At 67.1% G+C, this 55,694-nt stretch carries 54 protein-coding genes (2 of these 54 only partly in view); 27 read left to right on the top strand and 27 right to left on the bottom strand.

Annotation, left to right across the window (positions count from 1 at the left end):
- Positions 1-30, bottom strand: the beginning of a protein-coding gene (locus tag ACAM55_RS07280) for an EAL domain-containing protein (RefSeq protein WP_369655367.1). The gene continues 3,297 nt to the left of window position 1, outside the view; the window shows 30 of its 3,327 coding nt (coding positions 1-30); the start codon lies at positions 28-30; the stop codon falls past the left edge of the window.
- A gap of 376 nt (positions 31-406) precedes the next feature.
- Here ACAM55_RS07280 and ACAM55_RS07275 point away from each other — a divergent pair, with 376 nt between their 5' ends.
- The 6 genes from ACAM55_RS07275 to ACAM55_RS07250 all read left to right on the top strand — a co-directional run bounded on the left by ACAM55_RS07275 (position 407) and on the right by ACAM55_RS07250 (position 7,217).
- Entirely contained in the window at positions 407-2,722 is a 2,316-nt protein-coding gene (locus ACAM55_RS07275) for an alkaline phosphatase family protein (RefSeq protein WP_369655366.1), read from the top strand.
- On the top strand, positions 2,719-4,119 hold the full coding sequence (locus ACAM55_RS07270; RefSeq protein ID WP_369655365.1) for a cytochrome-c peroxidase: 1,401 nt from the start codon (positions 2,719-2,721) through the stop codon (positions 4,117-4,119). Before ACAM55_RS07275 ends, ACAM55_RS07270 begins: the two co-directional genes overlap by 4 nt.
- A 16-nt stretch (positions 4,120-4,135) precedes the next feature.
- Positions 4,136-4,750, top strand: coding sequence for a hypothetical protein (locus tag ACAM55_RS07265; protein ID WP_369655364.1), 615 nt, complete (start codon positions 4,136-4,138; stop codon positions 4,748-4,750).
- Positions 4,751-4,754: 4 nt separating this feature from the next.
- Positions 4,755-5,645 carry a 2OG-Fe(II) oxygenase gene (locus ACAM55_RS07260; protein ID WP_369655363.1) on the top strand — a complete coding sequence of 297 codons (891 nt, stop codon included), beginning with the start codon at positions 4,755-4,757 and terminating at the stop codon, positions 5,643-5,645.
- Positions 5,646-5,734: 89 nt separating this feature from the next.
- Positions 5,735-6,349, top strand: coding sequence for a PadR family transcriptional regulator (locus ACAM55_RS07255; RefSeq protein WP_369655362.1), 615 nt, complete (start codon positions 5,735-5,737; stop codon positions 6,347-6,349).
- Between the two features lie 19 nt (positions 6,350-6,368).
- Positions 6,369-7,217, top strand: a complete 849-nt coding sequence (locus ACAM55_RS07250; protein WP_369655361.1) for a siderophore-interacting protein — start codon at positions 6,369-6,371, stop codon at positions 7,215-7,217.
- A 138-nt stretch (positions 7,218-7,355) separates the two neighbouring features.
- Here ACAM55_RS07250 and ACAM55_RS07245 read toward each other — a convergent pair whose 3' ends face one another.
- Both ACAM55_RS07245 and ACAM55_RS07240 read right to left on the bottom strand, forming a co-directional pair.
- Positions 7,356-8,333, bottom strand: coding sequence for a magnesium and cobalt transport protein CorA (locus ACAM55_RS07245; protein ID WP_369655360.1), 978 nt, complete (start codon positions 8,331-8,333; stop codon positions 7,356-7,358).
- A 33-nt stretch (positions 8,334-8,366) separates the two neighbouring features.
- Positions 8,367-8,993 (bottom strand): hypothetical protein, encoded by a 627-nt coding sequence (locus tag ACAM55_RS07240; protein ID WP_369655359.1) that lies wholly within the window; start codon positions 8,991-8,993, stop codon positions 8,367-8,369.
- A 95-nt stretch (positions 8,994-9,088) separates the two neighbouring features.
- Here ACAM55_RS07240 and mutS point away from each other — a divergent pair, with 95 nt between their 5' ends.
- The 5 genes from mutS to ACAM55_RS07215 all read left to right on the top strand — a co-directional run bounded on the left by mutS (position 9,089) and on the right by ACAM55_RS07215 (position 14,671).
- Positions 9,089-11,749: a DNA mismatch repair protein MutS gene (mutS, locus tag ACAM55_RS07235; RefSeq protein WP_369655358.1), complete on the top strand. Its 2,661-nt coding sequence runs from the start codon at positions 9,089-9,091 to the stop codon at positions 11,747-11,749.
- 28 nt (positions 11,750-11,777) lie between these two features.
- Positions 11,778-12,617, top strand: a complete 840-nt coding sequence (locus ACAM55_RS07230) for a peptidase (RefSeq protein WP_369655357.1) — start codon at positions 11,778-11,780, stop codon at positions 12,615-12,617.
- A 14-nt stretch (positions 12,618-12,631) separates the two neighbouring features.
- The gene (locus ACAM55_RS07225; protein ID WP_369655356.1) at positions 12,632-13,441 is read left to right on the top strand and encodes an alpha/beta hydrolase; all 810 of its coding nucleotides are present in this window, start codon (positions 12,632-12,634) and stop codon (positions 13,439-13,441) included.
- A gap of 74 nt (positions 13,442-13,515) precedes the next feature.
- Positions 13,516-13,896: an ATP-binding protein gene (locus ACAM55_RS07220; RefSeq protein ID WP_369655355.1), complete on the top strand. Its 381-nt coding sequence runs from the start codon at positions 13,516-13,518 to the stop codon at positions 13,894-13,896.
- Positions 13,897-14,056: 160 nt separating this feature from the next.
- Positions 14,057-14,671 carry a response regulator gene (locus ACAM55_RS07215; RefSeq protein WP_369655354.1) on the top strand — a complete coding sequence of 205 codons (615 nt, stop codon included), beginning with the start codon at positions 14,057-14,059 and terminating at the stop codon, positions 14,669-14,671.
- A 45-nt stretch (positions 14,672-14,716) separates the two neighbouring features.
- Here the strand turns inward: ACAM55_RS07215 and ACAM55_RS07210 are convergent, their stop codons facing one another.
- From ACAM55_RS07210 to ACAM55_RS07195, 4 genes are all read right to left on the bottom strand, one after another.
- A complete protein-coding gene (locus ACAM55_RS07210; protein WP_369655353.1) occupies positions 14,717-15,541 on the bottom strand; it encodes an undecaprenyl-diphosphate phosphatase in 825 nt (274 codons plus the stop codon).
- 80 nt (positions 15,542-15,621) lie between these two features.
- Positions 15,622-16,287 carry an aspartate/glutamate racemase family protein gene (locus tag ACAM55_RS07205; protein ID WP_369655352.1) on the bottom strand — a complete coding sequence of 222 codons (666 nt, stop codon included), beginning with the start codon at positions 16,285-16,287 and terminating at the stop codon, positions 15,622-15,624.
- A 13-nt stretch (positions 16,288-16,300) separates the two neighbouring features.
- Positions 16,301-17,218, bottom strand: a complete 918-nt coding sequence (locus ACAM55_RS07200) for an amino acid ABC transporter substrate-binding protein (protein ID WP_369655351.1) — start codon at positions 17,216-17,218, stop codon at positions 16,301-16,303.
- 57 nt (positions 17,219-17,275) lie between these two features.
- Positions 17,276-18,610, bottom strand: a complete 1,335-nt coding sequence (locus tag ACAM55_RS07195; RefSeq protein WP_369655350.1) for an aspartate aminotransferase family protein — start codon at positions 18,608-18,610, stop codon at positions 17,276-17,278.
- A 147-nt stretch (positions 18,611-18,757) separates the two neighbouring features.
- Between ACAM55_RS07195 and ACAM55_RS07190 the strand changes: the two genes are divergently transcribed.
- Both ACAM55_RS07190 and ACAM55_RS07185 read left to right on the top strand, forming a co-directional pair.
- Positions 18,758-19,624, top strand: a complete 867-nt coding sequence (locus ACAM55_RS07190) for a MurR/RpiR family transcriptional regulator (RefSeq protein ID WP_369655349.1) — start codon at positions 18,758-18,760, stop codon at positions 19,622-19,624.
- Between the two features lie 108 nt (positions 19,625-19,732).
- Positions 19,733-20,098 carry an SPW repeat protein gene (locus ACAM55_RS07185; RefSeq protein ID WP_369655348.1) on the top strand — a complete coding sequence of 122 codons (366 nt, stop codon included), beginning with the start codon at positions 19,733-19,735 and terminating at the stop codon, positions 20,096-20,098.
- Between the two features lie 105 nt (positions 20,099-20,203).
- Here ACAM55_RS07185 and ACAM55_RS07180 read toward each other — a convergent pair whose 3' ends face one another.
- The 4 genes from ACAM55_RS07180 to ACAM55_RS07165 form a co-directional block, all read right to left on the bottom strand.
- Positions 20,204-21,622 carry an efflux transporter outer membrane subunit gene (locus tag ACAM55_RS07180; RefSeq protein WP_369655347.1) on the bottom strand — a complete coding sequence of 473 codons (1,419 nt, stop codon included), beginning with the start codon at positions 21,620-21,622 and terminating at the stop codon, positions 20,204-20,206.
- Positions 21,623-21,746: 124 nt separating this feature from the next.
- The gene (locus ACAM55_RS07175) at positions 21,747-24,989 is read right to left on the bottom strand and encodes an efflux RND transporter permease subunit (protein ID WP_369655346.1); all 3,243 of its coding nucleotides are present in this window, start codon (positions 24,987-24,989) and stop codon (positions 21,747-21,749) included.
- Positions 24,986-28,093: an efflux RND transporter permease subunit gene (locus ACAM55_RS07170; RefSeq protein ID WP_369655345.1), complete on the bottom strand. Its 3,108-nt coding sequence runs from the start codon at positions 28,091-28,093 to the stop codon at positions 24,986-24,988. The genes ACAM55_RS07175 and ACAM55_RS07170 overlap by 4 nt, the downstream gene beginning before the upstream one ends.
- 40 nt (positions 28,094-28,133) lie before the next feature.
- Entirely contained in the window at positions 28,134-29,477 is a 1,344-nt protein-coding gene (locus ACAM55_RS07165) for an efflux RND transporter periplasmic adaptor subunit (protein ID WP_369655344.1), read from the bottom strand.
- 225 nt (positions 29,478-29,702) lie between these two features.
- Between ACAM55_RS07165 and ACAM55_RS07160 the strand changes: the two genes are divergently transcribed.
- The 5 genes from ACAM55_RS07160 to ACAM55_RS07140 are packed head-to-tail and all read left to right on the top strand — an operon-like array spanning position 29,703 to position 33,401.
- A complete protein-coding gene (locus tag ACAM55_RS07160) occupies positions 29,703-30,224 on the top strand; it encodes a DUF6622 family protein (protein WP_369655343.1) in 522 nt (173 codons plus the stop codon).
- A 33-nt stretch (positions 30,225-30,257) separates the two neighbouring features.
- Positions 30,258-31,211 carry a sterol desaturase family protein gene (locus ACAM55_RS07155; protein ID WP_369655342.1) on the top strand — a complete coding sequence of 318 codons (954 nt, stop codon included), beginning with the start codon at positions 30,258-30,260 and terminating at the stop codon, positions 31,209-31,211.
- On the top strand, positions 31,208-31,504 hold the full coding sequence (locus ACAM55_RS07150; protein WP_369655341.1) for a 2TM domain-containing protein: 297 nt from the start codon (positions 31,208-31,210) through the stop codon (positions 31,502-31,504). The genes ACAM55_RS07155 and ACAM55_RS07150 overlap by 4 nt, the downstream gene beginning before the upstream one ends.
- Entirely contained in the window at positions 31,501-32,571 is a 1,071-nt protein-coding gene (locus ACAM55_RS07145) for a sensor histidine kinase (protein ID WP_369655340.1), read from the top strand. Before ACAM55_RS07150 ends, ACAM55_RS07145 begins: the two co-directional genes overlap by 4 nt.
- Entirely contained in the window at positions 32,568-33,401 is an 834-nt protein-coding gene (locus tag ACAM55_RS07140) for a LytR/AlgR family response regulator transcription factor (protein WP_369655339.1), read from the top strand. The genes ACAM55_RS07145 and ACAM55_RS07140 overlap by 4 nt, the downstream gene beginning before the upstream one ends.
- A gap of 87 nt (positions 33,402-33,488) precedes the next feature.
- Here the strand turns inward: ACAM55_RS07140 and ACAM55_RS07135 are convergent, their stop codons facing one another.
- Positions 33,489-33,836: a hypothetical protein gene (locus ACAM55_RS07135; RefSeq protein WP_093016338.1), complete on the bottom strand. Its 348-nt coding sequence runs from the start codon at positions 33,834-33,836 to the stop codon at positions 33,489-33,491.
- Between the two features lie 134 nt (positions 33,837-33,970).
- On the opposite strand from ACAM55_RS07135, the gene ACAM55_RS07130 reads away from it, so the two are divergent.
- Entirely contained in the window at positions 33,971-35,785 is a 1,815-nt protein-coding gene (locus tag ACAM55_RS07130; protein WP_369655338.1) for a glutamine--tRNA ligase/YqeY domain fusion protein, read from the top strand.
- Positions 35,786-35,847: 62 nt separating this feature from the next.
- Here the strand turns inward: ACAM55_RS07130 and ACAM55_RS07125 are convergent, their stop codons facing one another.
- Positions 35,848-36,153: a hypothetical protein gene (locus tag ACAM55_RS07125; RefSeq protein ID WP_369655337.1), complete on the bottom strand. Its 306-nt coding sequence runs from the start codon at positions 36,151-36,153 to the stop codon at positions 35,848-35,850.
- Positions 36,154-36,281: 128 nt separating this feature from the next.
- Between ACAM55_RS07125 and ACAM55_RS07120 the strand changes: the two genes are divergently transcribed.
- Complete coding sequence (locus ACAM55_RS07120) at positions 36,282-37,169, top strand: peptidoglycan DD-metalloendopeptidase family protein (RefSeq protein ID WP_369655336.1); 888 nt, start codon at positions 36,282-36,284, stop codon at positions 37,167-37,169.
- A 15-nt stretch (positions 37,170-37,184) separates the two neighbouring features.
- On the opposite strand, the gene ACAM55_RS07115 is transcribed toward ACAM55_RS07120, so the two are convergent.
- The 3 genes from ACAM55_RS07115 to ACAM55_RS07105 form a co-directional block, all read right to left on the bottom strand.
- Positions 37,185-38,120, bottom strand: coding sequence for a succinylglutamate desuccinylase/aspartoacylase family protein (locus ACAM55_RS07115; protein WP_369655335.1), 936 nt, complete (start codon positions 38,118-38,120; stop codon positions 37,185-37,187).
- Between the two features lie 91 nt (positions 38,121-38,211).
- Positions 38,212-39,414 carry an ammonium transporter gene (locus ACAM55_RS07110; protein WP_369655334.1) on the bottom strand — a complete coding sequence of 401 codons (1,203 nt, stop codon included), beginning with the start codon at positions 39,412-39,414 and terminating at the stop codon, positions 38,212-38,214.
- A gap of 181 nt (positions 39,415-39,595) precedes the next feature.
- Positions 39,596-40,483, bottom strand: a complete 888-nt coding sequence (locus ACAM55_RS07105; RefSeq protein WP_369655333.1) for a LytTR family DNA-binding domain-containing protein — start codon at positions 40,481-40,483, stop codon at positions 39,596-39,598.
- Positions 40,484-40,642: 159 nt separating this feature from the next.
- Between ACAM55_RS07105 and ACAM55_RS07100 the strand changes: the two genes are divergently transcribed.
- Positions 40,643-41,893 (top strand): acyltransferase family protein, encoded by a 1,251-nt coding sequence (locus ACAM55_RS07100; protein WP_369655332.1) that lies wholly within the window; start codon positions 40,643-40,645, stop codon positions 41,891-41,893.
- On the opposite strand, the gene ACAM55_RS07095 is transcribed toward ACAM55_RS07100, so the two are convergent.
- Complete coding sequence (locus tag ACAM55_RS07095; protein ID WP_369655331.1) at positions 41,829-42,248, bottom strand: PaaI family thioesterase; 420 nt, start codon at positions 42,246-42,248, stop codon at positions 41,829-41,831. The two genes, ACAM55_RS07100 and ACAM55_RS07095, sit on opposite strands and share 65 nt — an antisense overlap.
- Positions 42,249-42,461: 213 nt before the next feature.
- Here ACAM55_RS07095 and ACAM55_RS07090 point away from each other — a divergent pair, with 213 nt between their 5' ends.
- The gene (locus ACAM55_RS07090; protein WP_369655330.1) at positions 42,462-44,117 is read left to right on the top strand and encodes a DUF4139 domain-containing protein; all 1,656 of its coding nucleotides are present in this window, start codon (positions 42,462-42,464) and stop codon (positions 44,115-44,117) included.
- A gap of 11 nt (positions 44,118-44,128) precedes the next feature.
- Here the strand turns inward: ACAM55_RS07090 and ylqF are convergent, their stop codons facing one another.
- Positions 44,129-45,100: a ribosome biogenesis GTPase YlqF gene (gene ylqF, locus ACAM55_RS07085; RefSeq protein WP_369655329.1), complete on the bottom strand. Its 972-nt coding sequence runs from the start codon at positions 45,098-45,100 to the stop codon at positions 44,129-44,131.
- A 204-nt stretch (positions 45,101-45,304) separates the two neighbouring features.
- Between ylqF and bamE the strand changes: the two genes are divergently transcribed.
- The 3 genes from bamE (at position 45,305) to ACAM55_RS07070 (ending at position 46,950) form a co-directional block, all read left to right on the top strand.
- A complete protein-coding gene (gene bamE, locus ACAM55_RS07080) occupies positions 45,305-45,904 on the top strand; it encodes an outer membrane protein assembly factor BamE (protein ID WP_369655328.1) in 600 nt (199 codons plus the stop codon).
- Positions 45,905-46,049: 145 nt separating this feature from the next.
- Positions 46,050-46,478, top strand: coding sequence for a CBS domain-containing protein (locus ACAM55_RS07075; protein WP_369655327.1), 429 nt, complete (start codon positions 46,050-46,052; stop codon positions 46,476-46,478).
- A gap of 112 nt (positions 46,479-46,590) precedes the next feature.
- Positions 46,591-46,950 (top strand): HPF/RaiA family ribosome-associated protein, encoded by a 360-nt coding sequence (locus tag ACAM55_RS07070; protein WP_369655326.1) that lies wholly within the window; start codon positions 46,591-46,593, stop codon positions 46,948-46,950.
- On the opposite strand, the gene ACAM55_RS07065 is transcribed toward ACAM55_RS07070, so the two are convergent.
- From ACAM55_RS07065 to ACAM55_RS07030, 8 genes are all read right to left on the bottom strand, one after another.
- Positions 46,937-48,049, bottom strand: a complete 1,113-nt coding sequence (locus tag ACAM55_RS07065; protein WP_369656350.1) for an alpha/beta fold hydrolase — start codon at positions 48,047-48,049, stop codon at positions 46,937-46,939. The genes ACAM55_RS07070 and ACAM55_RS07065 overlap by 14 nt on opposite strands.
- A 20-nt stretch (positions 48,050-48,069) precedes the next feature.
- Complete coding sequence (locus ACAM55_RS07060; protein WP_369655325.1) at positions 48,070-48,543, bottom strand: MerR family transcriptional regulator; 474 nt, start codon at positions 48,541-48,543, stop codon at positions 48,070-48,072.
- Positions 48,533-48,958, bottom strand: coding sequence for a nuclear transport factor 2 family protein (locus ACAM55_RS07055; RefSeq protein ID WP_369655324.1), 426 nt, complete (start codon positions 48,956-48,958; stop codon positions 48,533-48,535). The genes ACAM55_RS07060 and ACAM55_RS07055 overlap by 11 nt, the downstream gene beginning before the upstream one ends.
- Positions 48,959-49,060: 102 nt before the next feature.
- Positions 49,061-49,990 carry an SDR family NAD(P)-dependent oxidoreductase gene (locus ACAM55_RS07050; RefSeq protein WP_369655323.1) on the bottom strand — a complete coding sequence of 310 codons (930 nt, stop codon included), beginning with the start codon at positions 49,988-49,990 and terminating at the stop codon, positions 49,061-49,063.
- 105 nt (positions 49,991-50,095) lie between these two features.
- Entirely contained in the window at positions 50,096-50,476 is a 381-nt protein-coding gene (locus ACAM55_RS07045) for a response regulator transcription factor (protein WP_369655322.1), read from the bottom strand.
- Between the two features lie 187 nt (positions 50,477-50,663).
- Positions 50,664-52,220: a glutamate--cysteine ligase gene (gene gshA, locus ACAM55_RS07040; protein ID WP_369655321.1), complete on the bottom strand. Its 1,557-nt coding sequence runs from the start codon at positions 52,218-52,220 to the stop codon at positions 50,664-50,666.
- Positions 52,221-52,387: 167 nt separating this feature from the next.
- A complete protein-coding gene (locus ACAM55_RS07035) occupies positions 52,388-52,699 on the bottom strand; it encodes a putative quinol monooxygenase (protein ID WP_369655320.1) in 312 nt (103 codons plus the stop codon).
- 50 nt (positions 52,700-52,749) lie between these two features.
- Entirely contained in the window at positions 52,750-53,415 is a 666-nt protein-coding gene (locus ACAM55_RS07030) for an alpha/beta hydrolase (RefSeq protein ID WP_369655319.1), read from the bottom strand.
- Positions 53,416-53,524: 109 nt separating this feature from the next.
- Between ACAM55_RS07030 and ACAM55_RS07025 the strand changes: the two genes are divergently transcribed.
- Positions 53,525-53,992: a Fur family transcriptional regulator gene (locus ACAM55_RS07025; RefSeq protein ID WP_369655318.1), complete on the top strand. Its 468-nt coding sequence runs from the start codon at positions 53,525-53,527 to the stop codon at positions 53,990-53,992.
- Positions 53,993-54,002: 10 nt separating this feature from the next.
- Here the strand turns inward: ACAM55_RS07025 and zigA are convergent, their stop codons facing one another.
- Entirely contained in the window at positions 54,003-55,196 is a 1,194-nt protein-coding gene (gene zigA, locus ACAM55_RS07020; protein ID WP_369655317.1) for a zinc metallochaperone GTPase ZigA, read from the bottom strand.
- A gap of 114 nt (positions 55,197-55,310) precedes the next feature.
- On the opposite strand from zigA, the gene ACAM55_RS07015 reads away from it, so the two are divergent.
- A protein-coding gene (locus ACAM55_RS07015; protein ID WP_369655316.1) for a glutathione S-transferase crosses the window boundary here: on the top strand, positions 55,311-55,694 show its 5' portion. It continues 273 nt past the right edge of the window; the window shows 384 of its 657 coding nt (coding positions 1-384); the start codon lies at positions 55,311-55,313; its stop codon lies beyond the right edge, outside the window.

The following is a 55,694-nucleotide window of genomic DNA, read 5'->3' as shown; positions in this document are numbered from 1 at the left end:
GCGAATCCTGACCCAGACGGACAATGACATTGGATTCGACTCCCGTCGTTGCACAGACCGGTTGGCTCTGCGTGCGGCAGCGCAGCACGGCAGAGAACGCAGTAATTTGTATCGTTTTGTCGCAATATATACAAAGGTTACCGAAACGTCACGCGATTTGTCCTACCCACAGGCGGGTCATAGCGCGGACGACTTGTCCGAACTTGAGGAGCTGGCGTTTTTGCGTGCTTTTCGAGCATTGCGCCTCCCTAATTCGCCCCTAAGTCTTTCGCCTTTTGACTGACACAAGGCAAACCTAGATTCGTTCGCGGCCCCCAGTGCCGACGCACCCTGCGCGGCGCTGCGCCATGCCCCTCCACGCCGAAAGAACGAATTGAAAAAAACCACTCCAAACATCAGATCCGGCTTGCTGTACCCCACCCTGACCGTGCTCGCAGCATCGCTGCTGGCCGCGTGCGGAGGCGGCGACAACGGCGCAGGCCAGTTCGCGTTCCTGCCGCCCGCGAACCAGCCAGGTGCGAGCCAACCCGCCGGCCCCGGCAACACCACCTTCAGTGGCGTGCTCACGGCCAGCGCCTTCAAGCCCGGCAGCAGCACCGACCCGGTGATCGCGCCCGGCTACTACGTCGGCGCCACGGTCTGCGTGGACGCCAACGGCAACGGCCGCTGCGACACCGGCGAGCCTGCGGCGGTCACGGATGCCAGCGGCAAGTTCAGCCTGTCGCTCTCCGGCGCGTCGGCACTCATTGCCGACATCGGCACCAACGCCAGGAATACCGCGACCAACACCAACGTTCCCACGCGCGAAGTGCTGCGCGTCATGCTCGACCAGGTGCAGGAGCAAGGCACTGCCGTGGTGGTCAGCCCGCTGTCGTCCGAAGTGGCGCGGCTGGTCGAGGCCAACGGCACGAGCTATGCCGTCGAGAAGCGGAACCTGGCCACGCGCCTGGGCGTGCCCGTTGCGTCCGTGCTCGGCGACGTGAACGCCGCCAGCGGCGCCGTGCAGACCGCCCTGCTCAACGAAGCCAATGCGCTGAACAACCGCTTCGCCTACGCCACCACCAAGCTCGACCGCGGCGACAAGTTCCCCGACGCGCTGGCCAACCCCGGCGGCGATCCGCGCCTCGCCGGCATGGCCGGCGTGACCACGGCCACGGCGAACGTGGTGGACAACCGCAAGCCCATCACCTTCCTGCAGTCGCAGCAGGCGGCGTTCAACGTGGAAGGCATTCCGCGCTACGACAACATCTTCATCGTGATGCTGGAAAACAAGGCCACGATGTCGATCCTGAACTCGGCCTACGCGCCCAAGATCAACGGCTACCTGAAGGCTGGCAACCAGCTGGTGAGCTACTACGCCACCGGCAATCCGAGCGAGCCCAACTACACCGCGCTGGGTGGTGCGGACGACTGGGGCATCACCGACGACAGCCAGTGGAACTGCGACGCAACCGGCGCCAATGCCGTGCAGGATCTGCCGGTGCCGGACAACACGCAGCCGGGCCTGGCCAAGTCGCCGTTCGCTGCCACCTGCACGCAGGCCGCCGCGGTGAACCACAACATCGTCGGCAAGCCCAACCTGTTCAATGCAATGACGAGTGCCGGCCTGACCTGGCGCACGTACAGCGAGTCGATGAATCCGGGCCAGGATTTCCGCACCGATAGCGTGGCCGACGCAGCCGTCACCGCCAAGGACAACGTCTATCCGCCGGGCACGCTGGGCGGCAACACCACGGCCATTGGCGACGCCACGCTCACGCTGCCGCTGCCCGCGGGCCTGTACAAGACCAAGCACCACCCCGGCATGGCCTACCAGAACGTGCGCAGCGCGCCCGAGTGGAAGTACAGCAACCGCACCATGGGCGGCGGCCAGTGGGACGCGGCGCTGAAGAACAGCACCGACTACGCCATTCCCGCCAGCTACGACTACGACCAGCTCGGCACCGACCTGGCCAGCGGCAATGTCGGCAACCTGAACTTCGTGGTGCCTGACCAGTGCGACGACATGCACGGTATCAGCGTGAAGGGCACCGGCGGCGTCGGCACCGCGAGCGACTGCGCCAGCGTGGCCAACAACGTGTCGGCCACCGCCGTCTCGCCAATCATCACGCGCGGCGACAACTACGTCGATTTCACGGTCAAGCGCATCCAGGCTTCGCCGCTGTGGCAGAACCCGCAAAAGCGCGTGGCCATCGTTCTGATGTTCGACGAAGGCAGTGCCACCAGCGGCTTCAACTCCTGCTGCGGCTGGAACGTGTCGAACAGCACGGTCGCCAATCCGGTCAAGCAGAACGCGGACGGCACCTGGTCGGTGGACGCCACCATCAACAACTACACCAAGGGCAACCGCGGCCACGGCGAGAGCATCTTCGGCATTCTGACCAACCAGGCCAACGCCCCCAAGGGCGTGTCCGACAGCGATGCCTACAGCCACTTCTCGTTCGTGCGCACGCTGCAGGACATGTTCCAGCTGGCCGACCCGGCGGTCGACGGCTCGTACATGAACCGCTCGAAGTACACCGAGGCCTTCATAGCCGAGAACATCATGAACCTGCCGGAATACGCCGGCAGCGCGGATACGCACTTCGACAGCGTACGGCCGATCAACCATGCCTTCGTGATTCCGGCGGGCTACACGCAGAAGCAGTCGGGTGACGTGTCGACCACGGCGCAGGTCGGGCCGGATGCCAACCAGCTCAATGTCTGGTCGCTGAAGCAATGAGGGCGCTCGGTGCGGCGGGCATCGCAGGCGCGATGCTCGTCGTCGCATGCGGCGGCAGCGGCGGCAATGGCAGCGGCCCTGCCGTCGCGCTGCCGGGCACGGGCACGGCCACGGCCGCCACGGCGGGCGCACCCGCATCGCCGACGGCGGCACCCGCATCGTCCAGCACGCTGAGCCTCGCGGCGCAGGTGGGCCAGAAGATGTTCTTCGACAAGAACCTCTCGGGCTCCGGCGCCATGTCCTGTGCCAGCTGCCACGACCCGGCGCATGCGCATGCGCCGGCCAACGATCTTTCGGTGCAGCTCGGCGGCGCGCACATGGACCTGGCCGGCCTGCGTGCCGTGCCTTCGCTGCGCTACAAGGACATCACCCCGCCCTACGCCGACCTGCTGGACAACCCGGACGGCATCAGCGTGCCGGGCCCGGGCGGCGGATTCACCGCCGACGGCCGCGCCGACACGCTGGCCGCGCAGGCCCGCATTCCGCTGCTCGACCCGATCGAGATGGCCAACGCCAGCAGCGCGGACGTGGTGAAGAAGCTGCAGGCCGCCGACTACGCGCCGCTCTTGGTCAAGGCCTTCGGTGCGAAGGTGTTCGACGACAGCGACGCCGCGTTTGCCAATGCACTGCTGTCCTTGCAGGCCTACCAGCTCGAGGACAAGAGCTTTCATCCGTACAGCAGCAAGTTCGACCTGTACGCGGGCAACAAGATCGGCGGTGCGCTCACGCCGGCGGAAGCGCGCGGCCTGAAGGTGTTCGCCAATCCGGCCACGGGCAACTGCGCGTCGTGCCACTACCAGGGCGCGGGCCTCAACGGCAGTTCGGCACTGTTCACCGACTTCTCCTACGAGGCGATCGGCGTGCCGCGCAACGCCGGCATTCCCGCCAACAACAACGTCCAGTATTTCGACATGGGGGTGTGCGGCCCGCTGCGCACCGACCATGCGCCGGCCGCGCCCAATGCCGCGAACAGCTTCTGCGGCATGTTCAAGGCGCCCACCCTGCGCAACGTGGCGACGCGCACCGCCTTCTTCCACAACGGCGTGATGCATTCGCTGGAACAGGTCATCCGCTTCTACAACACGCGCGACACGCAGCCCGAGCTCTGGTATCCCACCGTGGGCGGCACGCCCAAGGCGAAGAACGACCCCGGCTTTCCGGGCTACGGCCTCGTCACTACGCAGTACACGGGCGGCAAGGTCCAGAAGTACGACGACCTGCCAGCGGCCTACGCGCCGAACATCGATACCCAGTTGCCGATGGACGGCCGTGCCGCGGGCTCGGCGCCTCCCATGTCCGAACAGGACATGGCCGACCTGATCTGCTTCCTGAACACCTTGAGCGATGCGGACACGAAACCCGCGACCCCCACGAAGCCGGGTGCATGCGTCAATTGATTCCTTCTCACTTCCCATGAACAACGAAAAAATCTCCACGGTGCTGGGCGCCGTTGCGCTGGCCGTGCTCGCCGGTTGCGGCCCGCAGCAGCACGAAGCCAATCTGCAGAACCTGACGGCCGCGATGAACGCCTACCTGGCGACGAAGGGCGACCTGTGCCTGGGCAAGACACAGTGGCCCATCGACGTGCCGCAGCGGGAAGCAGGCACCCGCTCGCGCAACGCGGTGCAGATGCCGGTGCTCGAGCACGTCGGTCTGGTGAGCGCATCCGCAGCCAAGGTGCAGGACGCCAGGGAAGGCGAACAGCCCACCGAGATCGCCGTCACGCGCTATGCGCTGACCGAAGAAGGAAAAAAATACTTCCGCACGCGCGAAACACAGGGGGACTTCTGCGCTGCCCACCTGGCGCTCGACAAGGTCGTGGGCTGGGAAGCGCGGAAGGACGGCAAGGATGCGTCCGCCGTCGTCGTCACCTACACCTACAAGATCGACGCGGCGCCGTGGACCGGCGATGCCGGCGTGCAGAAGGCTTTTCCGATGATGGATCGCGTGGTGCGCGGAGCCGGCACGATGCAACTGAAGCAGAACTTCAAGCGCACGCAAACCGGCTGGGTTCCGGAGGGCGTCTGAGCCGATGGATGCCGTGCTGCGTTTCTCGCCCGCGCTGAGCGACTGGGTGCTGCACAACCTGCGCCAGGGGTGCACGCCCGCGCAGGTGGTGGCGGCCATGCGCGCGCAGGACATGCCCCCTGATGCGGCCAAGGCCATCGTCGATGCCTTTGTCTTCGCGCTGCGCACCGGAAGCCCCGTGCCGACCGATTCCGTGACGGTGGCGCCGGCCTATGAACACGAGGCGTCGCGGCTGCCGCCGGGCACGTCGATCCGAACGGCGGACCGGCTCGTGCGCGTGGTGGCGCGCGCGGCGCAGCCGGCCTTGGCGGTGCTGAACGATGTGTTCAGTGCCGAGGAATGCGAAGAACTGATGGCCCTGGCCAAGCCGCGGCTGGCGCCCTCGACCACCGTCGATCCGCTGACCGGACGCGACCGCGTGGGCGAACAGCGCAGCAGCCTGGGCATGTTCTTCCGGCTGCGCGAAAACGCCTTCATCGCGCGGCTCGACGAGCGCCTGTCCGAACTCATGAACCTGCCGGTGGAAAACGGCGAGGGCCTGCAGGTGCTGCACTACCCGGCCGGGGCGCAGAGCATGCCGCATTACGATTTCCTGGTGCCGTCGAATGCGGCCAACCAGGCCTCGCTGCAACGCAGCGGCCAGCGCGTGAGCACGCTCGTGGGCTACCTCAACGAGGTGGAAGAAGGCGGCGAAACGGTGTTCCCGGAAACCGGGTGGTCAGTGTCGCCGCAACGCGGCAGCGCGGTGTACTTCGAGTACTGCAACAGCCTCGGGCAGGTCGACCACGCATCGCTGCATGCGGGCGGGCTTGTCGTTCGCGGAGAAAAATGGGTGGCGACCAAATGGATGCGGCAGCGGCGCTTCGTGGCCGTGGGAGAGGCGCCCGGCCCCTGACGAGCGCGGGCGTCCGGATGCGTATCGGTTTGACTTTATTCTAGATATATCTAAAATAATTCCGATACACATCGAGAAGGATGCCCATCATGAGACATTTCCACTTCGGCCACCACCACCATCACCACTGCCACTCCCCCCGCGGCGAGCACGAAGACGGCCTCTCCGGCGGCTGCGCCCCCCGCCATGGCGGTGAAGAGCGCATGCACGCAGGAGGCCGCGGCGGACGCGGCGGCGGGCGGGTGTTCGGCCATGGCGGCCTGCGCTTCGTGCTTTTGCAGCTCATCGCCGACAAGCCGGCTCACGGCTACGAACTCATCAAGGCGATCGAAGACCGGCTGGGCGGGAGCTACGCGCCGAGCCCCGGCGTGGTCTACCCCACGCTCACGCTGCTCGAAGAAATGGGCTACCTCAGCGTGGAAACGGCCGACACCGGCGGGCGCAAGCGCTACAGCATCACCCCCGGCGGCCAGGAGTTTCTAGCCGCCAACCGCGACACGGCCGACGCCATGATGGCCCGCATGAACGGCGGCGTCGACGGCGCCGGCCCGCGCGGCGGGCGCCCGCCGCAGGTCACGCGCGCCATCGAGAACCTCAAGCTCGCCATGCGCATGCGCCTCTCGGGCACACCCCTCACCGAACAACAAGCCCACGATTTCGCCGCGGTGCTCGACAGCGCCGCACAACAGTTAGAGCGCATCTGACCGAACTTCTTCTTTTGACATGACCGACTTCACCACCACTACAGCTTCTTCACCTTCCCACACGCCTGACCGCACGCCGCGCCGCGTGCGCCACGAGCTTCGCTTTCGCCGGCTCACGGTAAAAACCGTGCAGCGCATCACGCCGCACCTGATCCGCGTCACGCTGACGGGCGACGACCTTGCGGGTTTCACGAGCCTGGGCTTCGACGACCACTCGAAGATCTTCTTCCCCGATGCCGCAACCGGCCAGCTCACGCTTCCGGCTGTCGGCCCGGACGGTCCGGTCTGGCCCGCGAGCGGCCGCCCGACCATGCGCGACTACACGCCGCGCCGCTACGACGCCAAGGCCAACACGCTCGAAATCGACTTCGCGCTGCACGAGGCCGGCCCCGCCACGCAATGGGCCGAGCAGGCAAAGCCCGGCGATGTTCTGGGCGTCGGCGGCCCGCGCGGTTCGTTCATCGTGCCGACCGAGTTCGACTGGCACCTGCTGATCGGCGACGACACCGCCCTGCCCGCCATCGCACGGCGCCTGGCCGAGCTGCCGGCCGGCGCGCGGGTGGTGGTGCTGGCAGAGGTCGACAGCGAAGCCGACCATATTCCGTTCGAGACGCAGACCGAGCTCACGCTTCGGTGGGTGCACCGCAACGGCGCCGAGCCGGGGGTAAGCCCCGTGCTGGTCGATGCGCTCGAGGCGATGAAGCTGCCTGCCGGCGACTTTCATGCATGGGTGGGCTGCGAATCGGCGATTGCGAAGGCATTGCGCGCGCACCTGGTGGGCGAGCGCGGCGCCAACCCGAAATGGGTTCGCGCCTCGGGCTACTGGCGGCGCGGCGCGGTCGCCACGCACGACACGCACGACGAGTAACCCGCGTTGCTCCTTCCCCCTCCGGGGGAAGGTTGGGATGGGGGCACACGGCCGATGGAAGGGCCTTGGTGCTCGGTGCGCCGCTTGCCCCACCCCGGCCCTCCCCCGGAAGGGGAGGGAGAAAGAAATAAATAAGGTTCAGAGCCAGCCGGCTCGCCTGAACCGGTAATAGAGGTAGCTGCAGGTGCCGCCCATCAGCGCCAGCGCCGCCGCATACCCATAGCGCAATTTCAGCTCGGGCATGTGCTCGAAGTTCATGCCCCAGATGCCCGCGAACGCGGTGCACACCGCAAAGATGCTGGCCCAGGCGGCAAGCCGCTTGGTCACTTCGCTCTCTTCGATGGTGACCATCGAAAGGTTCACCGAAATGGCGGTGCCGATGGTGTCGCGCATGGCGTCGATGGAGCCGTTGATCCGCCCCAGGTGGTCGGCCACGTCGCGAAAATATTCCTGCGATGTGACGCAGATCTGCGGCACGCGTCCGCCGTGCAGCTTGCCGGCCGCCTCCACCAGCGGAGCCACCGCGCGCTTGAGAATCAAGCTGCGCCGCTTCAGGTCGTACAGTTGCTTGATCTTGTCGCGGGCCGCGCCGCCTTGCGTGAAGATCTGCTGCTCGATGAATTCCAGCTCCACCTCGAGCGCGTCGATGACCGGAAAGTAGCGGTCGACCACCGCATCCATCAGCGCGTAGAGCACGAAGCCCGCACCGTTGCGCAGCAATTCGGGCTCGCGCTCGCAGCGCTCGCGCACGCCCAGAAAGCCGCGCTTGCTGCGGTTGCGCACCGAGAGCACGTAGTTCTTGCCCACGAACACGTTGACCTCTCCAACGTTCACCCAATGCTCGCCCTCTGGGGCGGGCTCGACCAGGTGCATCACCACGAAGAGCGAGTCGCCATATTCCTCCACCTTGGGCCGCTGGTGGCCGTGGTGGGCATCTTCCACGGCCAGCGGATGCAGGCTGAACTCCTCCTGCATCTGGGCCAGCTCTTCCGGCGTGGCATCGGCGAGCGCCACCCAGACGAAGCAGCCGGGCCGGATGATGTATTCGCTGATGTCCTCCACCGGAATATCGGCGAGCTTGGCGCCGTTTTCATAGGCAACGCAGTTGATCAGCATCGGTACTCGTCCATGGTCAGGCTGGATGTGGGCTCAGGTCTTCACCGCATCCGGATTCGAAGCCGCGGCCAGGAGGCCGGTGGCTGCCAGCGAAGCCTCGATGGCCTGCGTCTCGCTCCTGAGCAGGGCGAGTCCTTTTTCGGCGAACTCAGCGTGGCTTGCAACATCGGCCCACAGGCTCGCGGCGGCTTCGGCGCATGTCAGTGATGTGAAGCGGATGCGGCCCTTCGCCAGCTCCTTGAAGCGTTGCTCGCGCAGGGGGTCCGCCCGGTCCCAGGCGCCGCCGATGAGCACGCGACGGCCGCGCTTGACGCGGGGTTCGGGCTCGGCGAAGAAGGGCAGCTTGGCGGACACCCAGCCCAGCATGCCGGAGTTCAACGCGGTGTCGAAGGCCGTCGGGGCGGCATGCGACCTGGCAAAGTCGCGCAAGGTGCCGAGTTCGTAGAGCACCGGGTCTTTCGGTCCCTTTGTGGCGCTTTCCACAGGCTTGATGATGGGCGGGCCGTTGCCTGCTCGCCCATCCGGGCGTCTCGATTTGCGCAGGTCGGCGAGCTGGGCCGGCGACATGCAGAGGTACAGCGCGGCGAGTTCTGCGGGCAAGGTCGCGGTATCGGGCAGCGCGTCTGCGTCAGGGCCTTTGAATTCATCCGGGTGGACCATGGGCGCCTTGTTCTTCACGCGGGGTTCGCGCCGACAGATTTTAGAGCGGCGCCGATCGCCGGCCGGGCCGTCCGCCGTCCCCGATAATCGTCCGAGTGAAAACGACGACTGCGCAACCCTCCCCCTCGACCAGCGACTTCTCCGGGCATACGCCGATGATGGCGCAGTACCTGGGCCTCAAAGCGAACCATCCGGACACCCTGTTGTTCTACCGGATGGGCGATTTCTACGAGCTGTTCTGGGCCGACGCCGAAAAGGCCGCGCGCCTGCTCGACATCACGCTCACCCAGCGCGGCCAGTCGGCCGGCCAGCCGGTGGTGATGTGCGGCGTGCCCTTCCATGCGGTCGACACCTACCTCGCGCGGCTCATCAAGCTCGGCGAATCGGTCGCCATCTGCGAGCAGGTGGGCGAGGTCGGCGCCAGCAAGGGGCCGGTGGAGCGCAAGGTGGTGCGGGTCGTCACGCCCGGCACGCTGACCGACTCGGAACTGCTCAACGACAAGAGCGAATCGCTGCTGCTGGCAGTGCATGCGGGCACTCGCAACTTCTGCGGGCTAGCCTGGCTCAGCGTCACGGGGGCCGAGCTGCGGCTGGCCGAATGCCCGGCCGACGCGCTCGAAGCCTGGATCGCGCGCATCGCGCCGAGCGAGCTGCTCTACAGCGCCGAGGTCACGCCGGCCTTCGAGCAGCGGCTGAAGGCCGCGCGCGCGGCCACGCCTTTCACGCTCTCGATCCGCCCGGCCTGGCAGTTCGACGGCGGCCTGGGCGAACGCAAGCTCAGCGAGCAGATGGGCAGCAACAGCCTGGCCGCCTGGAATGCCGAATCGCTTTCCAACGCGCATGCCGCGGCGGCTGCGCTGCTCGGCTACGCCGAGCACACGCAAGGCCGCGCCCTCTCGCATGTGCAGCGCCTCTCGGTGGAGCGCGACGGCGACCTGATCGAGCTGCCGCCCACCACGCGGCGCAACCTGGAGCTGGTGCAGACGCTGCGCGGCGAAGATTCGCCCACGATGTTCTCGCTGCTCGACACCTGCATGACGGGCATGGGCAGCCGCCTTCTGAAGCGCTGGCTGCTGTCGCCCCGGCGCGAGCGCGGCGAGGCGCAGGCCCGGCTCGAAGCCATCGGTGCACTGCAGTCCACGGTGCTGGGCGGCACGGCCGCCCCCTGGCGCTCGCTGCGCGAGCAGCTCAAGAACACGAGCGACGTGGAGCGCATCGCGGCGCGCATCGCGCTCAGGCAGGTGCGACCGCGCGAGCTGCTGGCGCTGCGCCTGGCGCTCGCCAAGGCCGAGCAGCTGGCGCCGCTCCTTCCCGCATCGGCCGCGCTGCTCGACCGGATTGCCGAGCGGCTTGCGCCGCCGCCGGGCTGCGCCGACCTCCTGGTGAGCGCCATCAAGCCCGACCCGTCGGCGCTGGTGCGCGATGGCGGGGTGATCGCCACCGGCCACGACGCCGAGCTCGACGAGCTGCGCGCCATCAGCGAGAACTGCGACGACTTCCTGCTGAAGCTCGAGGTGAGCGAACGCGAGCGCACCGGTATCAGCAACCTGCGGGTGCAGTTCAACCGCGTGCACGGCTTCTACATCGAGGTGACGCAAAGCGCGCTCTCGAAGGTGCCCGACAACTACCGCCGCCGCCAGACGCTGAAGAACGCCGAACGCTTCATCACGCCCGAGCTCAAGGCTTTCGAGGACAAGGCGCTGAGCGCGCAAGACCGCGCGCTGGCCCGCGAGAAGTGGCTCTACGAGCAGCTGCTCGATGCGCTGCAGCCCTCGGTGCCCGCGCTCACGCAGCTGGCCGGCGCCATTGCCACGCTCGACACGCTGTGCGCGCTGGCCGAGCGCTCGCACACGCTGCACTGGCGCGCGCCGAGCTTCGTGTCGCATCCGTGCATCGAGATCCAGCAAGGCCGCCATCCAGTGGTGGAAGCGCGGCTGGCCGAAAAATCGTCGGGCGGCTTCATTGCCAACGACACGCAGCTGGGGCCGCAGCAGCGCATGCAGATCATCACCGGCCCCAACATGGGCGGCAAGTCGACCTACATGCGGCAGGTGGCCATCATCGTGCTGCTGGCCTCCATCGGCTCGCACGTGCCGGCCGCGGCCTGCCGGCTGGGGCCGATCGACGCGATCCACACCCGCATCGGCGCGGCGGACGACCTGGCCAACGCGCAGTCGACCTTCATGCTCGAGATGACCGAGGCCGCGCAGATTCTGCACAGCGCCACCGCCCAGTCGCTGGTGCTGATGGACGAAATCGGCCGCGGCACCAGCACCTTCGACGGCCTGGCGCTGGCGGCCGGCATTGCGGCCCAGCTGCACGACCGCAGCAAGGCGTTCACGCTCTTTGCCACCCACTACTTCGAGCTGACCGAATTTCCGGCCACGCACCACTGTGCGGTGAACATGCACGTGAGCGCCACCGAAGCAGGCCGCGACATCGTGTTTCTGCACGAAATGCAGCCCGGCCCGGCCAGCAAGAGCTACGGCATCCAGGTGGCGCGGCTTGCCGGCATGCCCGCCGCGGTGGTCAATCATGCGCGGCAGGCACTGGAGGCACTTGAATCGCAGCATGCGCAAACTCGCGCACAGGTCGACCTGTTCGCACCGCCGCCCGCGGCCGAAACTCCCATGGCCAGCGCCGTAGAATCCGCCTTGGCTGCGCTTGATCCCGACACCATGAGCCCGCGCGAAGCCCTCGACGCGCTCTATGCGCTCCAAAAACTGAACACGCGTGAACACAGTGCCGTCGGCTGACCGGGCCTGATTCATGCGAGACGAACTCATGACTTACTGCGTAGGCATCAAACTCAACGCCGGCCTGGTGTTTCTCTCCGACTCCCGTACCAACGCGGGCGTGGACCACATCAGCACCTTCCGCAAGATGATCGTCTACGAGCAGCCGGGCGACCGCGTCATGGTGCTGCTGTCGGCTGGCAACCTGAGCATCTCCCAGTCGGTGCGCGAAATCCTCCAGATCGAGGAGCTGCGCGAGACCCGGGAAGACGGCACCCAGGGCGACCCCATCACCATCTGGAACGCCAAGAGCATGTTCGACGCCGCGCGCGTACTCGGCTCGGCCGTGCGCCACGTGTACGACCGCGACGCCGAGGCGCTCAAGCATGCGGGGCTCGATTTCAACGTTTCGTTCATCTTCGGCGGGCAGGTCAAGGGCGAAGGGATGCGCCTGTTCCTGGTCTACGCGGCCGGCAACTTCATCGAGGCCACCACCGAGACGCCCTACTTCCAGGTCGGCGAATCGAAATACGGCAAGCCCGTGCTCGACCGCGTGCTCACGCCCGAAACCCCGCTCGACGAAGCCGCCAAGTGCGCGCTGGTCTCGATGGACTCGACCATGAAGTCGAACCTTTCGGTCGGCCTGCCGCTCGACCTGGTGGTGTACGAGGCCAACAAGTTCGAGACCGACCGCGTCATCTGCATCGACGCCGACAACCCCTACTACCGCATGATGCACAACAGCTGGGGCCAGAAGCTGCGCGAGGTGTTCGACAGCATCGAAGACCCGGTGTGGGACGACGCCGCCACCGAGCATCCGCTCAAGATGCCCGCCACGCGCCACAGCCCGCTGCGCAAGATTTCGACGCCCGACGAAAAACTCATCTGAGGCCGAACCCGGCCATGGTGATGCCCCCCGTCGTCTTCTCGCACGGCAACAGTTTCCCTGCGAGCACCTACCGCGTCGTTCTCGACAGCCTGCGCAACCGCGGCTTCGAGGTCGATGCCATCGAGAAGTTCGGGCACGACCCGAAGTACCCGGTCACCGACAACTGGCCGCACCTGGTGCAGCAGCTGGCCGACTTCGCGCAGCAGCACGCCGACCGCGCCAGCAGGCCGGTGTTCCTGGTCGGCCATTCGCTTGGCGGGTTCCTGAGCCTGATGTGCGCGGCCATGCATCCGGCACTCGCCTGCGGCGTGGTGCTGCTCGATTCGCCCATCCTGGGCGGCTGGCGCGCGAACACGCTGAGCCTCGTGAAGCGCACCCCGCTGATGAAGACCGTGTCGCCCGGCGCCATCAGCCGCCGGCGCAAGAACCGCTGGGCGCACCGCGAGGCGGTGTTCGAGCACTTCCGCAGCAAGAAGGCCTTTGCCAAGTGGGACGAGCAGGTGCTTCACGACTATATCGACCACGGCACCTTCGACAGCGACGACACGCGCGAGCTGAGCTTCGACCGCAACGTGGAAACGGCCATCTACAACACCTTGCCCCACAACCTCGGCGCCCTGCTGCGCCGCCACCCGCTCAAGTGCAAGGTGGCCTTCATCGGCGGGCGCCAGTCGGCCGAGATGAAGCAGGTGGGAATGGCGATGACCGAGCAAGTCACCAAGGGGCGCATTGCCATGCTCGACGGCACGCACCTGTTTCCCATGGAAAAGCCGCTGGCCACCGCCGCGGCCATCGAGGCGTCGCTTCGCAACCTGCTGGTCTGATTGGGTAGCGGCTCGACCCACGGACACCGAGCCTCCCGCGCAGGCGCATTTTCTTCACGGCGGCTGTCGGCCCGATGCGCGTCGTCTCGGGCCTCTCGGTGCAGGAAATTGTGCGTGCCTTTCTGGTGGGTGAAAGCGCCATGGAGCAGCGCATCTCGCGCGCCAAGAAAGCGCGTTGCCTCGGCTGGCATTCCCTTCGATGCGCCCGGTGCACGGGAGCGCGGCGGCGCCCAACCTCGCAGAGCCTCGACCTGCTGCGCTTTCTGCAGGAGGCACTGACCAATGTGCTCAAGCACAGCGCAAGTCGCCGCGTGGATGTGGCAGTGTCGCGCGCCGGCGCCGAACTGAGGCTCAGCGTGCGCGACGACGGCTGCGGCTTCGTGGTGGACAAGTCTGCATCCGCCCGGATGGGCCAGCCCGCCATGGACCTGTCAAGAGGGGAACAGACCAGATGATACAAATTGAAATTGTCGGTAACATTTGACGAAAATAAGTAAAAACGTCCCACTTCGCAGACCCCCGCTTCAAAATGTTCCACGAATGTCAACTTCTCAGTCAGAAGCCGTTGAAGCCATCTCCCTGAGCCCGACCCTCGTGGTCGAAAACGACCGGGCGATGCAGGAACGTTTGCACTACGTTTTGTCGATGCTCGGATGCGACGAGCCGCAGATCGCGTGGACCGACGACGACGCGACGGCCATGCAATTGTTCGAGAGCCAGCGCTTCGGCGTCGCCCTGGTGGATATCGGACTGCCGGACGGCCGCGGTATCGAGCTCATCGAATGGCTGCAAGCGCACCACCCGCAGGTGTCCGCGGTGGCAATTTCCGCCTCGTTGCGCACCGAGGAAACCATTTTTTCGGCATTGCGCGCAGGCGCCGTGGCCTATTTGCTGAAGGTACGCGACGATCTCGAACTCAGCATCGCGCTGCGAAGCATCGAACAAGGCGGCGCGCTCATCGATGCGGCCATTGCCCGGCGCATTCTCGCGTGGCATGCCGATCACGCGAGCGACTTGCTGTCCATGCCGGACGTGATGCTGACGCCGCGCGAACGCAACATGCTGGAACTCGTGGTGCAGGGCCTCACCCACCGCGACATCGCCGAAACGCTTTCGACCCCCCGGCTTGCGGTGGAACGCCGCACCAGGAACATCTATGGAAAGCTGGCGCTCGGCTCGCGGGCCGGCTCGGCCTACCGCATGGCCAACGGAACCATTCTGCTGCGATAGCGCTGCTGCTTCGTGGCCGTGCCAAGCCGCACGCCACGTTCCTTGCTACTCCGCCCAGACCACCGTCCCCGTCCATGCCGTCGCCAGCACCACGATGCCGAAGGCGATGCGGTACCAGGCAAACGGAATGAAGTCGTGCGTGCTGATGTACTTCAGCAGCCAGCGCACGCAGAGCCACGCGCTGACGAACGAGAACACCAGCCCCACGGAGAACAGCGGAACGTCGGCCATCGAGAGCAGTGCGCGTTCCTTGTAGAGGCTGTAGGCACCGGCGCCGATCAGCGTCGGAATGGCAAGGAAGAACGAGAAGTCCGTGGCCGCCTGCCGCGACAGGCCAAGCAGCATGCCGCCGATGATGGTCGAGCCGCTGCGGCTGGTGCCCGGAATCATCGCGAAGCACTGCACCAGGCCGACCTTGAGGGCGTCCCACACCGTCATGTCGTCGACGTGCTCGATGCGGATCGAGCCCGGCGGACGCTTCTCGGCCCACAGGATGATGAAGCCGCCGATGATGAAGGTGCTTGCCACCACCACGGGCGTGAAGAGCTGCTCCTTGATCATCTTGCCGAATATCAGCCCGAGCACCACGGCGGGAATGAAGCCGATGATCACGTTGAGCGCGAGACGCCTTGCCTTGGCCTGCCGCGGCAATGCCACCACGGTGGAATGGATCTTCTGCCAGTACACCAGGATCACCGCGAAGATCGCACCGGTCTGGATGGCGATGTCGAACACCTTGGCCTTGGCGTCGTCGAAGCCGAGCAACGAGCCCGCAAGAATCAGATGTCCGGTCGACGAGATGGGCAGAAACTCTGTCAGCCCCTCGACGATGCCCATGACGGCGGCCTTCACCAGCAAAACGATGTCCACGCTTACTCCTTTAAAGAGCGTCAATTATGGCGAGGCATCGAGTCAGGCCAGGTTCAGCTGGCCCCGGGCAGCTGCGGGCTTTATCCAGGAACTTGACCGGTGCGCAGCCGCAGGGCCCGAACCGCACTGTCGACGGTGGTGAGCACCGGCAGGCCGCTCGCTTGCTCGCAGGCCGTGCGTGCGCGCGCCATGCTGAACTGCGCCAGCGCAATGCGCGTGCAGCCGCGATGGCGCAGCGCCACGGCCTGCGCGGCGATCAACGTATCGTGGCGCTGTGTGTCGCCGGCGTTCAGCGCATCGAGCGCGCCTTCGGCCAGCACGGGCTCGAGCGCGGTGCCGGGCGGAAATTCGGGCGGCATCGACACGAGCGTGGCCGCGAAGGTTGCGATGAGGCCGAGCTTGCCCTGCCCTTCGCTCTGAGCTTGCGCGGCCTCGGCGACCATGGCCTCGTTGGGCTTGAGCACCGGAATGCCCGCATGCCGCCGCGCCACCGCCTCGATGCACGGCCCGAAGGCCGAGCAGGTGAAGAGAATACCCTGCACGCCGGTATCGACCGCGTACTGCGCGAGCCGCTGGAATCGCTCGCGCATGGCGGCGTCGAGGCCGCGCCCACCGCGCGCAAGATCGGCCGAGAGACTGTCGTCCAGCAGGTTCATGCGCACGGCTTCGGGCCAGTCGCGTTCGAAAGCGGCGTTGATGGGCGCGACCGAATGCGAAAGCGCGTGGATGAGTGCGATGCGGGTCATGCGGGAACGGCGGTCAGATGCCCTTCGAAGACGGATTGGCAAAGGCCTCTTTCGTCTCGGCGTTGAGCGGGTAGTTGATGTTGATGCCCTTGGGCGGAATCGGCGACATGAACCACTTGTTGTAGAGCTTCTCCATCTCGCCGGACTTCATCATGCCCGACACCACGCGATCCACCAGCGCCTTGAAGGCCGGATCATCCTTGCGGAACATGAGCGACTGGTTCTCGGTGCGCAGGCTCTCGCCGGTGATGATGAAGTCCTTCGGGTTGCGCGCGTTCGCGACCTGGCCGGCCAGCAGGATGTCGTCGAGCACGAAGGCCTGCGCCCTGCCGCTTTCCACCAGCAGGAACGAGTCGCTGTGGTCCTTGCCGCCGAGGTTGTTCACCTCGAGATTGCGGCCCTTGTCGGCCTCGCGCAGCAGGCGAAACGAGGTGGTGCCGGTGGTGGTGACCACCGTCTTGCCCTGCAGGTCGGCAATGCTCCTGATGCCAGAATCGGCCTTGACCAGCATGCGCACGTTGTAGCGGAAGATGTCGGGCGAGAACGCCACCTGTTTCTGGCGCTCCACCAGGTTGGTGGTGGAGCCGCACTCGATGTCGACCGTGCCGTTCTGCACCAGCGGAATGCGGTTGGCCGAGGTCACGGCCTGGTACTTGATCTCGACGGCCGGCAGCTTGAGCTCGCTCTTCACCGCTTCGACGATGCGATTGCAGATCTCGATGCTGTAGCCCACGGGCTTCAGGTTGCCGTCGAGGTACGAGAAGCCGAACGACGACTCGCGGTAGCCGAAGGTGATGGTGCCGCTCGCCTTGATCTTGGCGAGGGTGTCGTTGTTGTCCTGGGCCTGTGCGGCCGTGTGCGGCAACAACAGGGCGAAGGCTACCGCGAGAGCGGCAGCGCCGAAGGGAATCGGCAGACGAAGCTTGGGCATGGAAGCGCTCCTTGGAACGGCGGTTGAAGAAAACGGCGAAAGAAAATTGGGCAGTGGTCAGCGCGCGACGGCACTCGTCACTGCGTCGATCGAAGCCGCAAGTCGGGTGGCGATTTCCCGCAGGTCTTGCCGCGTCGCGATGAACGGCGGCGCCAGCAGCACGTGGTCGCCCTGCCGGCCATCGACCGTGCCGCCGAAGGGGTAGCACAGCAGGCCGCGCGCCATGGCGTCCTTCTTGAGGGCTGCATTGACCTTCAAGGCCGGATCGAACGGCGCCTTGCTCGCGCGGTCGGCCACCAGCTCGATGCCCCAGAAGAAGCCGCGGCCGCGGATGTCGCCCACGTGCGCATGGCCGCCGAGCGCCTCGGCCAGCATGGCGCCGAAGGCTGCGCCGTCTTCGCGCACCTTGGCGACCAAGCCGTCGCGCCGGATCACCTGCTGCACCGCGAGCGCCGCCGCACAGGCCATCGGATGGCCGAGGTAGGTGTGGCCATGCTGGAAGAAGCCGCTGCCCTTCGACATGGCCTCGACGATCCCGCCCTGCGCCAGCACCGCGCCGATCGGCTGGTAGCCGCCGCCCAGGCCCTTGGCGATGGTCATCAGGTCGGGCACCACGCGCTCCTGTTCGCAGGCATGCAGCGTGCCGGTGCGGCCCATGCCGCACATCACCTCGTCCAGGATCAGCAGCACGCCGTACTTGTCGCACACCGCGCGCACGGCCTTGAAGTAGCCCGGCACGGGCGTGAGCACGCCAGCCGTGGCGCCCCCCACCGTTTCGGCCACGAAGGCGATGACGCGATCGGCGCCCTGCGCAACGATGGCCGCCTCGAGCTCGGCCGCAAGGCGCAGGCCGTATTGCTCGGCGCTCTCGCCGGCACGCTGCTCGCGGTAGGGGTAGCACGGCGCCACATGCGTCGCCGGCACGAGGATGGGCGCAAATGGCTCGCGCCGCCACGCATTGCCGCCCACGGCCAGCGCGCCCAGCGTGTTGCCGTGATAACTCTGGCGGCGCGCGATGAAGTGCGTGCGCTGCGGCTGCCCGATCTCGACGAAATACTGACGCGCCATCTTGAGTGCCGCCTCGACCGCCTCGGACCCGCCGCTCACCAGGTACGCATGGCTCATGCCCTCGGGGGCGGAAGCGATCAGCTCGTCGGCCAATTGCTCGGCCACTTCGCTCGTGAAGAAGCTGGTGTGCGCGTAGGCCAGCTTGTCGATCTGCGCATGCATGGCCGCCAGCACCTCGGGGTGCGCGTGGCCGAGCGACGACACGGCCGCGCCGCCCGAGGCATCGAGGTATTCGCGGCCTTCGGCGTCGCGGATGAACATGCCGCCGGAGCCGGCGGCAACGGGCGGGGTCTGGCGAAGGTGGCGATGAAAGACGTGCGTCATGGCGGCTGGGCGGCGGTGGATGGTGGATGCGTGCTTGGAACCAACGTTTCCGTCGCATTATTGTTTGGAACATTTGTTTCGTCAACTGTTCCATCATTCCATGTCCGGTACATTCGTTCCAACAGCAGAAGGAAAAGAGAGACCGCCATGGGCGCCAGAGACCAGATCCGCCAGCGTTTCAACGAGCTGAGCCCGGCCCTGCAGCAGGTCGCGCGCTACGTGCTGGACCACCCCAACGAGGTGGTGACCGCATCGATGCGCAACGTGGGCACGCGCGCACAGAGCACGCCCGCCACGCTGGTGCGTTTCGCGCAGCACCTGGGCTATGTGGGCTGGCCACAGCTCAAGGAAGCCTTTGCCGGCGACATGGGCCTGGGCAGCGAAACCTATGGCGGGCGGGCCAAGCAACTCATCGGCCGCGCGCAGGACCGAAGCCTGACGGCCGAGATGTTCGAGGTGCAGCGCCGCAACCTCGAGGCCACGCACCAGCAGAGCGAGCAGGCGCTGCAAAAAGCCTGTGCGCTGATCGAGAAGGCGCCGGCCGTCCACGCGGCGGGTTTCAGGGCCTGCTTTCCGATCGCGTTTTCGTTCGTCTACGTGTACCGGTTGTTTCGCGCCAGCGTGCACTTGGTGGACGGCCAGGGCGGCTCGCTCGAAATGCAGCAGCGCGCCTTTGCCAAGGGCGACGCCCTGGTGGTGGCCAGCTTCATGCCCTACTCGCGCGAGGCGCTGCAGGTGGCGCAGGCGGCCAAGGCCGCCGGCTGCCGCATCGTGGCCATCACCGACAGCGTGGCCTCGCCGCTGTCGCTGCTGGCGGACGAGACGCTGCTTTTCACGATCAACAGCCCTTCTTTCTTCCCGTCGGTGGCGGCGGGGGTTGCCGTGACCGAGGCGCTGGTCGAACTGCTCGCGAGCCGCGCTGGCAAGCCGGTGATCCGGCGCATCGACCAGGCCGAGGCGCAGCTGTTCGAGTCAGGTGCCTATCTGGTGCCGCCCGTGCCGCGCGGAAATTAGGCCTCCGAGCCGAATCCGCGTGCTGCAGCGCCGCATTGGCGGAACCCCGTCGAGCCCGAACGGTCGAAGAACTGTCGCGGTTTTGTGCCGCGACAGGAGGTAATGACCATGAAGCAGGTGAAACATTGGCAAGACCCGGTCAGCGTCGCGCTCGGCGCGTGGCTGATCATCTCGCCTTGGGTCCTGGGGTTCCAGGACGTCACTTACGCCATGTGGACCGCAGTGGCGACAGGCGTCGTGCTGGGCGCGGTGGCGCTGGGGGCGACCCTGGTACCGCGTGCATGGGAAGAGTGGACCGAAGGCGCGATCGCCATCTGGCTGGCTGCGTCGCCGTGGATACTCGGCTTCGCCACCGTCGAGAAGGCGATGGTGAACGCAGTGCTCGTGGCGGCGGCGATCCTGGTGCTCGCACTCTGGGTTCTGGTGACCGACAAGGACTACCTCGGCGGGTCGCTGGACCGTCACGCGCATTGAGCGCATGACGATCGCGCCGTGAAGAGGAACGGCTCCGCGCGCAACCCGCGGCGCAGCTGAAGGGATGGGCAACCGCCCATCCCGCGCACAGGTTGTTCGCTCCGCTCAGCGCGGAGGGGTGGGCTGTTGCCAGCCGCCGCCAAGGGCCTGGATGAGCGCCACCGCCGCGGTCTGTCGATTCACCTGCAGCTGCACCAGCGTGCGCCGCGCACCGAGGGCCGCTGCCTGCGCCGTGACCACCTCGGTGTAGCTGACCTGGGCCGCGCGATAGCGATTGAGCAGCTGCTGCTCGGTCTTGTCGGCGGCGGCCGAAGCCTCGCGCCGCAGGCCCTCCTGCTGCGCGAGCGCGGCGCCGGCCGTCAACTGGTCTTCCACCCCCTGGAACGCCGTGAGCACCGCCTGCCGGTAGCGTGCCACGCTGGCCTCGTGGGCCGCCTTGGCCGAGTCGACGCTCGCGCCGATGGCGCCCGCATCGAACACCACCTGCGCCACCGAGAGGCCGAGCGCCCACAGCGTGTTGGATGCGTTGAACAGGTCTTTCACGCGGCTCGCGCTGCTGCCCACCGAAGCGCTGAGCCCGAAGTTCGGGAAGTACGCCGACCGGGCGATGCCGATCTGCGCATTGGCCGCCGCCACCGCACGTTCGGCCGCCGCGATGTCGGGCCGGCGCTGCAGCAGCGTCGAAGGCACGCCCGTGGGAATGCCCGGCACCGTGGGTGTCCACTGCGCGGCCGGCAGGCTGAAGTCGGCCGGCGCCACGCCCACCAGCATGGCAATGGCGTGCTCCAGCGTGGTGCGGGTGCGCTGCAGGCCCACGCGCTCGGCCTGCGCGGTCACGAGCTGGGTCTGCGCCTGCAGCACGTCTGTCTGGGCCGCAATGCCGGCCTTGTAGCGGTTGCTCGTGATCTCGAAGGCGCGCTGGTAGCCCTCGATGGTCTGGTCGAGCAGGACGATCTCGGCGTCGGCTTCGCGCAGCGAAAAATAATTGGTGGCCAGGTCGCCGATGGCCGAGAGGCGTGCCGACGCCAGGTCGGCCTCGCTGGCCTGCGCATTGGCCTCTGCGCTGGTTACGGCTTGCCGCAGCCGGCCCCACACATCGGGTGCCCAGTCGACGCCCAGCGTGGCCGAAAAGGTGTTGGACGCATTGCTGGTGCCGCCGATGTTGCCGCTTCGCCGGCCGCTGCCGTCGAGCGATACCGTGGGAAACAGCGCGGCGCGCTCTCCCCGCACCAGGGCCTGCGCCTGCGCGTAGTTGGCCACGGCCGCGGCAATGTTCTGGTTCGACACCTGCACGCGGGCCGCCAGTTCATCGAGCGTGGCATCGCCGAAAAGCTTCCACCAATCGCCACGGTCGAGCGCATCGGCCGGGGCGGCGGGCAGCCAGCCTTCGGCGGTCTTCTGCTCCTTCCACCCGGCGGGCATGGCCGAGCTTGGCACCTGGTATGCAGGGCCTACGGCGCAGCCGGCCACCATGGCCGCGAAGGCGAGCGCGGACAGCGAAGGGATGCGGGTGCGATGTGTCATGGCAAGGGATTCATTTTCTCGGAGGCCGGGAACACCGCGGAACCGGCTTTGCCGGGCCGCCGGTGTTGCCCCCTTGAGGGGGGGAGTCGAGCTACACGAAGTGCGCGAGGGACGGGAGTGGGTTTCATACAGGCGAGCTCGCGGCGCGGCTCAGGTGCCGCTCGTTGCCGGAGCGCCGGCGCAGCTTGTCGAGCAGCACGTAGACCACCGGCGTGGTGAGCAGGGTGAGCAGCTGGCTCGCCACCAGGCCGCCGATGATCGCCACGCCCAGCGGCTGGCGCAGTTCGGCGCCCTGGCCGAAGCCGATGGCCAGCGGCAGCGCGCCCAGCGCGGCGGCCAGCGTGGTCATGAGAATCGGCCGGAAACGCAGCAGGCAAGCCTCGCGCACCGCTTCCACGGCCGAGATGCCGCGCGCGCGCTCGGCCTCGAGCGCGAAGTCGATGATCAGAATCGCATTCTTCTTCACGATGCCGATCAGGAGGAAGAGACCGATCAGCGCAATGATCGAAAAATCCATGCGGAACAGCAGCAGCGCGAGCACCGCGCCCACGCCCGCCGAAGGCAGTGTGGTCAGCACGGTGATCGGGTGAATCAGGCTTTCGTAGAGTATGCCGAGCACGATGTAGATGACCACGATGGCCGCCAGGATGAGCGCAAGCTGCTGTCCCTGCGACTGCTGCGCCGCGAGCGCCGTACCCTGGAAGCTGCCGCGCACGTTCACGGGCATGGCAATGTCGGCCTCGGCCTGAGCGACGATGCGCCGCGCGTCCTGCAGCGTGACGCCCTCGTCCAGGTTGAACGAGACGGTGCTCGCGAGCTCGGTGTCCTGGTGGTCGATGGAGCTCGGCACCGCGCGCTCGCTGACCTTGGCAATGGCCGAGAGCGGCACCATCAGCGTGGTGTTCGCGGCCAGCGCCTGGCCGGTGGACGCGGTACGCAGTGCCGGGTTGGCCGACGTGGTGGTCGAGGTGCCGGTGCTGGCGTCGGTGGTGTTGGCCAGCGAACTCACGATGGTTGCGCCGCTCGCGGTGGTGCTGGTGGTGAGCGTCGAGGGTACGTACAGGTCCTTCAGCACCACGGGCGCGCGCTGGTAGCGCGGCGCCCATTCCATGATCACGGAATACTGGTTGAGCTCGTCGTAGATGGTGGCGACCGAACGCTGTCCGTAGGCGTTGTAGAGCGCGTTGTCGACCGCGCTCGACGTCACGCCGAGCCGCGCGGCACTTTCGCGGTCGACATCGACGTAGGTCTCCACGCCGTTGTCCGCCTGGTCACTGTCGACATCGGTCAGCGCCGTTTCCTGGCGCAGCCGGTCGGCCAGCTTGGCGGTCCAGGTGCGCAGGTCGGCCAGGTTGTCGCCCTTCAGCGTGTACTGGTAGGTGGAGTTGCTCGAACGCCCGCCCATGCGCAGGTCTTGCACCGGGCTCAGGAACACGCGCAGGCCGGTGAGCTGGTTGAGCTGTGGCCGCAGCCGGTTGACGACCACGGCGGTCTTTTCGCTGCGCTGCGATACCGGCTTGAGGTTGACGAACATGAAGCCGCCGCCCGAGCGGCTGCCGCCCGCAAAGCCCACCACGGTATCGACGGCCGGGTCCTTGTGGATGATGTCGACCGCCTGGCGCAGTTTCTCGCTCAGCGCCACGGACGAAATGCTCTGGTCCGCGCGCAGGCCCGCGTTGAGCTGGCCGTTGTCCTGCTCGGGAAAGTAGCCCTTGGGAATGGCGGAGAACAGGTACACGTTGAGCCCGATGACCGCCAGCAGCACCACCATGACCACGGCCTTGCTCGCGAGCGCCCAGTCGAGGCTGTGGGCATAGGTGCGCAGGCTCCACTGGTAGACGCTTTCCGACATGCGCGCCAGGCGCCCCGGCGGCCTGGCGCCGGGCTCCTCGGGCCGCAGCAGCATGGCGCACAGCATGGGCGTGGTGGTGAGCGAGATCACCAGCGAGATCAGCACCGCCACGGACAGCGTGACCGCGAATTCGCGGAACAGCCGGCCGATCTGCCCGTCCATGAACAGCAGCGGGATGAACACCGCCACCAGCGACAGGCTGATCGACAGCACGGTGAAGCCCACCTCGCGCGCGCCGCGCAGGGCCGCCTCGATGCGGCCCATTCCGGCCTCGATGTGGCGGCTGGTGTTCTCGAGCACCACGATGGCGTCGTCCACCACGAAGCCGGTGGCCACCGTCAGCGCCATCAGGCTCAGGTTGTTCAGGCTGTAGCCCAGCAGGTGCATCACGCCGAAGGTGCCGAGCAGCGACACCACCGTGGCCACGGCCGGAATGATGGTGGCGCGCGCACGGCGCAGGAACAAGCCCACCACGAGCACCACCAGCGCGATGGAGATCATCAGCGTGGCCTCGATCTCGCGCAGCGACGCGCGGATGGAGTTGGTGCGGTCGGAGGCCACCTGCACCTCGATGTCCTGCGGCAGCTGCGCGCGCAGTTCGGGCAACAGCTCGCGCACGCCGTCCACGGTCTGGATGATGTTGGCGCCGGGCTCCTGCGTGACCAGCACGATCACCGCGGGCTGGCCGTTGAAGAGACCCAGGGTGCGCGTGTTCTCCACGCTGTCGATCACCCGCGCGACATCGCCCAGCCGCACGGCCGCGCCGTTGCGCCAGGCGATCACCATGTCGCGGTACTCCACGGCATGGCGGCCCGGCGAGGGCGTGTAGATCTGCAGCCGGCGCTCGTCGTTCTCGATCGCGCCCTTGGGCCGGTTGGCGTTGTTGGCCTGGATGGCGGCGCGCACGTCTTCGCTGCTGATGCCGAAGCGGTTGAGCGAGAAGGGCTCGAGCTCCACCCGCACGGCCGGCAGCGAGCCGCCGCCGATCTCGACCTCGCCCACGCCCTCCACCTGCGAGAGCTTCTGGCTCACGATGTTGGAGACGGCCTCGTAGATCTGCCCCGGCGTGCGCGTCTTGGAAGTGAGCGCCAGGATCGCGATGGGCGCGGCCGTCGGGTTGCGCTTGCGGTAGGTCGGGTTGCTGCGCAAGGTGGCCGGCAGGTCGGCCCGCGCCGCGTTGATGGCCGCCTGCACCTCGCGCGCGGCGCTGTCGATGTTGCGCTTGAGGTCGAACTGCAGGCTGATGCGCGTCGAGCCGTTGGAGCTGGTCGAGGTGAGTTCGTTGACGCCCGCGATCACGCCGAGCCGCCGCTCCAGCGGTGTGGCAACGCTCGATGCCATGGTGCTCGGGCTCGCGCCCGCGAGGCTGGCCGTCACCGAGATGGTGGGAAAGTCGACCTGCGGCAACGGCGACACAGGCAGCACGAAGAACGCCGCGATCCCGGCCAGGGCGATGCCGATGGTCAAGAGGACCGTGGCGATCGGACGTTCGACGAAAGGCCTGGAGAGGTTCATGCGGCCGCGGCCTCCCGCTTGGGCCCGAAGCGGCGGCCGAGCCGGTCGAATGCCAGGTAGACCACCGGCGTGGTGAACAGCGTGAGCACCTGGCTCACCACCAGCCCGCCGAAGATCGCCAGGCCGAGCGGCCGGCGCAGCTCGGCGCCCTCGCCCCAGCCGAACATCAGCGGCAGCGCCGCGAAAAGCGCCGCCAGCGTGGTCATCAGGATGGGCCGGAAGCGCAGCAATGCCGCCTGGTGGATGGCCTCCTGGGGCGACTTGCCCTCGCGCCGCTCGGCGTCGATGGCAAAGTCGATCATCATGATGGCGTTCTTCTTCACGATGCCGATCAGCAGGATGATGCCGATGATGCCGATCACGCCCAGGTCGTTGCCGGTGACCATCAAGGCCAGCAGCGCGCCCACGCCGGCCGAGGGAAGTGTCGAGAGAATGGTCAGCGGATGGATGTAGCTCTCATACAGCACGCCCAGCACGATGTACACGCACACCACCGCCGCCAGGATGAGCCACAGCTGGTTGGAAAGCGATTTTTCGTAGGCGCCCGCCGCGCCCAGGAAAGTCATCGTCATGCTCGACGGCATGCCGATTTCCTTGGCGGCCGCGCGAATGGCCGCCACCGACTTTCCGAGCGCCACGTTCTCGGCCGTGTCGAAGCCCACGGTGGCTGCCGGATACTGCGCCACGTGCGTGACCTGCAGCGGCGCTGCCTGCTCGCGCACCGTGGCAATCGACGACAGCGTGGTTGCACTGCCGCCGCCGGTGCGAAGCTGCAGGTTGCCCAGCAGCTGCGGCGAAGCCAGGGCTTCGCGCTGCGCTTCCAGGATCACGCGGTACTGGTTGGTCTCGGTGAAGATGGTCGAGACGATGCGCTGGCCGAACGCGCTGTACAGCGTGTCGTCCACCGAACTGGCCGTGACCGACAGCCGCGCGGCCGTGTTGCGGTCGATGTCCACGTACGCGGCCAGGCCCTTCGCGCCCGCCGTGGTGGTGGGGTTGCGCACCAGGGGTTCGGAGCGCAGCCGCTCCACCAGCTTTTGCGCCCAGGCATCGACGGTGTTGGTGTCCACCCCTTCGAGCGAGACGCGGAACTCGGTGGGGCCGGTTTCGGCGTCGATGGTCAGGTCTTGCGTGGGCTGCAAATAAAGCGTGACGCCGGCCACGGCACGCACCCGCTCGCGCAGGCGCTGCATCGTGGCCTCCTGGTCGCCGCGGTCGGCGCGCATGTTGATGAGCATGCTGCCGGTGTTCAGCGCGGTGTTGTTGGCGGCGTCCACCCCCACCACCGAGCTCACGCTGGCCACTTCGGGGTCGGCCAGGATGGCCTTGGCGGCTTGCTGCTGCAACTCGGCCATGCGCGTGTACGACACATCCTGCGCCGCCTCGATGCGGGCCTGCAGTTGCCCGGTGTCCTGCGTCGGGAAAAGCCCCTTCGGGATCACCACGTAGAGCAGCACCGTGAGGGCCAGCGTGGCCAGCGCCACGACGAGCGTCAGCGGCTGGTGGCGCAGCACCCATTGCAGCCACACGTCGTAGCGGCCGATCACGCGTTCGAAGAAGCGCTGCACGCTGGCACCGAAGCGCCCGCCCTCCTCGGCCTGCGGCTTGAGCCAGCGCGCCGACATCATCGGCACCAGGGTGAGCGACACCACGGCGGAGATCAGGATCGTGATGGCCAATGTGACGGCAAACTCCCGGAACAGGCGCCCCACCACATCGCCCATGAACAGCAGCGGAATGAGCACGGCAATGAGCGACACCGTCAGCGAGATGATGGTGAAGCCGATCTGCGTCGCCCCCTTGAGCGCGGCCTTGAACGGCGGGTCGCCCTCTTCGAGGTAGCGCGCGATGTTCTCGATCATCACGATCGCGTCGTCCACCACGAAGCCGGTGGCAATGGTCAGCGCCATCAGGCTCAGGTTGTTGAGGCTGTAGCCGAGCAGGTACATCAGCCCGCAGGTGCCCACGAGCGAGATCGGCACCGCCAGGCTGGCGATGATCGTGGCGCGCACGCTGTGCAGGAAGAAGAAGATCACCAGCACCACCATCACCACGGCCAGTCCGAGCTCGAGCTGCACGTGCGAGACCGAGGCGCGAATGCCGGTGGTGCGGTCGCTCAGCACCTCCACCTTGAGCGAGCCCGGGAGCGATGCCTGCAGTTCGGGCAGCTGCTTCTTGATGGCATCGACCGTGCCGATCACGTTGGCACCCGGTTGCCGCTGCACGTTCAGGATGATGGCGGGGTAGAGCGTGGCCGGCTGCTCGCCAGCGCGCAACGCGGCCCAGGCGCCCAGCTGCGTGTTCTCGGCGCCATCGACCACGCGCGCCACCTCGGTCATCCGCACCGGCGCGCCGTTCTTCCAGGCGACGATGAGGTTCTTGTAGTCGTCCGCCGTCACGAGCTGGTCGTTGGCGTTGATGGTGTAGGCGCGCCGCGGTCCGTCGAAGCTGCCCTTGGCGCTGTTGGCGTTGGCCGCGGTGATGGCGCTGCGCAGGGTGTCCAGGCCGATGCCCACCGACGCGAGCGCGTTGGTGTCGGCCTGGATGCGCACGGCCGGCCGCTGCCCGCCCGAGAGCGACACCAGCCCCACGCCGCTGACCTGGCTGATCTTCTGTGCGAGCCGCGTGTTCACGAGGTTCTGCACCTCGGTGAGCGGCATGGTCTCGGAGCTCACGGCCAGCGTGAGGATGGGCGCATCGGCCGGGTTCACCTTGGCGTACACGGGCGGTGCGGGCAGGTCGGCCGGAAGCAGCGAGCCGCCCGCGTTGATAGCGGCCTGCACCTGCTGCTCGGCCACGTCCAGGGTCTGGTCGAGTGCGAACTGCAGCGTGACGATCGACACGCCCGCCGAGCTCACCGAACTCATGCGGTTGAGGCCCGCCATCTGCCCGAACTGGCGCTCGAGCGGGGCCGTGACGGTGCGGCCCATGACCTCGGGGCTGGCGCCGGGGTAGAGGGTCTGCACCTGGATGGTCGGGTAGTCGACCTGCGGCAGCGCGGCCAGCGGCAGCAGCCGCAAGCCGACGAGGCCGGCCAGCACGATGGCGACCATCAGAAGCGCCGTGGCCACCGGCCGTTCGATGAAAGGGCGGGAGGGACTCATCGCGAACGCGCTCGCTGGTTCCGTGGATTGTGGTTGCTCGTCATTGCGGGGCGCGCTGGCGCCGCCGCTCTCCGCCCTCGCCGCGCTCTCCGCGTTGTCCGCGCGGCCCCGAAGCCGCACCGCGCGGACCCGATGCGCCGCCGCGCGGCCCTGCGGCGGGCCGGTCGCCCTGCAACTGCACGACCGCGCCGTCCTTGATGCGGTCGCCGCCTTCGGTGACCACGTTCTCGCCGACGCGCACGCCCGAGGTGATGGCCACCACCTCGGCATTGGCTTCGCCGCGCTTCACCGGGCGTGTCGACACCGTGCGGTCTTCGTTGATCACATACACGTAGTCGCCGTTGGGGCCGGTACGCACGGCCGTCACCGGCACGACCACGGCGCGCACCTTGCGCAGCAACATCTGCACATTGACGAACTGGCTCGGGAACAGCGTGGTCTGCGCATTGCCGAAACGGGCCTTGGCCTTTACCGTGCCGGTGGTGGTGTCGACCTGGTTGTCGAGCGTGGAGAAAGTGCCGGTGTCGAGCGTCACCGCGCGGGTGCGGTCGAAGGCGGTGACCGAGAGCGGCTCACCCTTGGCAAGCTGCGCCTGGATGTCAGGCACCCGGTCTTGCGGCACCGAGAACTGCACGTCGATCGGGTTCATCTGCGTAATGACCGCGATACCCGTGGTCGCGTTGGCCGTCACGGTATTGCCCGCGTCCACCGTGCGCAGGCCGATGCGGCCTGCCACCGGCGACGTGATGCGGGTGTAGTCGAGGTTCAGCTTGGCCGCGGCCTCGGCGGCCAGGTCGGTGGTGACCGTGCCTTCGAGCTGGCGGACCAGCGCGGCCTGGGTGTCGACGTCCTGCCGGGCAATGGAGTCCTGCCCCAGCAGCGTGCGGTAGCGCGCCAGCGTGACGCGCGCGGCGTCGAGCTGCGCCTCGTCGCGCTGGCGGGTGCCGCGCGCCTGCATCAGCGCCTGCTCATAGGGCCGGGGGTCGATGCGCGCGAGCAGTTGGTTCTTGGCAACGGTCTGCCCTTCGGTAAAGAGTACCTCGGTCAGCACGCCGCCGACCTGCGCCTTGAGCGTGATGGTTGCCAACGGCGTGACCGTGCCGAGCGCATCGATGGTGACCGGCAGCTCGATTTCGCGCGCCGCCGCATGGCCGACCGTGACCGTCGCGCCGCCGAAGCCCGGCCCACCGGCGGTGCTTGCCTTGCGGTTGATGAGGTACCAGGCGCCGCCTCCCAGCGCCAGCAACAACAGCAGCGCAATCAGGCTGCCAAGCCAGAGCCTGCGGCGCGAGGGCGGCCGGGGCGGCGGGGACGAAGAGGGTTGTGTTGCCGGTTGAACAGCAGGCGAATCGCCGGAAGAAGGCTCGGAGTTCGGAGATTCCATGTGTGATGTGGCAGTGCGCAGGTACGACCGCTAGTGGAGCGCTGCATCGTAGCGCGCCTGTCTTATGAACCGTAAAGCGCCGGTAAAGCTGCCGCGAACGGCGCGTTTCGCGCCAATCCGCTGCGCCTGGCGCCGCCGGCCTGCATTTCGTCGCAGACCCGTGGCGGCTGTGTGGGGGCGCCGGCACAGTCCGCCCATCGAATCACCTTTTGTTGGAGAAACGCCATGCTGCTGCAAATCATTCTTCACACCCCGAAGTGGGTCTTCGCCGTTTTCGTGCTGCTCCTGTGGCTCGGCTGCAAGCAGCTGATGTCCGGCAGTGTCAGCCTGGCCAAGGTCACGGTGATGCCGATTGCCATGACGGGCCTCTCGCTGGCCGGCGTGATCTCGGCCTTTGGCGATTCGCCCGGCGCCTTGCTCGGCTGGGCCGTGGCCGTGGCCGCGCTGGTGCTGCTGGTACTCCAGAACCCCCTGCCCGCCAGCACGCGCTACGACCGGGCCGCACGCGAATTTCAGGTGGCCGGCAGCGCGGTGCCGCTGGTGCTGATGATGGGCATCTTCTTCACCAAGTACGTGGTGGGCGTGGCCCTGGCCATGCACCCCGAACTGCGCCAGCAGGCCAGCTTCGCCGTCGCGGTTCCCATGCTGTACGGCGCCTTCAGCGGCATCTTCGCGGCGCGTGCCGTGCGCCTGTGGAAGCTGGCCTTCGCCACCGACGCCATGGCTACCGGCGCCCGCGCAGCCTAAGATTCCAGCCCCAGCCTCCCGCCAGGAACTGCCATGACCGTGCTCTTTCTGATCCTCAAGATTTCCGTCACGGTGGTGCTCGCCGCCTCGATCGCCGAGGCGCTCGTGCTCTCCTGGCGCAACGGTTGGCGCAGCTACGACTGGAAGGCGGCCGGCGTCTCGGTGGTCGACTTCTTGGTGCGCGAGTACCCCCTGCGCTGGCTGCTGCCGCTGGCCTTCTGGACCGGCGCGATGGACTGGTTCTGGAACCATCGGCTCTTCACGCTGCCCATGGGCCACTGGAGCGGCTGGGTCGCCTGCTTCATCGGCCAGGAGTTCTGCTACTACTGGTACCACCGCGCCGCCCACCGGGTGCGCTGGTTCTGGTGCACGCATGCCATCCATCATTCGCCGAACCAGCTCAACCTGTCGGCCGCCTACCGTTTCGGCTGGACCGGCCGGCTCACCGGCACGCTCGCCTTCTTCATGCTGGCGCCGCTCTTGGGCATGCCACCCAAGGTGATCCTGCTGATGCTCACGCTGAACCTGCTGTACCAGTTCTGGATCCACGCGACCTGGATTCCGAAGCTCGGCCCGCTGGAATGGGTGCTCAACACGCCCTCGGCCCACCGCGTGCATCACGCCTCTAACCTCGAGTATCTCGACGGCAACTACGGCGGTGTACTGATCGTGTTCGACCGCCTGTTCGGCACCTACATTCCGGAGCGCGCCGACCTGCCCTGCCGCTACGGACTGGTGAACCCGGTGACCTCGCACAACCTCTTCGAGATCGAATTCATGCACTGGCGCGCGCTGCTGCGCGACCTGCGTTCGGCGCGTTCGGTGCGCGCCTTCGTGGGCTACCTCGTCAAGCCGCCGGGCTGGCGTCCCGACGGGCCGGGGGAGACCACCGAAGAGCTTCGCCGGCACGCGGCCCTGCAATCGATGCCTGCGCCGCAGCCGTCCGACCCCGATTTCATTCCGGTTCAATTCAAGGAGTTGTCATGAACCCCACCCTTCAGAACGCTTCCCGCCCCGACATCGAAAAGCTCGCCCGCCGCCGCGCCGGCGCCAAGATGGGCTGGTACATCCATGCCTTCGTCTACGTGCTGGTCAACCTCGGCCTGGTGGCGCTCTCGGCATCGCGCGGCCACAGATGGGCGGTGTACCCACTCATGGGCTGGGGCCTGGGCCTCTTGATACACGGCGCAGTGATCTGGTTCGTTGCGCCTGGCGGCAACTTCTACGACCGGCTGGTGGAGCGGGAACGGCGCGCGCTGCGCTCCGGGGAGCGCGGATGAGTGTTGAAACGCTCCCTCGTTTCCGCGCGGAGAACGTCCGGAGCATGCTTCGGCATGGCCTCATCACCGTCGTCTTCTGCTGCTTCATCGCCGCGGCGCTGGCCATCACGCAGCACGGGGAGTGGGGCGCGCAGATGGTGTATTCGCTGTCGATCGGGCTGATCAGCTGGCTCTTCATCGACGTGGGCCGGCTGCTCATCAGCGGCCACAGGGAGATCCTCTGGCCGTCCGGCCCCTGGGGCTATCTGCTGGTGGCGGCCGGTGTGACGGTCGGCTTCCTGGGGGGCAATGCCATTGGCGACGCGTGGACCCATCAGCCCCTGCTCAATTTCCGCAGCTTCGCGGAGCGCAGGCTCGCGACCACGATCATCATCACGGTGACAGCCACCGTCTGCATGTGCTTCTTTTTCTACAGCCTTGGCAGGAGCAAACACCTGCGGGGCCAGATCGAACTGGCGCAGCGCAATGCCACGGAGGCGCGGCTCAAGCTGCTCGAAACCCAGCTCGAACCGCACATGCTGTTCAACACCCTGGCCAACCTGCGCGCACTGATCGCAACCGACCCGCCGCGCGCCATTGCCATGCTCGACCGGCTCAACAACTACCTGCGCATGACGCTCAACGGATCGCGCGCGCTGGCACATCCGCTTTCGGCCGAGTTCGAGCGGCTGGCCGACTACCTCGAGCTGATGTCCGTGCGCATGGGCGAGCGCCTGCGCTACACGCTCGATCTGCCGGAAGTTTTGCGCGACACGCCCGTGCCGCCGCTGCTGCTTCAGCCGCTGGTGGAAAACAGCATCCGCCACGGGCTCGAGCCCAAGGTCGAAGGGGGCAATATCATCGTGCGCGCCCGCCAGGATGTGGACCGGTTGGTCATCGAAGTGAGCGACACCGGGGTCGGCCTCGACGCAAGCCAGTCGCCGTCGGAAGGCGGCGGCTTCGGGCTCGCGCAGGTCCGCGAACGGCTTGCCGCCGTGTACGGCGACCAGGGCCGCATGAGCCTGGCCGCTGAGCCCACGGGCGGCACCCGCACCACCATCAGCTTTCCCTTGCCACCAAGCGCATGAACCCCACCGCCCTCATCGCCGAAGACGAGCCCCTGCTCGCCCAGGCCCTCAAGGCCGAACTGGCCGCCGCATGGCCCGAACTGCAGGTGCTTGCCACCACGGGAGACGGCCGAGCCGCCGTGCGCGAGGCCCTGCGCCTGCTGCCGCAGGTGCTGTTCTTCGACATCCGCATGCCCGGCCTCGACGGCCTGGGCGCTGCCGCCGAGCTGGCCGACAGCTGGCCCACCGACGAGGCGCCCATGCCGCAACTGGTCTTCGTGACCGCCTACGACGAATACGCCGCCCGCGCCTTCGAAACCCGGGCCATCGACTACGTGCTCAAGCCGGTGCAGCCCGAGCGCCTGCGCAAGACCGTGCTGCGGCTGCAGCAGGCCTTGACCGCACAGCAGCCATCGAAACCGGCCCCGAACGGAGCCGACGAAGTGCTGGAGCAAACCCTTGCACAGTGGCGCCAGGTACTCGCGGCTGCATCGGGCGGCACGCAGGCACCCGGCACCGCCCCGCTCAGGATGATTGCAGCCAGCGAAGCGGGCGGCAGCACCGTGCGCATGGTCCCGATCGACGAAGTGCTGTATTTCGAGGCGGCGGACAAATACATTCGCGTGCTCACCGCCACGCACGAATACCTGATTCGCACGCCGCTGAAGCAGTTGCTGACCCAGCTCGACTCCGAGGTCTTCTGGCAGGTGCACCGCGCGGTGGTGGTGCGCAGTTCGGCCATAGAAGCCGTGCACCGCGACGAGGCCGGCAAGCTGCATCTGGACCTGCGCGGCCGGCCCGAGAAAATTCCGGTCAGCCGGCTTTACGGGCACCTGTTTCGCGCCATGTGAAATTTGGCGGGTTACACACGCGCATAAAAAAAGCCGGCCTTGACGGACCGGCTTTTTCACATGGCGGATTGCCGCCCCAGCCACTGCTTAGCGCCAGTGGCGATGGCCGTGGTGATAGCCCCGCGGACCATAGTAGCGCGGCGCGTAGTACGCCGGCGGTGCGTAGTACACCGGAGCCGGACGGTAGTAGACCGGCGGCGGCGGGCGGTAGTACACCGGGGGCGGCGCGTCGTAGTACACGGGCGCAGGGGCCGCATAGACCGGCGCCGGATAGTAGGCCGGCGCGCCGACGCCCACAGCCACCCCTGGCAGGCCCACGCCCACCGACCAGCTCACGTCACCGCGAGCACTGGCCGAAGTGGCCGCAAACAATGCACCGGCTGCCACGACACCCGCGGCGGCCCATTTGAAGAAGGTTGAACGTGTGAGGCTCATGATCTTGGACTCCTAGTTGGGGCGTTTCCCGCCCATGTATGTATTGAACGCGCCAAATGCAAAGCGGTTGCCCGCCGCAATGTGAAGAACGTTGCCAAAGGTAACCGGCAGGGGGTGCACTCTAGAATGCCGCAATGACCTCCCCGACCGACAAAGACAGCGCGAAAACGGCCGCTGCACCGAGTAATTTCCTGCGCCACGTGATCGAGAACGACCTTGCGCAGGGGGCCTATTCTGGCCGCAAATGGGGCGGCTCGCCCGGCGACGCCGCCCATCACGCCCAGGGCATGGCCGACCCGGCCAAGGTGCGCATGCGCTTTCCGCCCGAACCCAACGGCTACCTGCACATCGGCCATGCCAAGAGCATCTGGCTCAACTTCGAGCTGGCCAGGGAATACGGCGGCGTGTGCCACCTGCGCTTCGACGACACCAACCCCGAGAAAGAAGAGCAGGAGTACGTCGATTCCATCCGCGACGCCGTCCAGTGGCTCGGCTACGAGACCTACCTGGCCGACCGGCCCAGCGCGCCAGGCACCCTGCAGCCGCACGAATACTTTGCGAGCGACTACTTCGACTTCATGTACCGCGCGGCGGAATACCTGATCGGCGCCGGCCTCGCCTACGTGGACGAACAGACTGCCGATGAAGTTCGCGCGAACCGCGGCGACTTCAACACGCCCGGCACCGACAGCCCCTTCCGCACCCGCACGCCCGAGGAAAACCTTGAGCGCTTCCGCGCCATGCGCGACGGCCAGGTGGCCGACGGCGCCGCCATCCTGCGCGCGAAGATCGACATGGCCAGCACCAACATCAACATGCGCGACCCCGCGCTGTACCGCGTGCGCCGGGCCACTCACCACAACACCGGCGACAAGTGGTGCATCTACCCGATGTACACCTTTGCACACCCCATCGAAGACGCGCTGGAGCAGATCACCCATTCCATCTGCACGCTGGAGTTCGAAGACCAGCGCCCCTTCTATGACTGGCTGCTCGACCGCTTGGCCGAAGGCGGCCTCATTGCCAGCCCGCATCCGCGCCAGTATGAATTTGCGCGCCTCAACGTCACCCACGTGCTCACCAGCAAGCGCAAGCTGCGCCAGCTGGTCGAAGAAAAGCACGTCGACGGTTGGGACGACCCCCGCATGCCCACCCTGGCGGGCCTGCGCCGCCGCGGCTACACGCCCGAGGCGCTGCGCCTGTTCTGCGAACGCAGCGGCACCACCAAGTCCGGCGGCTGGATCGATTACGCCAGCCTGGAGGCCGCGCTGCGCGACACCCTGGACCCCACCGCACCGCGCGCCATGGCCGTGCTCGACCCGGTCAAGCTGGTGATCACCAACTGGGGCGAACTGATGGGCAGCGACGACGTGCTCGACGACTGCTCGGCCCCCGTGCACCCGCACCATCCCGAAATGGGCAAGCGCGAATTCAAGCTCGGCCGCGAGGTGTGGATCGAACGCACCGACTACGAAGAAGTGCAGCCCAAGGGCTTCTTCCGCCTGTTCCCGGGCAACAAGGTGCGGCTGAAATACGGCCACGTCATCGAATGCACCGGCGGTACCAAGGACGCGAACGGCAAACTCGTCGAAGTGCGGGCCACGCTGGTGCCCGACACCAAGAGCGGCACGCCCGGCGCGGACGCCATCAAGGTGAAGGGCAACATCACCTGGGTGGCCGCGGCCGATGCGGTGCAGGCCGAGGTGCGCCTGTACGAGCGGCTGTTTGCGGCGGCGAACCCGGGCAGCGGAGAGTTGATGGATGAGCTGAACAAGCAGAGCCTGGAGGTCTGCTCTGCGTACGTCGAACCGTCACTGGCCAATGCTCAAGACGGTGCGGCGTTTCAGTTCGAACGGCATGGGTACTTCGTGCTCGATGCGAAGTCAGGTACGGATGGCAAACGCGTGTTCAATCGCGCGGCTGGAATGCGGGACAGCTGGGGCAAGTAATCGCCCCGCGTCCCGCACAAAGCCGGGGCCGCGATGGCCCCGGCTTTTTTTTGTATGTTCATTCATTCCTGCCGCTTGCTGTAGACCACGCCCAGCACCGCGCTGTTTTCATCCGTCGTACAGATCGCCGGCCGGCCTTGCGGCCCGACCTTCAGGTTGATCGTGTAGACGCCGTCGCGCGGCGTCGTGCCCTTGTCCGCGACGATGCTCGGTACAGGCACGCGAAACTCGCGCGAAGCCGCGGCCACGCAATTCTTGACGCTCGCCTCGGGCGCGCCGCCTACACGAATCGCAGTGCTGCCGCATCCGGCAGCCATGGCACCCACGCTTACCATCAAGGCCAATCGGCCCAGCGTTCGGATCTTCATTTCCGTTTCCTCTGTCGGTTCGCCATGTTTGTTCGTTCGTACAAGAAGCCTTGAGTTCAATCCCGGTGACAGCCGATCGGTGCAGGACGGCCTCGCCAATCCCTGTCCATCGAAAACCCAAACGATTCATGCATCACCCGTTCCCCGACCTCCACCCGACCGCCCTCAGCCGCCGCTCTGCCCTGTTCGGCGCAATGGGCCTTCTGGCGCTGACCGCCACACACGCCAGCGCGTCAAAGAAGAAGAACCAGCCTGAAGTCTGGCCGCGCGCGTCCCAAGTACCGGGCGGCGTGGCGCGCCTGTCGCTCGGCCCGGCAGCGAAGCGCCCCTCCGTCTTTGCCGGCGAGGTGCCGCTGCTCGTCGTGGGCGATGCCATCGACTGGACCGCGCTGGTGGGTATTCCGCTCGCGGCTGTGCCGGGCGATGCGAGCGTCATCGTGCGTCCAGAGGGTGGTGCCGAAAAACAAGTCGCCTACACCGTGGCCCCCAAGCAATATCGCGAACAGCGCCTTTCGGTACCGCCACGCACTGTCGATCTATCCCCGGACGACGAAGCGCGCTATGAAAGCGAACGCGCGCACCTGGCCACCGTGATGGCCACGTTCACCGACCTGCGGCCCGATGCGTCTCTGCAGATGCGCGTCCCCGTGCCGGGCCGCCGCTCCAGTTCGTTCGGCCTGCGCCGCGTGTTCAACGGCCAGTCGCGCAATCCGCACAGCGGCATGGACATCGCCGCGGGCACGGGCACGCCGGTTCTGGCGCCGCTGCCGGGGCGGGTCATCGATACGGGTGACTATTTCTTCAACGGTGGCACGGTGTGGCTCGACCACGGCGGCGGCCTGCTGACGATGTATTGCCACCTGAGCCGCGTCGATGTGAAGGTGGGCGACGTGCTGAAGACCGGGGAGCAGCTTGCAGCCGTCGGCGCCACTGGCCGCGTGACGGGGCCTCATCTGCATTGGTCCGTGATGCTGAATCGGGCGATGGTGGATCCGGCGCTTTTCATTGCGGCCTGAGTCGCCACCCCGACGTCAGATCGGCTTCGTCAAATACACCGCCTCCCGCCCCACGATCACGCGCTGCGCGGGCATGAAGATCGTGCAGTCGTCGCACGGCGCGCGGATCTCGTCCGGGCCGTTGGTGGCGATGAGTTCGCCCTTGGCAAAGGTCTCGAAGCCGATCAGCGGGCGCACGAAGGCAAACTCTTCCGACTTGATGACGTGCGTCTGCAGCAGCTCGAAGCGGCGCTGCGGGCCGGGCGCGGGCACGGCCGGGTCCTTGTCGACGAGGCCGAAGTGCGCCAGAAAATCGAGCGAGATGGCGGTGGCCAGTTCGGAGGCCGAGCGCAGAAAGTGCTGGCCGCATTCGGCCACTAGCGCCACGCCCTTGCCTTCGGGCAGGCCATGCCGGCCATGCTGGATCAGCGGCGTGCCGGAGCCGAGGCCGTCGGGCATCACCAGGTGCACCGAGGGGCGGCCGATGGCCATTGCGGCCTCGGCATTGCGGTCGAACGCCGGGTACACCCAGAACGGGATCACCGGCTGGCTGGTGGAGTGGATGTCCAGGATGTGGTCGGCCGCGCTCACCACCGGGCGCAGCACGCGGGCGCGGCGCAGCTCGGGGCTGTCTTCGGTGCCGTCGAGCCATTCGGGCGACCAGATGCGGTTGAGGTTGTGCACCAGTTGCCGGCTGTCGAAGGGCAGCGCCTTGTCGAAGGACTCGTACGCTTCCACGTTGGCAAAGCTCACGGTGAGCGTGCCGATCTTGGGGCGCACGTTGGTGTCGAGCAGGTGCGTGGCGGCGGTCATGCCGCAGATTTCGTTGCCGTGCGTGAGTGCGTTGATCAGCACGTGCGGGCCGGGCTTGCCGGACTCGAAGCGGTGCACGTAGTCGATGCCGATGTTGCCCTTGCGGTAGGCGGAGAGGTCGCGGGGGAGGACTTCGAGGGCGGGGGGCTGTTGGGTCATTGGCGTTGGCGAAATTGAAGCGGACAGGTCGGGCGAGTTTGCTACAGGCTGCGCTTTCGTGCTTCTTGACGCTTCAGCGTCGTACTGGGCCCTACCAGTTGGCCTCACGCTCCGGCGTAGCCGAAATATGGTGGATCGACAGGTCGGCCCCGTCGTATTCCTCTTCCTGCGTGAGCCGCAGCCCCATCGTGGCCTTGAGTGCGCCGTACACCGCAGCCCCTGCCAGCGCAGCCCAGGCCACGCCGATCAAGGTGCCGATGAGCTGCGCCCACAGGCTTACGCCGCCGATGCCGCCCAGCGCCTGCGTGCCGAAGAAGCCGGCCGCAATGCCGCCCCAGGTGCCGCACAGGCCGTGCAGCGGCCACACGCCGAGCACGTCGTCGATCTTCCACTTGTTCTGCGTGAGCGTGAACATCACCACGAAGATGGCGCCGGCCACGCCGCCCACCACCAGCGCGCCCAGCGGGTGCATCAGGTCGGAGCCGGCGCACACCGCCACGAGGCCGGCGAGCGGTCCGTTGTAGACGAAGCCGGGGTCGTTCTTGCCGAGCGCCAGGGCCACCAGGGTGCCGCCCACCATGGCCATGAGCGAATTGACGGCCACAAGGCCCGAGATCTTGTCGATGCTCTGCGCGCTCATCACGTTGAAGCCGAACCAGCCCACGCACAGCACCCAGGCACCCAGCGCCAGAAAGGGAATGTTCGACGGCGGATGTGCGCTCAGCGAGCCGTCGCCGCGGTAGCGGTTGCGGCGTGCGCCCAGCAGCAGCACGGCCGGCAGCGCGAGCCAGCCGCCCACCGCATGCACCACCACCGAACCCGCAAAGTCATGGAACTCGCTGCCCGTGACCGAAGCGATCCACGCCTGGATGCCGAAGGCCTTGTTCCAGGCGATGCCCTCGTACAGCGGATAGACGAAACCGACGATGACCGCCGTAGCGATCAATTGAGGCCAGAACTTGGCGCGCTCCGCGATGCCGCCCGAGATGATGGCCGGAATGGCCGCGGCAAAGGTGAGCAGGAAGAAGAACTTCACCAGCTCGTAGCCGCTCTTGGCCGCGAGCTCCGTCGCGCCGACGAAGAAATGGGTGCCGTACGCCACGCCGTAGCCCACCAGGAAGTACACGATGGTCGAGACCGAGAAGTCGACCAGGATCTTGACCAGCGCATTGACCTGGTTCTTCTTGCGAACCGTGCCCAGTTCGAGAAAGGCAAAACCGGCGTGCATGGCCAACACCATGATGGCGCCGAGAAGGATGAACAGCGCGTCTGCGCCCTGTTTGAGTGCGTCCATTGGAGCTTCTTGCAGTTTTTCTGGTTTGAATTGGTGCATGCACCCGAATTGCTCGGCGCAGCGCCATAAGAAAGCAAAAATGGTGCCTAAAGGCGCTTTGATGGTGCGGAACGAGCCATAAAGGGGCTTCCGGATCTGGGCCCGCACCGGAACAGGACACCCGGCGGCACGCTCGGTGCCGTCAGGTCGCCCCGGCGCGCAAAGCCTCGCGGTAGCGGCGGCTGCACGGCACCGTGGTGCCATCGTCCATGTGCAGCCGGGCATCGCCACCGTCGAGCGGCTCGATCTCCTTGATGCGGCCCAGGTTGACCGCGTGGCTGCGGTGCACGCGCACGAAATGGGCAGGGTCGAGCTGGGTCAGAAAGTCGGTGAGCGTCGCGCGCAGCAGGTAGTCGTGGCCGTTGACGTGCAGGCCGACGTAGTTGCCCTCGGCCTGGAGCCAGTCGATGTCGCCCGCGGCAATGAGAAATTCGCGCCGCAGCTTGCGCACCAGGAAGCGCTCCGGACGCGCGGGCGGCACGGGGTGTTCTGGTGCGGTGGGTTGGGCAGGCTCGGGCGGATCGAGCACGCGTGCCTCGCCCTGCAGCCGCAGCATGAAAACCCCGTAGACCCAGATGCCGAACACCATCGACAGGTAGGCACGCACGTCCTTCAGGTATTCGTAGCCCCAGCGCCCGGTCCAGCCCGCGTAGTCGTAGCGCTCCCCGAACGCGGCATAGACCATGGCCCGCAGCGCGAACATGGCCGCCACGTGCACCACGCTGAAGACGACGCTGGCCGCCAGGTGCCACGCCAGGTAGCGCAGCAGATGGGTACGCGCCAGCGGCGACAGCCGGCGCTGGATGGCCACCACGGCCGGCACCAGCGTCAGCAGCACGAGGTGACTCGACACTTCCCAGGTGACGATTTCCCAAGTGGCACGCGGCACCGCGCGGTCGCGCGCATCGACCAGCGCCACCATGGTGTTGAACACCGCCTGAAGCGCCATGAAGACGATCCAGAAGCCCACCTCAACGCGGCGGCGGATGGGCTCATAGCGCTCGTACAGGTTCTTTCGGGAATCTCCCATGCCCGGGATTCTCGCGATCCGCGCGCCCGGCGGGCAAATTTCGTCCCCGGAGGCCACCGCTCGTCACAAAAGGCCCGCGATCCGTCCCTTGGGCAGGCCGCGCGCGGCGCTTGGACGCAACCATCGGCCCTTCTTTGCCGCGTTTTCGAGGAGCGACCGATGAGCGCAACCCCTGCGACCCTGCCCACCCCATCCGACCGCCGCCACGACATCGACGCGCTGCGCGCGCTGGCCTTCCTGCTGGTCATCCTGTACCACGTGGCGATGTACTACGTGGCCGACTGGCCCTGGCACCTCAAGAGTCCGCACGCGGCCGAATGGCTGCAGTGGCCGATGCGCGTGCTCAACCTCTGGCGCATGGACCTGGTGTTCCTGGTCTCGGGCGTGTCGCTGGGCTTCCTGAGCCGCAACCAGGGCACCTGGGCGCTGCTGCGCAGCCGCGGCGTGCGGCTGATGCTGCCGCTGGCCTTCGGCATGGCGGTGATCGTTCCTTATCAGGCCTATGCGCAGGGCGTGGCCAGCGGGCTGGTCGCGCCGGGCTTCGGCGCGTTCCTGCTGCGCTATCTCTCGATGGGAGATCCGTGGCCGAAGGAGGCCTTTGCCGGCGCGGAGTTCGGCATCACCTGGAACCACCTCTGGTACCTGCCCTATCTGTTCGCCTACACGGCCATCATCGCGCTGACGCTGCCGCTGTGGAAATCGCCGGCCGGCCAGTGGATGCGCCGCCGCTTCAACGGGCTGCGCGGCTGGAAGCTGCTGTTGCTGCCGGCGCTTCCGCTGCTGGTCTGGACGATGCTGCTGGCCCGGCACTTTCCGCCCACGCACAACCTGATCCGCGACTTTCACCTGCACAGCATCTACTTCACCGTGTTTCTGTACGGCTACTGGATAGGCGTGGACACGGGCGTGTGGCGCGAGCTGGAGCGCCTGCGGCGGGTTTCGCTGGCGCTGGCGGCGGCAACGATCGCCACATTCATCGTGCTGAGGCTCGGCGCCAAGGGGCCGCCCTCCGGCGCGCCGATGGACACCTTGCGCATGCTCTACCTGTGGCTGGCGGTCGCCTCGCTCCTCGGCTACGGCCATCGCCATCTGAACCGGCCCTGGCCGTGGCTGCGCTGGGCCAACGAATCGGTGTACCCGTGGTACGTGCTGCACCAGACGCTGATCATTGCCGGCGTTGCGCTGCTGGCGCCTTTTGCATTGGGCCCGGTGCTGGAGCCGGCCTTGCTGGCGGCGCTGACCATCGTGGGCTGCTGGGCGCTGACCGACGGGCTGATCCGGCGCTTCGACTGGCTGCGCCCGCTGTTCGGGCTCAAGCCCCGGCGCACGGGCCCCGAACCACGGGCTACTTCGCCGGAGGGAGCTCTTCCACCGGAACCAGGATGGCGCTCCCCGTCGCCACGAGCTTGAGGCTGTCGCCCTCGCCCTGGCCATAGAGCTCGGCGGTCGCAAACACCTGCTTGCGGCCGGCCTTCACCACCTTGCCGCGCGCGATGAAGGCGCGCCCCAGTGCGGGCGAGAGGCAGTTGACCGAGAAGTGCGAGGCCAGCACCCGCCCCGCCACCGTGGCGGCCGCGAAGCCGCAGGCGGTGTCGAGCATGGCGCCGATGAGACCCGCGTGCAGGAAACCGGCGTACTGACCCATGTCCTCCTCGCGCCATGCCATGCGCAATTCGGCTTCGCCGTCAGCGGCTCGGGTCACTTCGAAGCCGGCCCAGCGATTGAAGGCGGCGGTCTTGTTGATGGCCTGGATGGTGTCGAGCATGGCGGTCTGTCTTTCAGGAAAAAAGAAGAATGAAGCAAGCGTCGAACGCGGTGAAGCCACTCTACGAAGGGCCCCCGCCATGCGCCGTCGCGCCCGCGACGCGCAACACCCGGCCAGTTGCCTTGGCGACAGCGCACTTTTTTTGCGGAGGCTTAACCCCGGTCGGCGAGGCCCGCCGTATGAGTGGAGGAACGATCCACTACCGAGGCTCCGATGAACGCTATCCCTTCTTCCTCCCTCTTCTTCCGTGCCAGCTTGCGCGCCACCGCCATGGCCGCGGCCTGGCTGATGCTCGGCACCGGCGCCCATGCGCAGGCCGTGGCCCTCGCCGCCGGTGCGGACGCATCGCGCATCACCCAGGTCAAGGTCTATCCCGGCAGCGCGACGGTGGAGCGCGTGGCGCGCGTCGCGGCTGGCAGCCGATCCGTCACTTTCGCCTGCCTGCCCGCCGGGCTGGACGTGCAGAGCCTGCAGGTGTCGGCCGGGGCGTCGGTGCGGGTGGGAGAGACTTCGGTGCTCAGCGAGCCGCGCGAACTCTCGGCGCGCTGCGCAACCAGCACGCTCGACGGCCGCATTCGCGAATTCGAAGACCAGAAGGCAGCGCTGCAGGCCGAGAGCGACGCGCTCGGCATGGTGACGGGCTATCTCAAGGGCCTCTCGGGTGGCGGCGGCGAATCGGCCCAGGGCGCACGCGCGCCGTTGGACGCACGCAACCTTGCCGCGATGACCGAGGCCATGCGCCGCACCGGGCAGGACTCGCTGCTGAAGCAGCACCAGATCCAGCGCAGGCAGGCCGACATCGACCGCCAGCTCAACCCGCTGCTGGCCGAGCGCAAGCGCTCGCAAGGCAACGGCGCCCAGGTGATGGCCGTGACCGTCACGCTGGCCGCCAGCGCCGATGCCGAGGTGAAGCTGAGCTACCAGGTCAACGGCCCCGGCTGGACGCCCACGTATCGCGCGCTGCTCGACACCGCCACGCGCAAGGTTCGCATCGAACGCCAGGCCCTGGTGGCGCAGGCCACGGGCGAAGACTGGCGCGGCGTGAAGCTGGTGCTTTCCACCGGGCAGCCGCGCCGCGAAACCGCGGGCCGCACGCCCGGCGCATGGCGCATCGGCATCGAACCGCCGCAGCGTGCGCCGGCGAGCCCGGCCCCGGCCGCCATGATGGCGGCGCCGGCTCCGATGGCGTCCGCCGACAAGCGCGCAATGGCCGAGGCTGCGGAGCCGCTCTTCGACGTGAACGTGTTCGACAACAGCTTTGCCACCGAATTCGCGGTGCCCCAAAGCATCGACGTGCCGTCCAACGGCCAGCGCGTGACGCTGGCGCTGGGCCAGCACGAAGACACGGCAAAGCTCGCCGCACGCACCAGCCCGCGCGTGGACCCGAGCGCTTTCCTGGTCGCAGAACTCGCGCAGCCGGCGGGCGTGTGGCCGGCCGGTGCGCTGCAACTTTACCGCGACGGCAACTTCGTGGGCAGCGGGCGCTGGAGCGCGCCCAGCGACGCCAGGCTCACGCTCTCCTTCGGCCGCGACGAGCTGGTGCGCGTGCAGCCCGAACCCGAGCAAGACAGCCAGGGCACGGGCGGCTTCGTCGGCTCCCGCGCCGAGCGCAAGGTACAGCGTGCCTATGTGGTCGAGAACCGCCACCGCACGCCCATCGCGGTGCAGGTGCTGGAGGCCGCCCCGGTGTCGGTCGACGAGCAGGTGCGCGTGGCCGCGCAGTTCTCGCCCCAGCCCGGCGAACTGGCCTGGAACAAGCAGCCGGGCCTCGCGATGTGGAGCTTCGACCTCGACGCGGGCAAGACCGCGCGGGTGGCGGCCGACTACACCATCAGCTACCCGAAGGACGCGCGGCTGCAGATGCGCTGAGCGCCCGCGGTTCAGTGCGGCTCGGGCGCCTGGCCTTCGGCGGGCTCGGCGCCCGGTTTGCGCTTCTTGCCGCGCGCCGCTTTCTTTGCCTGCCGCTCGGCATCGATGCGCTGCCCCTCCGCGAGCCACTGCGCAAACTCCTCGGGCGTCTCGAGCGTGATGCGCCCGAGGTTGCCGGCACGAAACTCGTGCATCACGATCTCGGCTGCCTTCTGCAGGTTGACGCGGCCCTTGCCCAGCAGCGCACCGCGCTTGCGACCGATGGTGTCGAGCACGTCCTCGTCCTTCATCCCGGCGATGGTCGCTGCATCGAGCTCGACCAGCTTGAATCGCTCCGCGATGCCTGCCGCATAGTGCGTCTTGAGGTAGTTGAGCAGCTCGAGCGCCACTTCCTCTTCGTCGAAGGCATTGCGCCCCACCGCCCCGCTGGCCGCAAGGTTGTAGCCGCTCTTGGGCACCACGATGCGCGGCCACAGCATGCCGGGCGTGTCCCACAGGTAGAAGTCGTCGGCCAGGGTGATGCGCTGCTCCAGCTTGGTAATGCCGGCCTCGTCGCCGGTCTTGGCCTTGCGGCTGCCGGTCAGGGTGTTGATGAGGGTCGACTTGCCGACGTTGGGAATGCCGCAGATCAGCACGCGCATCGGCTTGGCCATGCCGCCGCGGTTGGGCGAGAGTTCATGGCAGGCGCGCACGATGGCCTGTGCGGGCGTGGTCTGGCTCGCGTCGAGCGGGATGGCGCGCGTGGCCGGCAGCGCGTTGTAGTGCGCGAGCCACAGCGCTGTACGCCCGGGGTCGGCCAGGTCTTGCTTGTTGAGCACCTTGAGCGAGGGCCGCCCCGCCGTGAGCTCGGCCAGCATCGGGTTGGCGCTGGAGCCCGGCAGCCGCGCGTCGAGCAGCTCGATGACCACGTCGATGTCCTTCACCCGTTCGGTGATGGCCTTCTGGGTCGTGTACATGTGCCCGGGGAACCACTGGATCGCCATCGATGGATGCTCTTTCTTTCGCTTTGTCTGGGAATCGGCCCGAAGGCGGGTGGGCATTGTGGACCCGGAATGTGCGTTAGATCACGCCCGCTATGCTTTCGATAGCCTCGAATGTCGATTCTGCCTGCGTCCGGGGTGCCTCGGCCTCTAGAATCCGCGCGCTGCAACCGCAGCCATCTTCACAATAAGTACCGAGGGAAATCCATGTTCAAGCGCCTTGCCGCTGCCGCCCTGCTGGCAGCCACCCTCCTTCCCGCGACCGTCGTCCATGCCCAGCGCCCCTCGCCGCCGCAAGGCCCGATGCTCAGCGGCTACCTGTGCTGCAACATGCGGACCTACGGCAACTCGATCAGCGACATCAACTACGACGAGCAAGGCACGAGCATCGTGGCCGTGGGCACGCCGGCGCGCATCACGGCCTACGACTTCCGCTGGTTCGACACCGATCTCGCGGGCAAGCCCCAGCGCATCAAGAACGACTACAGCCGCAACATCACGCTCGCCGACTTCGCGCGGCGCTACGTGGTGACCGAAGATCCAAAGCAGAAGATGGCCGCCTTCCCGCCCGCCGTCCGCGACGCCATCGTCGCCGGAAAGGTGGCGCCCGGCATGACACGCGAACAGGTGCTGATGGCCATCGGCTATCCGGTGGCCAGCGAGAACCCCAGCCTCGACGCACCCACCTGGCGCTACTGGCGCGACAGCTGGTCGGAGTACCAGGTGAATTTCGACGACAAGGGCCTGGTCAAGACCGTCGCGGGCAACCCCGTGGCGCTCAGCCGCGTGCTGGCACCCACACCTTAGTTCGCTCATTGCGCGCGACGCGCGCAATCCCCTAGAGGTTTTTGCATTGCGGGGGGCGGTTCCACCGATATCGCCTCTATCATTTGACCGAGTGCGGCGCATGGACGCGTCGGTCGAATCGAAACTTTTTGTTGGAGTTACCGCGATGAAACCCGTCTCCGAACTGCTCAAGCGCCACGATTCCGCGGCCTGGCGCACCTCGCCGGACACCAGCGTGTTCGATGCGCTGGCCACCCTGGCGCACTTCGAGGTGGGCGCACTGATGGTGATGGACGGCGACCGGCTGGTGGGCTTTCTTTCCGAGCGCGACTACACGCGCAAGGTGGCGCTGCAGGGCAAGAATTCCAAGGAAATGAAGGTCTCCGAGATCATGACGCCCGACGTGATGACCGTCACCCCGCAGACCCGCACGCGGGCCTGCATGGCGCTGATGAGCCAGCGCAAGTTCCGCCACCTGCCCGTGGTCGACGGCGACAAGGTGGTGGGCATGATCTCCATCCAGGACCTGATGGACGACATCATCAGCGAGCACGAGCAGACGATCAACCAGCTCACCAGTTACATCCAGAGCTGAAAAGCCGCGTCCCGGACCATCCCCGGCCCGAGGGTGGGGAACACGCCTACGCGCAGGGTCACCGTTTCGGGCGCACAGTAGGGGCTCGTTCATCCATCAGCAGGGACATGGCATGCAGATTCAGGTCAACACGAGCAACGGCATCAACAACAAGGACGCCCTGGAGCGCTGGGCCGATACCGAGATCAAGCAGCAGCTGGGCCGTTTCGTCGAGGACGTGACACGCGTCGAGGTGCATCTGAGCGACGAGAATCACGACAAGGCCGGCGGCGGCGACAAATGCTGCGTGATGGAAGCCCGCCTTGCCCACCACCAACCGCTTGCGGTCACGCAGCACGCCACCAGCCTCGACGAGGCCTTCCGCGGCGCGGCCGACAAACTCAAGCGCCTGCTCGACAACACCCTGGGCCGTCTCAACAACCACCGCGACCGCGAATCGATCCGCAAGGACGCGGGCTTTATCGCGGAGTAGCCAGAAAATCCAGCAGCAGGCGGCTCACTTCGGCGGGCTGCTCCTGCTGCACCCAGTGCCCCGCCCCCTCGACCCAGTGCGTGCCGCGCAGCCGCGTGCAGGCGGTCTCCCGCATGGCTTCGAAGTCGCCGGGCTTCTGGAACACGCCCCAGTCGCTGCGGCCCGCGATGAAGCACGCGGGCACGTCGATCGTGCGCCCCGACCACGCCTGCATTTCCGGAATGTAGCGCCCGCCGGTGCCGCAGCGATACCACTGCAACCCGCCCTGGAAGCCGGTTCGCGCGTATTCGGCGGTGTACACGGCCAGTTCCTCCTCGGGCAGCCATCGGCAGGCGGCGATCTGTTCGGCCGAGGGCATTTCGGCAGCCACCGTCTCGGCCATGGTCTGGTCGGCCCGCATCACGTAGTAGGTGGGCAGGCGAGCCAGCTCGGTGGCACTCATTGCGGCCAGCGCGAACGGCCGGTTCTGCGGCCAGTCGGCACTCTTGTGGTGGTAGTAGCCGCGCAGGAAGGCATGCAGTCCTTGCGGTGCGTGCCGCATGTCGGCATCGGCTTCGGGCCCCGAGTAGTACCACTGGTAGTGCTTGCGCGGCGGGTGCAGTGCGGCCAGGCCATCGAGCAGGTGCCGAGTGGCCTGCGCGAACACGGGTCCCGCCGCAGGGTTCGGCGGGCCGGGAAACGGCGCGCTCATCAATGCAACCGAGCGGAACACGTCCGGGCGGGTCAGCGCGCACCAAGCCGCCACCGGCGAGCCGAAGTCGTGGCCCACCACCGCGGCCGTCTGGTGGCCCAGCGCGGACACGAGCCCCGCTGCATCCCGTACGAGGTTGAGCAGGCGAAACTCGTCCAGCCCCGCTTCGAAGCCCTGCTGCCAGCCCGTGGTGCGGCCGTAGCCGCGCTGATCGGGCGCGACCACGTGAAAGCCCGCCTCGGCCAGCGGCAACATCACCTTGCGCCAGCTGTAGGCCAGCTCCGGAAAACCGTGCAGCAACAGCACGCAAGGGCGACCCGGCGCGTCGAAGCCGGCTTCGAGCACGTGCATGGACAGGCCGTTGCCGTTGTCGACCTGGCGCGAGCGGATGCCTGCGGGCAACGGCATGGGAGCGGGTTCGGTGCTGGTCATGGAGATTTCCGTGGGTTCGGCGGTTTGGGCGGTTTCGGCGCGACGGCCTGGTCGCGGGCTGCCTCGGCGGGAATCAGCGGCGGCCGGTGGCCGGTCTGCATCCACTCGTCGTAGAAGTCGATCTTGCGGTCGACCAGCGACAAGGCGCGTTTCCACTCGGCGATGGTTTCGGTCACGCGCGCACGGTGCGCCGCGAGCATGTCGCGGCGCTGATGCAGCGTGGCCTTGCCCTGCAATGCGAGCAGGGTGTATTCGCGCATCTCGGCAATCGACATGCCGGTCAGACGCAGCCGTTCCATCAGGCCGAGCCAGCCGACGTGCATCTCGCCATAGAGACGCCGGCCGCCCTCGTCACGCGAGACGCCGGGCACCAGGCCCTGCGTTTCGTACCAGCGAATGGCGTGCACGGTGCGGCCCGTGCGCATGGCGAGCTCGCCGATGTGAAAAGGGGTACCTTTGTCAGCCGGCATGGGCGGCCGCGGACGGCGCTTCGAGCGCCTCCTGCACCAGTGCGGTATCGAAGTACTCGGTCAGCTCTTTCACCTTGCCTCCTTCGAGTCGATAGATGTAGCAATAGCGGTTGTTGTAGCGCTTGCCGGCCTTGGTGGGTACATCGCCGCTGAAGAGCACCACCACCCGGTCACCCTCGGCAATGATGCGCTCGGTATGGCTCACGTAGGGGCCCGCGAACTGTGCGAACAGCGGCTTGAGCAGCTCTTCGCGGATGGCGGCCTTGCCCGCGTAGGTGCGCGACCACGGCGTGCTGCCTTCCAGCGTCCAGCGGGCGTCGTCGGCCAGGCTGTCGATGAAGAACTGGCCGTTGCCCTTGTCCAGCTCGGCATGGATGCGCTGCACCAGCGCCTTGTTGTCTGTCGTCGTGTTCATGGCTGCTTGTCCTCGTGGAATGAATGAACCGGAAGCCCCGGCCGATTCATTGGAAATGCTCGAGTGCACTCCAGGTCAAGCGCCACGAACAGGGTTCGCGGGTCAGCCCTTGCGCGCGTTTGCGGCGGCCATGGCCTTGCCGACCTCGTTGCTGCCTTGCGCAGTGCCGCTCTGCGGCACGACTTCGCCCTCGCGCGAGGTCACCTCGGCGAGCCGCGCCGCCAGCTGTTCCGGCGTGTCCGCCCCGATGCCGAGCCAGGCGCCCTGCGTCAGGGTGATGTGCGCGGCCTCGAAGGTGCCGGCACCTGCGCAAAGGATGGTGCGGTTCGGCGCGTCCGCGGAGGCCAGCACCAGCATGGCGGGCACCACGGCCTCCGGCTTGAGTGCATCGAGCACTTCCTGCGGCATCAGGCCCTCGGTCATGCGGGTGGCCGCCGTGGGCGCCAGGCAATTGACGCGGATGTCGTTCTTGGCGCCTTCGATGCTCAGCGTCTGCATCAGCCCGACCAGCGCGAGCTTGGCGGCGCCGTAGTTGCTCTGGCCGAAGTTGCCGTAGAGGCCGGACGACGAGGTGGTCATGACGATGCGGCCGTATTTCTGCTCGTTCATGAGCGCCCAGACGGCCTTGGTGCAGTTCACGGCGCCCATCAGGTGCACGTCGACCACCAGCCTGAAATCGGCAAGCTCCATCTTGGCGAAGCTCTTGTCGCGCAGGATGCCGGCATTGTTGACCAGGATGTCGACCCGGCCCCAGGCATCGACAGCCTGCTGCACCATGGCCTGCACCGCGTCGAAGTCGGTCACCGAGGCTGCGTTGGCCATGGCCTCCCCGCCCGCGGCCTTGATCTCGTCCACGACGGCTTGTGCCGCGCTCACCGAGGCGCCGGAGCCGTCGCTGGCGCCGCCCAGGTCGTTCACCACCACCCTGGCGCCGCGCGCTGCCAGGGCCAATGCATGCTGGCGGCCCAGGCCGCCGCCCGCGCCGGTCACGATGGCCACCCGGCCCTTGAAATCGATGGTGCTGTTGCTCATGTGTCGCTCTCGCTGCCTTGCTGGGGAATGGGGATGTGCAGGCCATGGCGGCCGCGAGGCGTTTTACCTCAGAAAAGCGGGTCGGCCTGCCGGGCGGCCGCCAGCTCAGTCGCGCGCGTGACGCAGCGTTTCGCAATAAGCGACCAGCTGGTCGAGTTCGGCTGACTTGTCGAAGAAGGCATCGGCGCCCAGTTGCTCGGAGCGTTGGCGCATGTCGGCCGTGGCGTAGTTGCTCAGCACCACCACTTTCTGCTTCGCCTTGCGGTTGCGGCAGGCCTTGATCACGCCAAGGCCGTTGCCGCGCTCCAGGAACAGGTCGACGATGGTCAGGTCCCAGTCGTCGCGATGCTGGCGCAGCCAGCGCACCGCCTCTTCCTCGCTGCTGGCGCAGGCCACCACGTCAGCGTCGGCCACGTCGTGTAGGAAACCGACGAGATTTTCACGGATGAGTGCGCTGTCCTCGACAAGATAGGCCTTGAAAGTCATACCGGAATCTCCGGCCAAATCATCGGCCGGAACAAATATCTGGAGCGTGCGGAATGCATGCCATCCATGGTCGCCGCAGCGGCGGCGGCCGCAGTGGGTCATGCCGGCCAATGCCTGTAGGCCATCGACCCCCGCCGATGTCGTCAGGCGGGCTGCGTGACGGTGAGACGCGTAGGACAGGGATGGGTCAGGCCGCGACGGCCATCCGGCCGCGGCCGAGCCCCAGGCGTGCCGGCGACACGTATTGCTCGCGGTAGATCTCGAACGGCATGGTGTCCGCGGCCTCGATGCGCTTCTGCTCCTGGATCGATTCCTCGGTCATGCGCTCGAATTCGGCCTGCTGCTCGGCCGAGAACGGCAGCGCCAGCAGCGTGGCGCGGGTCTGCTCGGACTGGGCACGCACGAAGCCGATGAAAGAGTTGCCGTGCTGCTGCTCGATGGCGGCCAGCACGCGCGCCGAGGGCAGGCTGTCCGGGTTCTGCAAGGCGGAAAGCGCCGCGCGCACCGCGTCGGCATGCAGCGTGCCGCCATTTGCAGCGTCGAGCGCCGCGGCGATGGGCAGGCATTGCTCGACCAGTTCCACGCCCCAATCGGTCAGCGGAACGTCGCGCCCGCCGCGCAGGAGTTGCAGGCCCGGCTCGCGTCCGCGTGCGGCGGTGAGGTGCTGGTTGTGGGCCAGTTCGGCAATTTCCTGGGGCGTGTCGGCCGGGCTGTCGCTCAAGAGGCACTGCAGCAGGAACACGTCGAGGAAGCGCATCGTCTGTGCATTGATGCCCACCGGCTCGAAGGGGTCGAGGTCCATCAGACGCACCTCGACGTACTCGACACCGCGCTCGCGCAACGCATGCAGCGGGCGCTCGCCGGGGTTGATCACGCGCTTGGGCCGGATGGTGCCGTAGAACTCGTTCTCGATCTGCAGCAGGCTGGTGCCCAGCTGGTTGTAGTCGCCGCCGAGATTTCGGATGCCGATGGCCTCGTAGGCAGGCCAGGGCCGCGTGAGCGCGTCCTGCAGCGAAGCGGCGTAGCCTTCGAGGCTGTTGTAGCTCACGGCCAGCGAGGCCTGCGCGTCGCTCTGGTAGCCGAGCCGGCCCATGCGCAGCGAGGTCCCGTGCGGCATGAACATGCTCCCGTCGCCGAGCGGCAGGAGTTCGTGCGGACGGCCCGCGACAAAACTCGAACACAGCGCGGGCGATGCACCGAACAGGTACAGCAGCAGGAAGGCGTGGCGCCGGAAGTTGCGGATGAGCGCGAAATACTGTTCGCTCGACACGCCGGGCAGCGACCAGTTGTAGTGAATGCCCGAGATGGTCTGCATGCGCCGGCCGTAGCGGTGGCTCAGGCCCATGCGGTAGACGCTCTTGGCGCGCCCGACGTTCGACGAGCCGTAGCGCCCGATCGGAATGGTTTCGTCGGTCGGCAGGCCGCAGGGCATGCTCGACACCCAAAGCCGCTCGTCGCCGAGCGAATCGAGCACGCGGTAGGTGAATTGGTGCACGCGGGTCAGCTCCTCGAGCGCCGATTCGCCCCCCGCATGCACACCGGTGATGAGCTCGAGCTGCGACTCGCTGAAGTCGGTGGTGATGTGCGGATGGGTCAGCGCGGACCCCAGGGCGATCGGGTGGGGCGTGAGCGCAAGCTTGCCGTCCGGGAGCGCGCGCAGGCTTTCCTTCTCGATGCCGCACCGCATTCCCTTCAACCGCGCGGTCGAGAGTGCACCCAACCTCTCTTGCAATCTGCTGCTCATATTGTTATGACCCGTCATTCTCTGAGGGGCTGGAAGGTAGCACGGCGGCGCGGGCATTGCTGGTGCAGGGAATCCCGACTTTCGCTATGCTGCGCGGCGCTACGGTTTTGATAGCTGAGTTCATGGGATTCTGGGATTCGGCGCCGGCCTGAATTCGACCCGCCACATCAGTCGCGCCCTTCTCCAAGATCGATCTCGTCGCACTGGTAGACGGAGATCTGCGGCATGCCGTCGGCCATGGCCGCCAGCGCCTTCGCGAACGCGCGCGAGGCTTCGACGCCGAAATGCGCCTTCAGCGCCGCCATGTCGCTCCACCGCTCCACGAAGGTGAGCCGCAGCGGCTGCTGCACATTGGTGCTGACCTCGTGCGAGATGCAGCCGGGTTCGGTACGCGAACGCAGCACATGCTCCACGCTGATGGCCAGCATCGCGTGCAGGGTTTCTGCCTTGGCCATGGCGTGTCCGATGACGAGGATCATGGTGTCGTCTCCTGCTTTGTCTCGTATGCGTGAAGGTGCCCCAAAAAGCGTCAGGAAGCCAGCACGCGCAGAAGAAACCGGTTCAGATCGGCAACTTCCTCCATGCAGACCGAATGCGCCATCGTGTACTCGTGCCATTCGACGGGATGGCCGAGCGCGATAAGCGCGTCGCGCGACTGCAGCGCCCTTTCGAGCGGAACCACCGGGTCTTGCCTGCCATGGGCCAAAAAAACCGGCGTCTCGTGGTTGGCCGCGTGCCGCTCGGCCGCGGTGGTGGCCGCAATGGGCAGATAGCCCGAGAGGCCGACGATGCCCGCCAGCCGCTCGGTGTGGCGCAGGCCGGTCATCAGCGCCATGGCGCAGCCTTGCGAAAAACCTGCCACCACGATGCGGCCGGCCGCGATGCCGCGGGCCTTCTCGTTGGCGATGAGCGTCTCGATGGTGGCCTGCGAACGGCGCAGGCCCGCCTCGTCCTCGCGCGCGGCCAGGTCGGCCACGGCAATGTCGTACCACGCCGGCATCTGGTAGCCGCCATTGATGGTGACGGGGATGACCGGGGCATTGGGGAACACGAAGCGCACCGGGCCCACGCTCGACAGGTCGAGTTCGTTGGCAATCGGCACGAAGTCGTTTCCATCAGCGCCCAGGCCGTGCATCACGATCACCGTGGCGGTGGGATGGGGAGCGGTTTCGATTTCGATCGGGGAGCGGGACATGGTTCGGTAGAAGGTATTCAGAAACGCGAAAAACCAGACCTTAGCGCATTCGGGCCGGCCGGGGCGCGGTCTCACGGAATGCAACACAATGGCGGTTCCGCAAAAGTTCATGAACCCGCATCCGAAGCCCCTCCTCGCCGCCACGGCGCCCGACAGCGAAACCCTGCTGCGCAAGAGCGGCCTGCGCGTGACGCGCGCCGCGCAAACCGTGCTGGAACTGCTGGCGAGCGCCTCGCAGCCGCTCACGCACGACGACGTGGTTGCGGCCTACACCGCCGCCGCTGGCGAGGCGCCCGACCGCGTGACCATCTACCGCGTGCTCGACCGCCTGGTGGAAGCGGGCCTGTGCGACCGCCGCGTGGGCGCGGATCGCGTCAACCGCTTTTCGCGCCACGTGGAAGCTGCTTCGGGCAACATCTTCGAATGCGACCAGTGCCACAAGGTGCTGGCGCTGCCCTCCGATCCCGAACTGCCCAAGGTGATGAGCCGCCTGGGCCGGGAACTGCGCAAGCAGGGCATCGACACCCGCCACACCGCGCTCACGCTGCATGGCACCTGCGGGGATTGCAGGAGCTGAAACCTCGGTGCTACACGTTCCAGGACGGAAACGGATCGGGAAAGTTCGTCCACCACGAAGCACCGTAGCGCATTTCGCTCTCCGTCAGCAGGCAGGCATCGAGCCGCGCCCGCAGGCCGGCCTCGTCCATGCCGATGCCGATCAGCACCAGCTCCTGCCGAGCATCGCCGGTGCCCGGGTCCCAGTTCTTGCGGATGGCTTCGAGCGCTTCCTCGTCAGCCGGCCAGTGCTCGCGCGGCACCGCGGCCCACCACAGGCCCGCGACCCCATAGCGGCAGGCACCGCCCGCCTGCGACCATGAGCCTGCCCGCGTGGCGCGGCTCGCAAGCCAGAAGAATCCCTTGGAGCGCACCACGCCCTCCCACTCGCTTTGCACCAGCTCCCAGAAGCGCTGGGGATGGAACGGCAGCCGTGCGCGGTAGACGAAGCTGCCGATGCCGTAGGTCTCGCTCTCGGGCGCATGCTCGCCGCGCAGTTCCGCCAGCCAGCCGGGCGCACTTTCGGCCTGCTCGAAGTCGAACAGGCCCGTGTCGAGCACGCGATCGAGCGCGACGCGGCCGAACTCCGAAGTCTCGATGCGCGCACGCGGATTGAGGCTGCGCAGAATGGCCATCAGGCGCCCGCGCTCCTCGGCCGTGACGAGGTCGGTCTTGTTGACCACCAGCACGTCGCAGAACTCGACCTGCTCGATCAGCAGGTCGACCACGGTGCGGGTGTCTTCGTCGCCGAGCGACTGGCCGCGCTGGCCCAGGCTGTCGGGCGAGCCGTAGTCGCGCAGGAAGTTGAAGGCATCGACCACGGTCACCATGGTGTCCAGGCGCGCCACGTCGGCCAGGCTCTTGCCGTCTTCGCCGGCAAACGTGAAGGTCTCGGCCACCGGCAGCGGCTCCGAGATGCCGGTGGATTCGATCACCAGCTGGTCGAAACGCCCTTCCTTCGCGAGCCGTCCGACCTCGATGAGCAGGTCTTCGCGCAGCGTGCAGCAGATGCAGCCGTTGCTCATCTCGACCAGCTTCTCGTCGGTGCGCGAGAGCTCCGCGCCGCCACCCCGCACCAGGGCCGCATCGATGTTGACCTCGCTCATGTCGTTGACGATGACCGCCACCCGGCGCCCCTCGCGGTTGTGCAGGATGTGGTTGAGCAGCGTGGTCTTGCCGGCGCCGAGAAAGCCGGACAGCACGGTGACGGGAAGGCGGACGGTCATGGGTATGGCTCTATATGCAACAGAATTGCATTATAGGAACCAACGCAACCATGTTGCGTTTGATGAGCGCCGGCTTTTCGCCGCCGCGCCCACCGGCATAGACTGTTGCGCGCGATGCAACACCCCGCCCTGCCCGTTCTCTACAGCTTTCGCCGCTGCCCCTATGCGATGCGGGCGCGCCTGGCATTGGCCGCGAGCGGCGAACACTGCGAGCTGCGCGAAGTGGTGCTGAAGAACAAGCCCGCCGACATGCTCGCGGCCTCGCCAAAGGGCACGGTGCCCGTGCTGGTGATGGCCGACGGCGCGGTGCTGGAGCAAAGCCAGGACATCATGCTGTGGGCACTGCGCCGCGACGACCCCCTGCGCTGGCTGGAGCCCGACGCCGGCACGCTCGACGACATGCTCGCACTCGTGGCTGAGTGCGACGACCACTTCAAGCCGCAGCTCGACCGCTATAAATACCCGGGCCGGTTCGACGATTCGTCGGCCGGCGCACGC

Source organism: Variovorax sp. V213 (genome assembly GCF_041154455.1).
GTDB lineage: Bacteria > Pseudomonadota > Gammaproteobacteria > Burkholderiales > Burkholderiaceae_C > Variovorax.
Note: the sequence above shows the minus strand (reverse complement) of the source record. Positions and strands in the feature narration are given on the sequence as shown.

Coding starts and splice junctions, on each gene's coding strand:
- ACAM55_RS07270 (WP_369655365.1), top strand. CDS start 2,719: ATGAGGGCGCTCGGTGCGGCGGGCATCGCAGGCGCGATGCTCGTCGTC.
- ACAM55_RS07265 (WP_369655364.1), top strand. CDS start 4,136: ATGAACAACGAAAAAATCTCCACGGTGCTGGGCGCCGTTGCGCTGGCC.
- ACAM55_RS07260 (WP_369655363.1), top strand. CDS start 4,755: ATGGATGCCGTGCTGCGTTTCTCGCCCGCGCTGAGCGACTGGGTGCTG.
- ACAM55_RS07255 (WP_369655362.1), top strand. CDS start 5,735: ATGAGACATTTCCACTTCGGCCACCACCACCATCACCACTGCCACTCC.
- ACAM55_RS07250 (WP_369655361.1), top strand. CDS start 6,369: ATGACCGACTTCACCACCACTACAGCTTCTTCACCTTCCCACACGCCT.
- ACAM55_RS07245 (WP_369655360.1), bottom strand. CDS start 8,333: ATGCTGATCAACTGCGTTGCCTATGAAAACGGCGCCAAGCTCGCCGAT.
- ACAM55_RS07240 (WP_369655359.1), bottom strand. CDS start 8,993: ATGGTCCACCCGGATGAATTCAAAGGCCCTGACGCAGACGCGCTGCCC.
- ACAM55_RS07230 (WP_369655357.1), top strand. CDS start 11,778: ATGACTTACTGCGTAGGCATCAAACTCAACGCCGGCCTGGTGTTTCTC.
- ACAM55_RS07225 (WP_369655356.1), top strand. CDS start 12,632: ATGGTGATGCCCCCCGTCGTCTTCTCGCACGGCAACAGTTTCCCTGCG.
- ACAM55_RS07220 (WP_369655355.1), top strand. CDS start 13,516: ATGCGCGTCGTCTCGGGCCTCTCGGTGCAGGAAATTGTGCGTGCCTTT.
- ACAM55_RS07215 (WP_369655354.1), top strand. CDS start 14,057: ATGCAGGAACGTTTGCACTACGTTTTGTCGATGCTCGGATGCGACGAG.
- ACAM55_RS07205 (WP_369655352.1), bottom strand. CDS start 16,287: ATGACCCGCATCGCACTCATCCACGCGCTTTCGCATTCGGTCGCGCCC.
- ACAM55_RS07200 (WP_369655351.1), bottom strand. CDS start 17,218: ATGCCCAAGCTTCGTCTGCCGATTCCCTTCGGCGCTGCCGCTCTCGCG.
- ACAM55_RS07195 (WP_369655350.1), bottom strand. CDS start 18,610: ATGACGCACGTCTTTCATCGCCACCTTCGCCAGACCCCGCCCGTTGCC.
- ACAM55_RS07190 (WP_369655349.1), top strand. CDS start 18,758: ATGGGCGCCAGAGACCAGATCCGCCAGCGTTTCAACGAGCTGAGCCCG.
- ACAM55_RS07185 (WP_369655348.1), top strand. CDS start 19,733: ATGAAGCAGGTGAAACATTGGCAAGACCCGGTCAGCGTCGCGCTCGGC.
- ACAM55_RS07180 (WP_369655347.1), bottom strand. CDS start 21,622: ATGACACATCGCACCCGCATCCCTTCGCTGTCCGCGCTCGCCTTCGCG.
- ACAM55_RS07175 (WP_369655346.1), bottom strand. CDS start 24,989: ATGAACCTCTCCAGGCCTTTCGTCGAACGTCCGATCGCCACGGTCCTC.
- ACAM55_RS07170 (WP_369655345.1), bottom strand. CDS start 28,093: ATGAGTCCCTCCCGCCCTTTCATCGAACGGCCGGTGGCCACGGCGCTT.
- ACAM55_RS07165 (WP_369655344.1), bottom strand. CDS start 29,477: ATGGAATCTCCGAACTCCGAGCCTTCTTCCGGCGATTCGCCTGCTGTT.
- ACAM55_RS07160 (WP_369655343.1), top strand. CDS start 29,703: ATGCTGCTGCAAATCATTCTTCACACCCCGAAGTGGGTCTTCGCCGTT.
- ACAM55_RS07155 (WP_369655342.1), top strand. CDS start 30,258: ATGACCGTGCTCTTTCTGATCCTCAAGATTTCCGTCACGGTGGTGCTC.
- ACAM55_RS07150 (WP_369655341.1), top strand. CDS start 31,208: ATGAACCCCACCCTTCAGAACGCTTCCCGCCCCGACATCGAAAAGCTC.
- ACAM55_RS07145 (WP_369655340.1), top strand. CDS start 31,501: ATGAGTGTTGAAACGCTCCCTCGTTTCCGCGCGGAGAACGTCCGGAGC.
- ACAM55_RS07140 (WP_369655339.1), top strand. CDS start 32,568: ATGAACCCCACCGCCCTCATCGCCGAAGACGAGCCCCTGCTCGCCCAG.
- ACAM55_RS07135 (WP_093016338.1), bottom strand. CDS start 33,836: ATGAGCCTCACACGTTCAACCTTCTTCAAATGGGCCGCCGCGGGTGTC.
- ACAM55_RS07130 (WP_369655338.1), top strand. CDS start 33,971: ATGACCTCCCCGACCGACAAAGACAGCGCGAAAACGGCCGCTGCACCG.
- ACAM55_RS07125 (WP_369655337.1), bottom strand. CDS start 36,153: ATGAAGATCCGAACGCTGGGCCGATTGGCCTTGATGGTAAGCGTGGGT.
- ACAM55_RS07120 (WP_369655336.1), top strand. CDS start 36,282: ATGCATCACCCGTTCCCCGACCTCCACCCGACCGCCCTCAGCCGCCGC.
- ACAM55_RS07115 (WP_369655335.1), bottom strand. CDS start 38,120: ATGACCCAACAGCCCCCCGCCCTCGAAGTCCTCCCCCGCGACCTCTCC.
- ACAM55_RS07110 (WP_369655334.1), bottom strand. CDS start 39,414: ATGGACGCACTCAAACAGGGCGCAGACGCGCTGTTCATCCTTCTCGGC.
- ACAM55_RS07105 (WP_369655333.1), bottom strand. CDS start 40,483: ATGGGAGATTCCCGAAAGAACCTGTACGAGCGCTATGAGCCCATCCGC.
- ACAM55_RS07100 (WP_369655332.1), top strand. CDS start 40,643: ATGAGCGCAACCCCTGCGACCCTGCCCACCCCATCCGACCGCCGCCAC.
- ACAM55_RS07095 (WP_369655331.1), bottom strand. CDS start 42,248: ATGCTCGACACCATCCAGGCCATCAACAAGACCGCCGCCTTCAATCGC.
- ACAM55_RS07090 (WP_369655330.1), top strand. CDS start 42,462: ATGAACGCTATCCCTTCTTCCTCCCTCTTCTTCCGTGCCAGCTTGCGC.
- ylqF (WP_369655329.1), bottom strand. CDS start 45,100: ATGGCGATCCAGTGGTTCCCCGGGCACATGTACACGACCCAGAAGGCC.
- bamE (WP_369655328.1), top strand. CDS start 45,305: ATGTTCAAGCGCCTTGCCGCTGCCGCCCTGCTGGCAGCCACCCTCCTT.
- ACAM55_RS07075 (WP_369655327.1), top strand. CDS start 46,050: ATGAAACCCGTCTCCGAACTGCTCAAGCGCCACGATTCCGCGGCCTGG.
- ACAM55_RS07070 (WP_369655326.1), top strand. CDS start 46,591: ATGCAGATTCAGGTCAACACGAGCAACGGCATCAACAACAAGGACGCC.
- ACAM55_RS07065 (WP_369656350.1), bottom strand. CDS start 48,049: ATGCCGTTGCCCGCAGGCATCCGCTCGCGCCAGGTCGACAACGGCAAC.
- ACAM55_RS07060 (WP_369655325.1), bottom strand. CDS start 48,543: ATGCCGGCTGACAAAGGTACCCCTTTTCACATCGGCGAGCTCGCCATG.
- ACAM55_RS07055 (WP_369655324.1), bottom strand. CDS start 48,958: ATGAACACGACGACAGACAACAAGGCGCTGGTGCAGCGCATCCATGCC.
- ACAM55_RS07050 (WP_369655323.1), bottom strand. CDS start 49,990: ATGAGCAACAGCACCATCGATTTCAAGGGCCGGGTGGCCATCGTGACC.
- ACAM55_RS07045 (WP_369655322.1), bottom strand. CDS start 50,476: ATGACTTTCAAGGCCTATCTTGTCGAGGACAGCGCACTCATCCGTGAA.
- gshA (WP_369655321.1), bottom strand. CDS start 52,220: ATGAGCAGCAGATTGCAAGAGAGGTTGGGTGCACTCTCGACCGCGCGG.
- ACAM55_RS07035 (WP_369655320.1), bottom strand. CDS start 52,699: ATGATCCTCGTCATCGGACACGCCATGGCCAAGGCAGAAACCCTGCAC.
- ACAM55_RS07030 (WP_369655319.1), bottom strand. CDS start 53,415: ATGTCCCGCTCCCCGATCGAAATCGAAACCGCTCCCCATCCCACCGCC.
- ACAM55_RS07025 (WP_369655318.1), top strand. CDS start 53,525: ATGAACCCGCATCCGAAGCCCCTCCTCGCCGCCACGGCGCCCGACAGC.
- zigA (WP_369655317.1), bottom strand. CDS start 55,196: ATGACCGTCCGCCTTCCCGTCACCGTGCTGTCCGGCTTTCTCGGCGCC.